Raw genomic sequence first — 57,671 nt, 5'->3', positions numbered from 1 at the left:
AGAAGAAATTGGTTCACCAGTTTCAACATAAGCTTGAACTGTATATTTAAGTACAGGTTCATATTTATCAGATAATTTTTTTATTGTTTTCATGCATTAATTTTACCACACTTTTGCTAATTTTTAGCAACAAAGACAATTATTTGCTAAAAATTAGCAAATGAAAACACCATCTTTGCTAAATGGTGTTAAATTATTATTTATCACTGTTTTCTAAAATAATATTATTAAAGTGATTTCTAGCGTGAACTAAGTCTTTGAAGTTTTGAGTATTTAGACGGAATACGGAATTTCTAAAACTTGCATGATAAATATTTTCATCATTTATTTCAAAACTATTTTGTCCAACTTTTCAAGCAATGTTAGCTAAAACATCATATAATCCTTGAACTCTATTGAATTCAAATCCTAAGTTGTATGAATTATGATCTTGTTCGTTTTGTTCTATGCTGTAGTAGTATTTGAACATTAACCCGTTACTAATTTTAGAAATATCAAAATCATTTACATATTTTGGCTTTTCTCTAACAGGATCATGATTATAGTCAAAATTTCAATTACCATTGTATGATGGGTAACTATATTCAACATCATCTAAATCAATAATTATTCTATATGGATCTAATGATGAATCAATTTCTGCATAATTGTACTTTTCATTTATATTAGTAGTATTGTTAGCAATTTTGTAGCTTAATTTTGTTGTGGTATGAGCTTGAATTAAATCTAAATATTTTCCAATTCTTGATGAATCATGAGATTTTGTTTTAAATCAAACTGTTGAAATTTGGTTTTTTGAATCTTTTTGAATTTTATTAACTTTAGTAATGAATTGACCAATAACTTTTGCTATTTCTGCATTAATCATTTCAGTATTTAAGTCTAAATCTAATTTGTATAAATTAGCAAATTTTAAATGTCTATCATTATTAGCATATCTTGAGCCTGAGTAATGGTCGCTATTGTAAGAATGATAACTTGAAGAAGTAGTTTCGTTTGGATAGCAAATTACATTAAGATTTGCTTTAATTAAATCTTTTCTTAGTTGTGATTTATTATCTTCATCCATAAAGTTTTTAAATTTTGAATAATCTTTTGGACTTAAAATTAAAGTCTTAATATTATTTTTATTAACTAAATTTAAGATAAAAGGTATGTCTAAATAATTATCGCTGCCTTGATCATTAGTAAATAGATATACATCAGGTTTTTGAGTCGAATCTTTGAATAAAGCATTTATAGCAGTAACTTCGTCCTCTAAGAAATTGCTTCAATTATCATTTACAATTAAAATTTTTGATAATGAATTTGGAATAGCTTTTGAATTAGCAAATGTATGAATTTTTGCACCTAATTCTGAGCTATATTCATCTAATTTAATTTTATTTTGTTCAATGTTAATTTTAACTTCATCCATTAATTTTGCATTCAAGTAATCACCATTTGTTGAATGATATGGTAATCCGCTAACTTTAATTTCTGGTATTGAAGCGCCTAAAAACGCTTTAGCTAAAGCTATAACTTCAACATCAATGTTGTATTGATATTTTTGACCTCTTTCTTTAACTTTTTCTTCTTCCTCTTTATAGCTGTTGTAATATGGAAGAGGTCTTGGAAGTTCATCTTCGCTTCAAGAAACCGTTCTAATGTTAAATAAAGAGTTAATCGTGATTATCATATAACTCATTTTAACTAAATCTACTATTGATAAATCTTCTAGTTCTTCTTGTAAATTAGCAAAGAATTTACTTCATGAATAGTTAATTGTTGTTATATGTTCTGGGATTCTACCTAAAGAACGAATTAATTTAACTTGCTCTGTGTTAATTTGAACAGAAGGATAAAATGTGCTGCTAAAATTAATTTCTTTCATTTTTGCAGATTCTAATTCATTAATTCTTCTTCCAAGTGAGTATTTAGAATCATTTTTTCTATCTGAAACATAAATACTTTTTAAGCTTAATAAAACTTTAAATGGTAAATAGCATCCATTTTCAGCAAGTAATTTATATGTATCAAAATTGCTATGAATCATTTTGTATAATTCTAAGCTTAATTTGTTTGTTCCATAAGTATCGTAATCATTAAAAGCTTTATAATCACGCACTAAAGAAGGAAATTCTTTTTCAAGTAACTCATTTAATTTTGATTCAATATCTCTTGAATCATAACGATTTCAAGTGTTATTAATTGTTTCTATATCTTTAGGATTTTTTAATACAAAATAATCACTAAAAATATTCTTGTTAAGTTTTTCTCCCTTGTACACTGCGTTAGAAAGTTGTTTTGATTCTTTTGTTTGACATGCTGTAACAGCAAAAATTGGTAACATTGTGCTTGAAAGAGCACCTAATAAGGTAGTAGACCAAATGTTGTGTAATCACTCCAAATATTAAAAGGAGTGATTTTTGTTATGATTTTAGAGGAAAGAAACAAATTATTAAGAAATGAATTTTACAAATTAGGAGCTGATATGAGAGAATTATCATTTCTACTTAATGTTAATTACTTAGATGTTGCTAAGTTAATTGAAGAGAATCTAAAAGATGAAGTAGATGCTTATATTACTGAAATGAATAAATATGAATTAGTTGAAGGAAAAATTTATAGAAATGGATATTCTAAAAGAACCTTATACACATTGAATGGTAAACTACAAATAAATGTCCCAAGATTAAGAAATGCTTCAAATTTTTGTTCACAAATATTAGCTAAATATAAAAGATGTGAGGAAGAATTTGAATTTCTAATCGCACATTTATTGCAACAATTTTTATCATATGAACAAACCATAGATTTAGTTGAGAAATTATTAGGTTTTAGAATAGGACATTCTATAATTGCGAGAGTTTCAAAAACTATTAAAAACAAATACGACAACGCTTATAGTTTTGACATAAATAATGATATTTATGCATTATTTATTGATGCTTCATATCATAAAGTTTTTAAATGATATAACCCATTCACTGGTGAATATTTAAATTCTTTAGAAAATGTTGAGAATCCAAGGGATTTTGTCAAACAGAGCTCAAAAATAGCCTTATACACCGCTATAGCTATAGATAAAGAAGGTAAAAAACAAGTTTTATCAATAGAAACCTCAGGTGTAGAAAGTACAGAAAATTGAACAAAATTCTTATCAGAATTAAAAAGAGAGGAATTAATGATCCTCAAGTTGTTGTTTGCGATGATTTTAGTGGAATTAATAATGTTATTAATTCAGTTTTTCCTTCATCTAAAATTCAAAAATGTGCATTTCATAAAATGACTAATGCGCTTATTACAATACCACAATCTAAAAGGTATGAAGTATCACAACTACTAAAACTAATATTTAAAGGTAAAAACAAAGATGAAGGTTATAAAAGATTTTTGGAATTTAAAAACAAATATAAAGATAAATACAGAAAAGCTGTTGCAATTATTGAAAACTCACTTGACGAGATATTCACATTTTATGATTTTCCAATAGGAATCAGGAGATATATTTACACAAACAATATTTGCGAAAATTTCCACTCAGCATTAAGAAAATATGTCAAAGAAAAAAGCTCGCATCATAGTCCTAACTCCATCAAAATGTTGGCTATTGTTGCAAGCTTCAAAATAACTCGAACTTGAACAAGGAAAAGAATAATTTTCTAAGTTAAGTTCAGTATTATTATATATAATTTATTCAATTATAGTCCGATGTGATTACACAAACTTTGGACTACTACCCCTAATAAAATCATTTTTCTTTTCATACTTTAATTCTACAACTTAATAAGCTTGTGTTATAAAGAAAAATAGCACCGAAGTGCTACTTTGTTGAATATCCAAATTTTTCAAGTGATTCTGGATCATCATTTCATTTTTTAGCTATTTTAACTCTAAGGTTTAAGGTAGTAGGGATATCAAATTGGTAAGAAATTTTCATTCTTGCATTTTTTCCAATTTGTTTAATTTTTTCACCACCTTTACCTATAACCATACCTTTTTGTGATGCTTTTTTAACATAAATAATTGCATTAATCGTTAATCTGTCTTCTTCCTCGATAAAATCTTCAACTTCAACAGCAATTGAGTGAGGAAGTTCTTCATATAATGAATTTATCGCAGATTCTCTAATTATTTCTTTAGCTATAAATCTCATTGATTTATCTGTTAAATAGTCAGGGTCATATTGCATTTCACCTTCATATGAATAATTTTTAATTAAATTAATTAAAGCTTGAATCGATCTATGATCATTTACATCTGTGCTGATAATAGTTTCGAATCCATGTTGTTTTAATTCATCTATTTTTTCAATTAACATTTCAGGATGTTTTTTGATTTTATCAATTTTAGATACAACAGCAATCTTGTTAGGAACATTAGCAATTTTACTTAAAATCATTTCATCACCTTTACCGATTTTTTCATCAGCAGGTGAGAGGAATAATAAGACATCAACATTTTTAGCTGCATCATAGGCGTTTTTGTTTAAGGCTTCACCTAATTTGTTTTCAGGTTTATGAATTCCAGGTGTGTCTGTGAAAATAATTTGGGTATCATCATCGGTATAAATACCAGTAATTTGATCTCTAGTAGTTTGAGCCGTATCAGTTACAATTGCAACATTGTAACCTAAAATAGCATTAAGTAAACTACTTTTACCAACATTAGGTCTCCCTAATATACTTGCAAAACAAATTTTCATAATTATTTAATTGTAATTTCTTCAGCTCTAATGCTAAATGGAACAAGTTCTTCCACTGTATTTACACGAACACTTTTACCATCATTGCTGTATTGGTATACTTTAGCATCTAAAGGCATGAATTCAGTCATAACTTGTCTGCATCCTGCACAAGGGCTAATAATTTCATTTTTACCACTAATAATGTGGATTTCTTTGAATTGTCCAACTTTTCCACCGTATGCTACTGAACCAAACATAGCGCTTCTTTCAGCACATAACCCTGATGGATATGCTGCGTTTTCAACATTAACACCGTAGAATTCTTTTCCGTCTTTATCAATTAAAATTGCAGCTACTGGAAATTTTGAGTATGGTGCATATGAGTATTTTAATAAGTCTCTTAATTTTTCAAAAGTCATAATTTTCTCCTAAATTATTTATTTAAAGTATTAAATGAGCATATTATCCTTACTTTACTCGCCTTTAACCGAGATGCTCTTTTTTATAATTGTACTCCTTAGAATTTATTTTTATTCACTTTCACGTGTAATTTTTAAAGGATCAAAAATCTTATCAACGATTGCGTTCATTTCTTTACGTTCATCTTCTTCTTCGTGGTCATATCCCATTAAGTGAACTAATCCATGTGTAAATAAGTAGCAAAACTCTCTACGAACTGAATGTCCAAATTCTGCTGCTTGTTGTTCAACTTTTTCTCAGCAAATTACTAATTCACCTACATGGATAAATGGTAATTCATCTTCGAAATCTACATCACCAAAATCGAAAGATAAAATGTCTGTAACATAATCTTTATCACGGTATTCGTAGTTAAGTTCTCTGATCTTTTTAGGTGAAACAATTTCTACATCAAGTAATACAGGTTTATTAATCCCGAAATACTTTTTCATATTAGAAACAATTTGTTCCATTTCCTCTTTATAAATAATTGCTTTTTTAATTCTTGTTTTAACACTAATAATATCTTTAGCGTTTTTAAATGGTACTGATATATTAAACATAAAATAATTATATTATTTTATTTTAAACACTGAAAATATAATCAAATAATGTTATATCAGCAGTTTTAACACTTATAGGTAGTTCTAAAATGTTATGACGCTCCAAAAAATACTTCAAAGCTTCACTTTCTATATAAGGAGAATTACCCTCTTGTCCACTAATATGTACTTGATAACTGTGAATTAAGCCTTCATGAGTAAAGTTAATATTTAGATTAGTAGTTTTGAGTTCTTCGGGCTTAATATTTTTAATAAAAATATAATCTCCTTCATATTTTAATACCCCTTGCTTATAGTTCTCTAGCTTAACTGAAGCAAATAAATATAAAATGATTCCAAACACAAAAATAAGCATAAATAAAGCAAACATTTCAATTCAATAATTACGCAGATATTGTTTCAAGATTAATTACCTCGCTTTTTTCAAATACATATTTATTGTTGTGACTAATTTCAACCACAATTGAATTTTTTAATACCATTTGCAGTTTGTTTTTTAGAATATTAAAAGTATATAAATCTAAGTTTTCAAATGCTTCATCTAAAATAATCACATCGTATTCAACTAAAAATAAACTTAACAGAGAAATAAATTGTCTTTGACCTGATGATAAGTTACTTAAAAATAAATTGCTGCTTAGTGAAATATTTAGATGCTTTAAGCATTCATTTAACTCTAGCGTATTGATAAAATCATAAAATTGTTCAATATTACTAATGCATAAGAAATCTAACACACTAATATTTAATTGATTACTTTTTCCAATATAAGCAACTTTTTGTTTATAGGTTTTATCTAAAAATGGATCAATTTTTTTATCATTAATTAAGATTTCTCCACTATCAGCTTGTAAATATCCTGCAAGTATACCTCCTAGCGTGCTTTTACCGCAACCATTACTTCCAGTTAAGTGTACTTTGTTTGCAATTGTAATTCTAGGAACATTCAACGCTTTATTTAATTTGGACGCAGTATATGAATAAGAAAGAGTATTTATTTTAATGTTTTGAATTTTGCAGCTTATTTGTTGGCTTCAAAGTATTTCTTCACTATCTAAATTAAAAATTTTAAGTAACGTTTTTGATTTTTGATATTCATGTAGTGAACTAAGCAACGGAATAATATTTTTTATTGGTTTAGTGAAAAGCGAAGCTCCAGTAAGGAAGAAAATTAAATTAATGGTGCTTAAAGAATTATTTCAAACTTGATATGAACCAACAATTAGCACACATAAAGGAGCAATAATATCCAGCGTTTGTGCAAAAGAGGAAATCACAATATTTTTGCTTTTAAAGTTCAAAATTTCATTATGGATGTCTTCATAATTATGAATTAAATCCTTAATTAATTTTTCTTCTAAATAAATGTTGGTAAAGTTATTTGCATTTCAAAAAAAGTTTTCAAATGAATTATCTGTAACTAAACCTTTTTGCATTAAAATTGGGAGCTTTTTATCATAAATACTTTTGTTAATAAATGAAACAATTAATGTAATAGCTGAGTAAACTAAAACAATAATCATTAAGTAAAGATTAATTTTTCAAAGGAGAATAAAAGACAACAAGAAAGTTATTAACATTGAAAGTATTTCTGGTAAAAAGGTGATTTCAAAATTAATAATATTATCAAAAGCATTAATCCGATTTTTCATCTCTAGCACATTTAATTTATTAATCCGTTTTTGATTTTTTATTTTTAAATCTTTCAGGAAGTTAAATAAGATATTTTCCTTCCGCCTAATGAAAATAGTTGAAATAATTTTCTCGCTTAAGCTTTTTAAGGTGAAATTTAGCAGAATTAAGAAGACAAAAATTACACCTAAATACAACAAGTGAATATTTAATTTATTAGGAATAACTTTTTCTAAAATAATCTTATTAAAATAAGGTATTGAAAATAAAATTAATGTTTCACAAATAAGAACTATGAAGTAAAACAAACTGAATTTATCAAAATGCATTAATCCATTACTTGCTTTAGTTTTGTTTGCAAATACATTTGTTTCCTTTTTACTAAATTTAATTAGTAAACTTAAAAAGACTTCATCAAATTCTTTTTTAGAATATTTTAAATTTCCTCTAGCTGGATCATAAATAATTACAGCATTATTAGTTATTTTCTTTATTACTACCATATGGGTGTTTTCGTTATTTTTAATAATGCAGCCAATTGGAAAAATATCCTTATCAAGTTGATAAAGTTCTTGAGGTTGACAATTGAAAACTTCTATTTGTATCCCATAATTTAAGCATAAAAACTCAAAATCTGGAATAGCAATTCCGTTTTCACTATATTTAGCATTTAGCTTTAATTCATTTATATCAACTGCATTAATATGATACTTATCATAAAATCATTTAAGCACATATAATGAGCAATCTCTAATATCAAATTGTTTTCTCTTCATATTATATAAATGGATTTTTTGCAAGTTGAACAGAAAATGAACAAAACCCCCATTTTCTTATATAATTAATATAAGAAAGAGAAAGGAGTTTTACTTATGGATAACAAAAAAGTAGTTGCACTTGCAAGTGACCATGCAGGTTTCAAACTTAAAGATGAATTAGCACAATACTTAAAAACTAAAGGTTTTGATGTTGTTGACTTAGGGCCTTCTACAGATGCTGTTTCTGTTTCTTATGCTTTAATGGGAAAAGAACTTGCTAACTATGTAGATGAAGCTAAACCAACATTTGGTATCGGAGTTTGTGGAACAGGTTTAGGAATTTCATACGCTTTAAACAGACACAAACACATTAGAGCTGCTAGAGTTACTTCAGTTGAAGATGCACATTTAGCAAAACAACACAATAATGCTAATGTATTAGTATTCGGTGGACGTCAAGTTTCATTAGATCAAGCTAAAGCTATGGTTGATGAATACTTAGCAACACAATACGAAGGTGGACGTCACCAAGCAAGAATTGATGAATTGGATGAATAAAATATGGCTGATAAAATTTTAAACGAAGAAAAAGAAGTTAAAGAATTAGATGCTGTTTGACACGTATCTCAACACCCAGATGGATGAAAAGTTATTAGACAAGGTGGAACAAAAGCTATCAAAACATTTGATACTCAAAAAGAAGCTATCGAATATGCAAAACAACTTGCAAAAAACAATGAAGGTAGAATTCTTATCCACGGTCGTAATGGAAAAATCCGTGACGGAAAAAACTTTCAAGAAAAATAAAATAACGCTAATGCGTTATTTTTATTTAGATAAAATTTAAATATGAATAAAAAGAAGCTTAATTTAAAAAATATTTTAATCTTTATTATCCAGCTTTTAATTCTTTGCGGGATTATTGCAGGGATTGTAATGTTATTTCTCAATGTAAACAAATTGTTTGCATACTTATTTTTACTTTTACTTTATATCTTAAACGTTATTTTTGTTTTTATTATTTACCATCAAAGTCGGGAACATGAATCTAAATTCAGTTGAATTTATTTAGTATTACTACTTCCATTCATTGGACATGCAGCCTTTATTGGATATGGTTTAATATTCAGAAATAAATATGAAATAAAAATCAATAAGTTACCTCAGTATAATATTAAAACTTACCAAAACTATTTAAATCTACCAAGTAGTGATGTAAATCACAATTTAAAACACATGGAAAACATTAATCAAAACTTGATTTTACCAGCTAATTTTGAATTCTTTTCAGAAGGCTACCGCTTCTATGATGATTTATTTAATGCCCTAAAAAATGCTACTAAAAACATTTATATAGTTACTTACATTATTAAGAAAGCTGAAATTACTCAAGAATTCTTAGACATCTTGCAAAAGAAAGCTGATGCAGGTGTTAAAATCAAATGATTAATTGATGATTTTGGTGCAATGCCTTCGCAAAAAAGAAATCTTAAAAAACTGAATAAACATCCAAACATTGAAATCAAATTAATTGGAAAAATTTATTATCCTTTTATTAATGCAGCTAGCTTTTCACGTAACCACCAAAAATTTATTATTATTGATAATGATGTGGTGTTTTCAGGTGGAAATAATATTTCAGATGAATATGCTTCAATGTCTAAAAAATATGGTCACTGAATTGATTTAAACTACCGTATTTCAGGACCATACATTAATTCATATATTATTCATTTTATTAAGTTTTGAAAAATTATCGCTCGTAAGGATATCGAGATACTTCCTTCACTTTATATTCCAAAACCTGATATGACTTATAATAATTCAGCCTTACTAGTGACTGATTCACCTTCATATGATTATTCAGAAGCTGAATTATTCTTCCTTAAAATGATTCCAAATGCAAAAGAAAGCATTCAAATAGCTACTCCATACTTTTCAATTACTCGTGCGCTAGAAAAACAAATTATACTTGCATTAAAAAGCGGGGTAAAAGTTACAATCTTTTTCCCTGGACTACCTGATAAAAAATTAGTTTATAAAATCGGCTTATATCAATTAAGTAAACTAATGGAATATGGATTGGAAGTTAAAATTTATCAAGACCACTTCATTCATACTAAGGCCGGATTAATCGATAATAAGCATGGATGGGTTGGAACAAACAATTGAGATTCTCGCAGTATGTTTTCTCAATATGAAACAATGGATGTTTTTACTGGTCCAGCTGTTGATAAACTATCAGAAATTTTCCAAAATTATGAAAATCAGTCTGAAAATGTGGAAAATCTTCCACAAATTCACAAAAAACTCAATCTAATTGAAAAATTTCTGTACGATATCATAAAACCACTGATATAATAATAGAGTATTTCAATAAATAGAATTATAAAAAACAATATAATGCCTAGGAGGAAAATCTATGAAAGAATTTTCATGTAAGATTGTTGATCCAATTGGATTACACGCTAGACCAGCAACATTAATAGTATCAACTGCTACAAAATTTAAATCAGACTCAAAATTAATTTACAATGGTAGAGAAGCAAACTTAAAATCTATTATGAACATTATGGCCTTAGGTGTTAAACATGGAGCTGAAATTACAGTTAAAGTTTCTGGTGAAGATGAAACAGAAGCTGCTAAAGCAATTCAATCAGCACTAGAAGCAAACGGATTAATATAATAAATCACCACAAGGTGATTTTATTTTACCCCTAAAAATAAGTAATAAAAAAGACATGCTTAGCATGTCATATGGTGCCCGAGACAGGACTCGAACCTGCATGGATCGCTCCACTAGATCCTTAGTCTAGCGTGTCTACCAATTTCACCACTCGGGCAGATATGTTTATATTATATAGTAATTTTGTATTTTTAAAACTAAAAAATGTTTGCTAAAAAGTAAAAATTTCTTTAATTAGTTTTATTAAACTTTATTAAAAAAGCATCAAATATCTTAATCAACACATTCAAAAGGTTTCTTTGAAAGATTTTGAAATTTTTAGCATTTTAAAATAAAGCAAAATAGCAATGTGGAAAGTTTCCACATTTTGTTTTTCAGAGCTAAAAATCAATTAAATTTTGCTGAAAAAATCTTGCTTGGATAAATATTTTTTTCTAACTCTTTTTAAGTTTATTGAGTAAAATACTTATATGGGATTTTTTAGTAAATTAAAAGAAAAAGTTTTTACAAGAAAAAAAGATGTAGAAACAATTAATAAAGAACTTGATGAAAAAGAAAAGAAAGAAATTTTAAATTCAGAAAAATTTAAAAAGTATGAATCTGGACTTAATTCTGCTTCATCATTTGGAAAGAAACTGCTTGAAATTCAAAACCGTCATGTACAACTTGATGAAGATTTTTTTGATGAATTTGAAGAATTACTTATTATGTCAGATATTAATGCTTCACTTGTTGATGTTATGGTTGAAAAAATTAAACAAGAAGTTAGAACAAATAACATTGATGATCCAAAATTAATTGGTGAATTAGTTGCTGATATTATGTTTTCAATTTATGCTAATAACTCAATTGTTAATACTAATTTAAACTTTGAAGACGGTAGATTAAATGTCTTTATTTTTGTTGGAGTTAATGGTTCAGGAAAAACTACTTCAATCGCTAAAATAGCTAATAAATACATTAAAGAAGGCAAAAAAGTTTTAATTGCTGCTGCTGATACTTTTAGAGCAGGAGCTGTAAATCAACTTGGTGTTTGAGCCGATAGAATTGGAGCTGCTATTATTAAACCAGATAAAGAAGGTGCTGATCCATCTTCAGTTGTTTATAAAGCTATGGATAAGGCAGTAAATGAAAAATATGACCTTTTAATTATCGATACAGCTGGTAGATTACAAAATAAGGTTAACCTTATGAAGGAACTTGAAAAAATGATTGGAGTAATTCAAAAATTCGAACCTTCTGCACCACATGAATCACTTCTTGTACTAGATGCAACTACAGGTCAAAATGGACTTTCACAAGCTAAAAACTTTAAGGAAATAGCTAATTTAACAGGTATTATTTTAACCAAGATGGATGGTACATCTAAAGGTGGAATAGTGCTTTCAATCAAGGACGAATATGATATTGATGTTAAATATGTTGGGTTAGGTGAGCAACTTGATGACTTGCAAGAATTTGATCTTGAATTATTCATTTACCAAATGACTAAGGATTTAATCAATGAATAATAAATCAATCGAAAATATTGAAAAATATACTGAATTATTTGATAAGTATGGGAAATTGCTTACTCACAATCAACAACAAGTTTTTCAGTTATATTATGAACAAGATTTATCATATGCTGAAGTCGCTGAAATACTTGCAACAACACGTTCAGCCGCTTATGATACTTTAAATAAAGCAATTAAAAACTTGCTTAAATACGAAAAACAATTAGGATAAGGCACTGCCTTATTTTTTGTATAAAATTTCTCTTGTCTAAACTTCTATGAATGCTACAATATTTGTGTAATTATTGTTGATTACTATTGAACGAGTACGGATGTAAAATCTTAATGAAGAAGCCCTTATGGAAGCATTAAGATAAGTCTATTGTACTTGCTTAGGGAAAATGCACTTGGATAAATGAATACAATTCAGATAAAGACATACATACTAGTTGTTTGAATAGTGATTTATCAAAAGGTATGTAATTGAGTTCATTTTAATCTACTGAAAAGTAGATTTTTTTATTCCGTTTTACTAAAAGTAAATCAAAAAGCTGCAACCTACCGTAATAGTGGGTTAACAGCTTTATAATTAGAATTTTATTTTTTCATCCAATCTCATCTATTGACATAAAAGTGTTTGAAGAATTTTTTTCATCTTTTATTTGTTTCAATAGAAAAAGGATAATTTTCAATTTTTCTGCAATCTTTGTAGAAAAATTGAAATCCTCATGTTATTTCACGAATTGCATGATAAACAGCAAATATGCTAAGAAATAATAAAACTACAGCAATTACTATTAAATATATTTTTTGTAAATAAACTATAGATAAAACTAAAAAAGCAATTATAGCTCCAAATGTTAACACGCTTAATATTGTTGTTCATAAAATAATCCAATATTTATGCTTTTTAAGTAATTTGTTTTCCTTGTCCATTTTGCCTCTAATTATTATTAACATATTTTATTTATAAAAACATTAATAATTATGCAATATGTGAGTACACACATCTAATAGCAATATTATTTATTCATTAATTCTTCTTGTTTATCTTTAGTAATTGCATCAATCTTAGCAATTTCTTTATCAACTTCTTTTTGTACAGCATCTAAATAGCTTTTTTGAACATCTTCTGATAATTCTTCGTCATTTTTGATTGCTTTATTAACATCTTGACGAGCATTTCTTACGCCAACTTTAGCAGCTTCTGTAAGTTTTGCAAGTGACTTAGTCATCTCTTTACGTCTTTCAGTTGTAAGAGGTGGGAATGTAAGTCTAATTTGACTCCCTTCATCAACAGGTAAGATACCTAAATTAGCTTTTTCAAGTGCTTTATTGATTTCTCTAATTGAAGTTACATCATATGGTTTGATAAGTAATTGTTGAGGTTCAGGAACACTGATGTTTGCTAATTCTTCAAGTGGTGTTAAAGTGTCATAGTAATTAACTCTAACTCCCTTAATAATTTGTGGATTAGCTCTTCCTGTAGAAATTTTAGATAATTCAAAACGGTAGTGAGATACTGCTTTATCACATCTTTCTTCAAGATCCATTAAGTACATTTCTAATTCCATTATTTAGTTACCTCCGTATGAGTAATTGTTCCTTCTAAAGCTCTAAGAAGTGAGTTTTCTTCTAATAAGTTAAAAACAATTAAATTGATATTGTTGTCTCTCGCCATACTTGTTGCTGTTAAATCCATAACTTGTAATTTCTTTTCAAGGATTTCATCATATGTAATATGGTCATATCTTTTTGCTTCTGGGTTTTTCTTAGGATCTGAATCATAAACTCCATCAGTTCCATTTTTACCCATTAAAATTACTTCTGCTCCGATTTCTGAAGCATATAAAGTTGCTGCTGTATCTGTTGTGAAAAATGGTCTACCAGTTCCACCAACAAAAATAACTACTTCACCTTGTTCTAAGTATCTTAGTGTTTTTTCGTTTACATAGTTTTCAGCAACTCTTTGGTCAATGTTAAGTGAACTTTGAACTCTTGCTTTAAGTCCTACATGTTCAAATCCACTACATAATGCAAGCCCATTCATAATTGTAGCAAGCATCCCAATGTAATCTGCTCTATTACGGTTAATACCATTTTTTTCAGCTGAAGCTCCACGTCAGAAGTTACCACCTCCAATAACGATTGAAACTTCCACGCCTTGTTTAACAACTTCTTTAAGTTGGTGAGCTATGTTTGATACTAAATCATAATCAATAGCTAAATGTTTTTCTTTATTTGCAAAACCTTCACCAGAAAGCTTTATCAGTATTCTTTTGTATTTAATCATTGTAACCCCTAGTTTTAATTTCTTATATTTTATATTAAAAATTTAAGATTAATAAGCTATTGAGAATTTTTTTATAGCTTATTGTAGTGCTAAATGAATTTATTACACTATAAAGAAGTATCTTATTTACTTAATTTAGTACTTTAGAGCATTTTTAGTAGCAAATTTAGACTAAATTGCCTTAAAATTAATGAAAAATGGAAATTATACATGGACAACTTATTTGGACTCCCCTCCTTATAAATTGTCTATTTTTTTGATTAAGAATTTAAAGCATAAAATTGATTAGGAGTTAATCATCCTAAATTAGATTGAATTCTTTCCGAATTATAATATTCAATAAAATCTTTGATAATTACTAATAATTCATCATATGAAGTTGTGTTGTAATTAACAAAATTTAAACATTCAGATTTTAAAATCGAGAAGAAATATTCTGCTTCTCTATTGTCTAGAGAATTGCCTACTCTACTCATCGATATAGTCCCGTTTTTAGAATTAATTAATTCAATATACTCTTTTGAAGTGTATTGATAACCGTGATTTGAGTGAATTATTCATGGTGAATCAAATTCTAATTCTTTTATATGCGAAATAACAAGTTCAGTATCATTTCTGGTTGAGACATTATAATTTAACACTCTTTTTGTTTTATGATTTATTGCGACTGATAAAAATAAGTGATTTAATACATATTTTAAATCGTAAGGAACTTTTAGGTATGTAACATCTGTTGCTACAATATTTCTATTTTCTTTATCGTTATAATCTCTTTTAACTATGTTGTCACATTGTGCAGAAGTATTTTTAATTTCTCTTTCTTTTTGTTTTTGTCTAACTCTACATTTAAGGCCTATTTGTTTCATTCTTCTTCCTATTGTTCTAGAAGAAATCTTAATACCGTATTCTTTTTCTAATACAGCAGAAATTCTAGCTCTTCCAAAATTTCTTTTGTGCTTGTAAAACACTTCTTTAATTTCATTTTCATATTCAATTTCTTTATCTGAATTTTTAGAAGTTTTTTGGCTTAATAAATTAAATAAAGTGCTTCTAGACATGTTAAAAGATTTAGCTATTTCAGCTTTACTTGATTTAATATTTTTGATTTTGTTCAAATCTTCTTCAGGAATATCTTTGACAATTTCTCCATATTTTTGTCAAATTTCTAGTATTGTAACCATATCGTCTTTTGAAATCTTGTTTCAATTAACTTTTGTATTTTTTCTTTTTCTTCCACGTTTATCTTTTGATAATTTGTAAACTACTTCTTTATTCATATTATGTAAATTATAATGTTTTATAAATTCAATAATTTCCATTAATTGATTTTTTGGTAGTTGAATATTTGTGGCTATTTCAAATAAATTTATGAATTTTTCATAAGGAAATTTATTTCTTTCTATAGTGAGAATACAATTGAATAATCTTTCCATTAATGATTTATTCAAAACAATTTGCTCTTTTATCATAACTTTTACAGTCTAAATAAAGTGTCCTAGTTTAAAATATGGAACAAAATGTGGAACAGCAATAAGATTATTTCATTTTTTATGAAAATGTTTATAATATATAAACAATTATGGAATATTACCATATTACAATATTCAAAACTAAATAATTCTTATTGAAAGGACTCAATATGACAGAACAAAAAGAAAGATACTTGTTTGCTATCGACTTAGATGGTACAACATTACAATCTAGTGCAACAGGAGCTATCCACGATAGAACTGTTTCAGCAATTAAAAGAGCTACAGAAGAAGGACACGTTGTATGTATTTTAACAGGTAGACCATGAAGAAGTACTAAATTCATTTATGACACTTTAGGTCTTGATACAATCGTTTCTAACTTCAACGGAGCTCACATTCACCACCCATATAATCAAGAATTTATTCCTTACATTAAATATTTAAACCTTAATGAAGCTTTATATATTTTAGGTGACCCTCATGTACAAAAAGAGGTTACTAATATTGCTATTGAAGGACCTGACTGGGTTCAATTACAACATAGAGATGAAGAACTTGAAAAAGTATTCGGATTTAAATCAAGTTCAAAACTTCGTGTTGGATTAGACTACCACAAATTACCTTTAATGCCTACAGGAGTAATATTTGACGTTAAGCCAACAACTGATGTTGAATACTTAAGAAGATACTTAAAAGCACGTTACGGAGATTTAGCTGAATTCTCATACTGATCAAAAGGTGAAGGACTTACACCAGTATTTGATATTACAAACACACAAGCTAACAAAGGTAAAGCTCTTAGCTTACTGATCCGTTACTACGATGTTAAAATTGAAAACACTATTGCTTTAGGTGATGGATTTAATGATGTGCCTATGTTTAAAATTGCTAACGTTTCAGTAGCTATGGCTAACGCTACAAAAGATGTTAAGAAATATGCATCAATTAAAGTTTCAAAAACAAACAAAGAAGGTGGAGTCGGAGACTACATTCACAAATTCTTAGACAATCCTAAAGCTGAAATTGAAAAATCAAATGCAAGAAAAAGAAAAATTCAAGCAGTTGAGGAAGAATAATGCGTTTTATAGATGATATGAATAAAATTGATTTAGTCAACCGAGAAGTTATCGGAGTTGATGAAACTGGAGTTGGAGATTATTTTACTCCATTAGTAGCTTGTGCCGCTTATGTACCTACTAATTTAGAAAAACAAGTGCTTAATTTAGGCGTAAAAGATTCTAAAAAAATCACAGATAAAAAAATCTGTGAAATAGCGCCTAAATTAATGAGGCTGATTCCTTATTCAGTTTATACACTTTCACAAGCTGGATTTAATAAATTAAGTGCAAGATACAATAACAATGAACTCAAGTTTTTTGCACATGCTTGTGCTTTATCAAACTTTAAGCAAAATAAATCACAATTTAATCCAGATTTAATTGTGATTGATAAATACTCAACAACTAATTCAATCTTAAAATATCATTCTAAATTTTTTGAAAATAACTGAGCTAATATAGCTGAATATGATTTGCAAACATTATTAGTAGAAAAAGCAGAAGATTTACATGTTTCTGTAGCTTGCGCTTCAATCATTGCTCGTTATACCTTATTGCAATATATGCAAAAGCAAAATCAAGAGTGAAATTTCCATTTTTCACTTGGAGCAAGTGCTAAAGTAAAAGAACAAGTTAAAGAATTTGTTGCTTTACATGGTGAAAAATCACTTCCAAATGTTTGCAAAATGAATTTCAAACTTTCTAAATAATCACATCTAGTGATTATTTTTTATATTTTGTAAATTTAATAAAAAAACAATATAAAATAAAAATAATAGGAGGAAATAATGAACAAAAAAATTGATATCAAAATAAGAAATATTAACGAACTTGAAATTGAATTACTTGCAAATGCTACTGCTGGTGATTATATTTCACTTGCTGATTTAGATTCTAAAACAATGACTGTTTTATTTGAAAAATACAAGGAAAGTCAACCTGAATTTACAGATAAAATTAAGGAAAAAGCTATTGCAGAATATAAAGAAAAACTCACTACACAACCTGAAGTTTTAGAGTTACTTAAGAAACAAAAAGATTCTTTTGAAAAAGTATTGCAAGAAGTTAAAAAAGAAAAAGATGACTTCTCAAGTCAAATTAAAACTCTTAATGAGCAAATGAAGTTTTTTGAGGAAAATAAACAAAAAGAAATTGATTCTGAAGTAAAAAATAAAGAAGCTGACTTTAAATTAAATTACTATAAACTTCAAACTGAATTAAATGAGTTAAAGCAAAACAAAGAAAAAGATATTAAAAACGAATTATTAAAAGCTCAATTAGAATTTGAACAACAAAAGCAAAAATTACAAGAAACAATTGTACAAGAAACTAAAAAACAAGTTAAACAAGAAGAGGAAGAAAAACTTCGTTTAGCTTTACAACCTTTAGAAGAAAAAATATCAAAATACAAAGAAGAAACCGAAAGATTAACTGAATTAAATAATCAATTAACACAAGCTAAATACCAACGTTCTACTAAAGAAATTGGTGAGGATTTTGAAAAATCTATTATGGATACTTTAAATGAATTATATGGTTATAACCCTTATATTAAGTTTTATAAAACCACTGTAGCTTTAGATGAAAATGGTAAAAGCACCACTGAAAAAGATAAAGGAACAAAACCTGATTTCAAAATTGATTTCTTTAGTCCTGATCCTGAATTTGAAAATAAAATTATTGGAAGCATTGTAATCGAAGCTAAAGATCAAGCATCAGCCGGTGGTACACAAAAGAACTCTTCATTTTATAAAAAACTTAATACAGATAGAGTTAATTTCAAAGCTGATGTTGCTTTCTTAGTTACAACATTAGAACCTAATGAAACATACTTGGTAAAAAATGTTCCAGATTATGAAAACTTAATCCAAATGCGTTTTGAAGCGCTTCCTCAAATGATTAATATTTGACAAAGACTTTTTATTGAAAAAGCTAAATTAACCAGAATGGATATTCAAATCGAAGATAAGAAAAAGCTTATTGAAAAATTTGATGAGTTTAGAACTGATTTACAAAAGAATATTAATTCAATTGATAAAGCAACAGAAGACATGATTAAAGAAATTGAAAAGATGGAAACTGCAACCGGAAAGCTTAGAACATATGTAGAAAAAACTATTAAAAGCAGATTTAACGCTTTCGTTAATAAGTTCAAGAAATTCTCTTTACTTAAAGAATTAGATAAAGTAGATGATGCGGTATTTTTAGATAATAATAAAGTTTCTACAAAACAAATTGAAAATATTCAAGATGCAGAAGTCGAAGAAGAAATTGCAGACATTCAAGAAGATTAAATTCAAAAACATCAGAAGCCAATCTGATGTTTTTAAATTCTATTTCTTATATTTATTAACCTTAACTCTTTTGATTTTAGGAATATTTAAAACTAAAGTAAATTCACCTTTAATTGAATCCATTGCCGTAAATTGTTCATAAAGTTCTTGTGCATTACCATAATATCAAGTTTCATGCATTTTAGTGAGTTCTTTAGCTAAACATAATTTAGCTTTATCTTCAAACACTGTTGCTATATCTTGCAATGTTGAAAGCATTTTATGTGGTGATACATAAAAGATATAAGTCCCTATTTCTAGTGCTGAAAGTTGATTAATTCTTTGCTGACTTTTGTCTTTAATAAATCCTAAGAACGTGAATTCATTAGAAAAGTTTGAACCAACAAAAGCTGTTATTGCAGCATTTACTCCAGGAATAATTTCAACTTGAATTCCGTTTTCTCTGGCTTGAGAAATAACTTCAAATCCAGGATCTGATACTACCGGCATTCCAGCATCAGAAACTAAAGCAATATCTTTACCACTATTAATAAGCTCTAAAATTCCTTTTGATGAACTTTTTTCAGTAAAGTTATTATATGTAATTAATCTTTTATTTGTGATTTCGTATTTTTCTAGTAACTTGTGAGTTACTCTAGTATCTTCACATGCTATGATTTCAACTTCTTTAAGTGTTCTAAGAGCTCTTAAAGTTATATCTTCTAGGTTTCCTATTGGTGTTCCAACTATGTATAATTTAGCCATAATACTCCATTAATTTGATTAATAAAATTTCCTTATGTAATTCAAATATCCCTTGACGCAAGAGTTTTTCTTCAAAATCATTAATATCTAAAATTAAATTAAAAATTCTTGGACAACATTTAATTCAATCTTCTCTCAATTGTTTAATTTCTTGTGTTTCAGATTCATTTAATCCTATATCTTGTGAAAATCTTCCTAAAAGTAATTCTTTAATAAAATTAAGAATTAATTCATTACTTGTTGAATTTTCTTTATTTAAATTTGCATCTAAAAAATCAAATAAGCCTACAGCATTGGTAAAAGAGGATTTAATTGCATTTTTTAGCATTTGTATCAAATTACTAAATTCATCAAAATTATCAACAATTTGACTTGGTTCTTTAAATAAATAAGCAAGTATTTTTCCATTTGTGCTGTTTGCGATATCATTAGGTAATTCAGACAAAATCTCTACTTGACTTTTTGGCTGAACCCTAATTAATTGAGCACGGGAAATAATAGTATCTAAAACTATGTTTAAATTGTTTGAAGTTAGGATAATAATTAAATTATCACTCGGATCTTCAATTGACTTTAAAATTGCGTTTAAAGCATTGATTGAGGCGTTTTCGATATTTTTAATAATTAAAATATCGTGTTTAAAAACATTTTGAGTCACACTTTTAAATGAAAAGTGGTAAAAAGCATTTTCAAAATCTTCTTTAGTTAATTTATCAACTTCTCCACTAATTAAAACTACATTAGGGGTTAAGTTTTCTAAAGTCACAACATCACTAGTATTATTAATAGCATTAATTAAATTAATTAAGTCGCTATCAAAATTGTAATTTTTATCACTATATAATAAAAATAAATGATTTAACTTACCTTTTAAAGCTAAATCATTTATATTATTTAATATTTTACTAGTAAGCATATGATTTTAGGTAAGCGATAAATTTAGGATGTTGATGTAATTTTGCAATAATATCTTGAAGCACACCATCTTCGCTTTGTGTTGCATCAATAATCATGAAACGTTTTGGGTCTTCTTCAATTAATGATAAGTATCCTTTGTAAACCAATTGGTGGAATTCTAGTTTTTCTTGTTCCATTCTATCTTCAACAAGACGTGTGCTTTCGCGTCTTTCTTTAGCTTGTTCTGGTGTTAAGTTTAAAAATACTGTAATATCAGGCATTGTGTTTTCGATAACAATGTTTGTAATTCCTTTTGCAAAAGCCATTCCTAATTCACGTGCAAATCCTTGGTATGCATAAAAACTATCAACGAATCTATCACATACTACTAAATGGTTTTGTTTTAATTCTGGTCAAATTACTTTTTCTAAGTGAATTCTACGGCTTGTTGTGTATAATAAAGCCTCAGCAACAGGAGAAAGGTCAGAAGCCTTATCTAAGATAATTTCTCTGATTTTTTCAGCCTCTCTGATGTTTCTTCCACCAGGTTCTCTGGTTCATGTAATTGGTAAATTAGGATACATTTCACCTAATTTAGCTACTAATTTTTGTGTTAAAGTTGTTTTTCCTGACCCATCTAGGCCTTCAAATGATATAAACATAAGCCGCTCCTTGTTATTTTCGTCTGTTATTAAGCGAAAATTTTAATGTAATTTCATCCATATAATCCAATGAAGAACCCAGTGGGATTCCGATTGCTAATCTTGTTACATTTACATTGGCGTTGGATAATTCTATTTTTAAAATTTGATTAGTTATTTCACCTTTTAGTGTTGGCGAAATCGCTAAAATGGTTTCATTAAAAGAACGAGAGTACTTAATTAAGTCATCTAGTTCTTTTTGATATTTCATTACATCAGTTTCCTTTTCAATCATAAAAGGTAAGATGTAATATTTTCCTTTATAAAAACCTGCTGTTTCGATTTTTTGAATAGTTTGTAAGTTCTCCACAATCATTAAAATATTATCTCTATTTTCATCATGACAAATATTGCATTTATTTTCTTGCATAATGTTGCTGCAAATTGGACAAAATTGTGTTTGTTGCTTGATTTCAGTAATCAAAGTACTGAATTCATTTACTTCTTCACTTGAACTTTCAAGTATTCAATAAATCATTTTTTCAGCTTGCTTCTTTGAAATTCCTGGGATTTTTTTAGACTTTACAATAAAATCATTAATTTTATCAGTGTAAAACATAATTACTTTCTAAAAAGGCATTCCAGGCATAGCAGGTGCTAATTTTTGTTGTTCTTCTTTAATTAAATCAAGACCTTCATTAATTGCAATAGTTAAAAGATCTTGTAAGATATCTTTATCTTCTGGATCAACAAGTAATTCATCAATATCAATTGATACGATAGAGTTGTCTCCTTTTAAAACTACTTTAATTCCTTGTTTTTGAACAACGAACTCTTTATTTTCAAGTTCTTTTTGTTTTTGTTCTAACTCTTTTTGCATTGTCTTAATTCTTCTTAAGAAATCTGGTGACATCATGTTCATAATTTGCTCCTTAATTATTTAAATAAATTTGCACGATTAATAAATCATTCATCGTTATCTTGATATTTTAATTCAGTTAAAAATTCTGGTTCAACAATTTCAGGTAAATTACCTTGATTTTGTTTTAAGTAATTTTGTATTTCCATTATTTTACTATGTGGAATTGGATAAATGTATTTATAAGGTTCTCCAAAAGTATATACAATAAAGTTTTGTAATTCTTCAGCATCACCTTTTTTACTTAGTTCTTCTAATACTGCTTCATTATTTGAAGTAAGCACTATGAAGCGATCTGAACCAAACATAATTTTAACTTGCTTAAATAAATCTGCATAATGCTTAAATTCAGGTCTAGACTGCACAATCATATCAATGTTAGCTAAATTATCTTTAAAAGTTGCTGTGAAGTTTAAATCTTTATTAGCTTGAATTCATCTTGCATCATTAACATATTCTTCAATGCTTCTATTTCTAATAAAATCAACATATGAAGTTTGCTTATTAGCTGCTGCAAAATCATTAATTGTATCTTGTGGAATGTTTTCAATAACATTTAAATCAATTTCACGAGTTGAAATTAAGTTTTCTTTCTCACCTGTTTTAGCTTGCTGATCAACTAATTCAGAATTCACATCTTTACGATCTGCTTCTGTTTCATTATTATTTAACAAGAATTCTCTAGTTTGATTTAGCATCTCATTAACCATTGTTTTGGTTTTATTCATATCTTCAACTGCGCTTGCAAAAGATAAATCCATTTGAGATACTTCATCTTCTTCTTTAATTAATTTATCTGATAAGAAAGCATCTTGCATTGGTGCATTTAAGAAACTGTGAACTTTTTGATCAACTGCATTAATTAAATCATTATTATCATTAGATTGAATGATTTCTTCTTGCTTATTAGCTCCAAGTAATTCTTCTTCCATCGAGTGTGGTGTTGTATCAAATTTAAAACTTGAAGATACTAAGTTTAAAATACTTTCAGTAGTATGAGATTGGGATGAAGGTATAAAATCGCTTGTGTTAATTGGATTTTCTTCAACTGGGCTTTGTGTATTAAAATCACCTAAAATATCATCATTATTGATTTCAATTTCATCCTCTTGTTGTTGTGGAAATTCAATTTTAATTTCTGGTTTAACTTCAACTTTTGGTTCAACTTGATTTATAGGATTTAGCACAACATTTTCTTGCACTTTTGAAATTTCAATTGTGACTGTATTTCCTGTTTTAATAAATTCTTCTGAGATTTTTAATAATCCAAGTTGAATTATTTCAAATGGAAACGGTGATCTTTGGATTTTAATAAAGATTTCATAAAAGCTATCTGCTAGCATAAAGCACTGTTCTAAGTTAGCATGTAATAAAGCAAGTTCTTCTTTAGTGTAAACATCCAGTAAAGAATCTGATGCTGTTTTTAAATATAAAATCTTTTCTTTATTTAAAGTAATTAATGAAAGAATAAATTGTTGAGGGTCAATTCCTTTTTGTTCAAGTTGATTTAAATTGTTAATTAATTCATAAGCATTTGCGCTTAAAATTAAATTAAATATTTTAATTGTTTCTTGAGTTGATAAGATACCAAAATTTTCATATAAAGATTGTGAGGTAATTTCATTATTTCCAAAAGCAGCCGCTTGATCTGCTATTGAAAGTGCATCACGCATTCCACCACTTGAAAGTCTTGCAATTATTCTTAAAGCTTCTGGTTCAAATGTAATGTTTTCTTGTTTTAAAACATTAGCTAAATGGTGCATAATGTTTTTATCATTCATCCGGTTAAAGTTATAAGTTTGTACTCTAGAACGAATGGTAAGCGGTACTTTTTGTAAATCTGTAGTTGCAAATATGAAAATTGAATGAAGTGGAGGTTCTTCTAAAGTTTTAAGCAGTGCATTAAAAGCACTTTTAGTTAACATGTGGACTTCATCAATAATATAAATTTTATATTTTGAATTAATTGGTGCTTGTTCGATTTTTTCCTTGAGATCTCTAATTTCATCTACCCCATTATTTGAAGCAGCATCCATCTCGATAATATCAAGTGAATCATTAACATGTTGCAAGCAATAATCACAAGCTTTAGTTACATCAGTTTTATGCGAACAGTTTAAAACATTAGCAAAAATTTTAGCAATTGAAGTTTTTCCAGTTCCCTTTGGACCACAGAAAAGATAAGCATGTGAAATCTTGTTTTTTTCTAATGCATTTTGTAAAGTTTTAACAATATGTTCTTGTCCGACAACTTGTTCAAAAGTCTTCGGTCTGTATTTACGATACAATGTCTTATAACCCATTTTTCCCCTCCATAAGTTTTAATATTATAAACAATTAAAAATAAATAAATTAAATTTATTAATTTATTTACCAATATCCCTAAAAAATAGGGCTAAACGATTTTTTCCACATTTTCACAAAATTGTATAAAAAAAGCCTTATTTGGCCTTGAATTATTTAGCTTCAGCTTCTGCTTTTCTTGCAGCTCTTGCTTGTTCTTTAGCAAGTTTTTTTGTACGAGCTTCAGCACGTAATTTGTTTTTTAATCTAACTACTTTACGCATATTAAATCCTTTTCTTTAATTTCTAATAATTTATGAATTTATTTTACTATAAATGTGAAAAATATCAAATATTTTTTATTTGGGCAAAATAAATATTTTGTTTAGATATTTTTAAATAAATTATAATTATATTTAGTATTACATTTAATTTAAGGAGAATTAGAATGAAGAAAGAACAAGAAAAAATAGTAACAGAAAAAATCATTAATGAAACCTTAGATAAAATCATGGCTGACCGTTTTGGTAGATATTCAAAATACGTTATTCAACAAAGAGCACTTCCGGATGTTAGAGATGGGCTTAAACCAGTTCAAAGAAGAATCTTATATGCAATGTATGGGCTTGGGCTTTTTGCTGATAAGCAATACAAAAAATCAGCTCGGGTAGTTGGAGATGTTATTGGTAAATATCACCCACACGGTGATTCATCAGTTTATGAAGCAATGGTTAATATGTCTCAATGATGAAAAATGAATCTTCCACTTCTTGATATGCACGGGAATGTCGGTTCAATTGATAATGACCCAGCTGCTGCTATGCGTTATACTGAAGTTAGACTTTCTAAGATTTCAGAATTCATTATCGGTGATATTAAAAAAGACACTGTTAAATTTGCTCCTAACTTTGATGATTCTGAAATTGAACCTACAGTACTTCCTTCAGTATTTCCTAACTTACTAGTAAACGGTTCTATGGGGATAGCAATTGGTATGGCTACTGAAATGCCGCCACACAACTTAGGTGAAATTTTAGATGCTACTATTTATCGGATTTTAAATCCACATGCTAATTTTTATGATGTGGTTAAATTTATTAAAGGACCAGATTTTCCAACTGGTGGAGTAATCAGAGGAACTAAAGGAATTTTAGAAGCTCTTGATACTGGTAGAAATCAAAAAGATAAAATTAGACTTTTTTCTAAATACAAAATTCATTCTAATGGTAAAAATAAATTTATTGAAATTACCGAAATCCCTTATGGTGTAGTTAAATCTAAATTAGTTTTTGATATTGATACCATTATTAATAATAAAGATATTGATGGTATTTTAGAAATCAAAGACCAATCAGACCGTGAAGGAATTAATATTTTAATTACCCTTGATTTAAATGCTAGTGAAAACAGTATTTTAACTTACTTATTCCAAAAAACAGACTTACAAGTTACTTATTCATACAACAATACTTGCATCGTGCAAAACTCACCTAAAACTCTTGGTGTAGTCGGGTTAATTGATTGTTATATTAACCACTTAAAAGATGTTAAAACTAAAACTTTAATTTACGACTTAGAAAAACATAAACTTAGACTTGAAATTGTTGAAGGATTTATTAAAGTTTCAGAAATCACTGATCAAGTTATTGAAGTTATTAGAAAAACAGAAGGTTCAAAAGCTGGAGTTATTGAAAACTTAATGAATGTTTTTGGATTTAGTAAAAATCAAGCAACTGCAATTGCTGAATTAAGACTTTACCGTTTATCTAGAACTGATAAAGAAGCTTATTTAGCTGAAAAAGCAGAGTTACTTGATTTAATTGCTAAGATTAATTTATTATTAAATGACCCTAATAAATTCAATGATTATTTAATTGATCAATTATCACAATTAAAACTTTTATTCGCTACTCCTAGACGTACCGAGATAGTTGAAGAAGAATTTGACTTTAGTTATAATCAAACCGATTTAATTAAAGAAGAAATGCTTAATATCGGTATTTCTCGTGGTGGATATGTTAAAAAATTCTCACAAAGAGTGCTTGATTCTAACTCTTTAGAAACTTATAACTTAAAAGATGATGATAATTTAATTTATTTTGGACAAGTAAATTCACTTAATAATCTTTTAATTTTCACATCACTTGGAAATTATTTAATTGTTCCTGCTTATAAATTACAAGAAGCAAAATGAAAAGATTTAGGAACTCACCTTTCAAACTTTGCTGACTTCTTGCTAGCTGAAGAAGTTGTTTCTGTTTTTGAAATTAATAACTGAGATTCACTGCTTTATGTTGCACTTGGGACTAAAAATGGTTACTTCAAGAAAACATTATTACAAGATTTCTCAGTTTCAAGAATTAATAAATCATATACAGCTATTTCAATGGAAAAAGATGATAAATTGCTTAATGCAAGTATCTGTAACGGAACTAGAGATGTTATTATTCTAACTGAAAACGGTTGTGTTTCAAGATATAGCGAAAATGATTTAGCTCAATATGGACCTAAAGCTAAAGGAAATAAAGGTGTTTACTTATCATTGAATGATAAAGTTAAATACTTTACTACTGTAGATAATAATGCTTTAGTTGGATTCCTTTCAAACGATGGTCAATTACTTAAGATTAAATCTGATAAATTGCCTTTTGTGCCTAAAAACATTAAAGGAAAACAAGTCTTTAAAGATACTAATAAATTTAATATCACCAGCATTTCACAAGTTGATGATTCAACTACAATGTTGCTTCGTGATGTCTTAGAAAGAACTTTTATTGATGAAGTTAAACCTTATCCAGTTTCTTCTGAATCACCTCGGGTATATCACATTAATGTAGCAAATCCTGATAAAGCAGCATTTAACATTAAATACTTTGAACCTGATTTTAAAGCTGGAGAAATGTTATTTTCTAAAGAAAGAACTCAAGCTGAAAGTAAAACTTTAGAACAAATTAATATCTTGCAAGAATCAGCTACTGCAGCTATGAATGCTTTAATGGAAAAAATTAATAAAAGCCTTGAAGAAGACAAGAAGAAATAGATGTCATTGACATCTTTTTTTATGCAGTATTTAAATACATTGCTATATAATAAATACAATATGAAAAAACAATCATTAAATATATTATTTTTAGGGGATATTTTTGGCGAACCAGGAGTAAAAACTGTTGAAAAATTACTGCCTGATTTAATCAAACAAAACAATATTGATTTTGTTATTGCACAAGGTGAAAATGTCACAGGTAGAAAAGGACTTGATAAAAACGACTATGACAGATTAACTCAAGCCGGAGTTAATGCCTTTACAATGGGAAATCACGTTTGAGCTAACGATGATATTAAAACATTCATCGATAATAGTAATGTAATTAGACCATATAATATTGATCCTAATTATCCAGGGGAAGGTAGCAAGATATTTACTGTAAATGATTTAACCATAAGAGTTACTTCAATTATGGGGATTACTTTTAATGAACTACTCGCGCCATGGGAACAATCACAAGCTAATAACTTCTTTGATGCAATGGATCACTTAATTGAATCTGAAGCTAAAGCTGATTTTCACTTTGTAGATTTTCACGCTGAAACTACTAGTGAAAAAAATGTTTTTGCCTTGTATCTAGATGGAAAAGTAGATGCAGTGTGTGGAACTCATACTCATGTGCAAACTAATGATGCAAGAGTACTTCCAAATGGAACTTGCTTTATTTGCGATGCCGGCATGACTGGACCGATGAATTCAGCTATTGGGGCAAACTTTGACGAAGTTTATCACAAGATGAGATACAATGCTCGTGAAAGATTCAAAGTCAGCGATAACAACACACAACTAAATGGTGTAATTATTACATTCGATAAACAAAACGGTAATAATATTAAACCAATTAATATTTCTAACATTGAGGTTTAAAATGGATTTTAACAAAACACTTAAAAGAGACTTTTTAATTCATAATATTTGGTTTCCATTTTCATGATTACTTATGATAATTGGAGCAGTACTATTAATTATTGGAGTATCAGAAATAATTGATTCCGATCTTAATATAACCTTGGATTGAAAATTTTATGCAGGGCTCGGGATACTTGCACTAGGTTCATTACCTTATAGAATTTGATCTTATATTGCTGGAGTACGCTTCAGAAGTCATCTAAATAATGATTTTGCAGTTTTAGATGAATTTTCTAAAGACTTTAGCAAAGGTAAGAAATCATGATTTAATCTCTTTATCTTTATTTACTGCGGAGCATTTTTCACAGCTAAATACAAAAATTATAGAGATGCTAAAAATCAGGATATATTAGAGCAAAAATAGCTATGTGCTAGGTTTAAAAATATAAAGGGGCAGTTATATTTAACTGATAATATGTTTGATACTTTTAATAGAAAAATACTTATTATTTTAAATGTTACTTTTTCACTTATATTACTTTTTGTTATCACAGCTATCGTTTGTATTTCGGTAGGTTGTGCATTACTTGTAAAAGATAATTCTAATGCTGCATTTGCTCTATTGGGTACTTCATTTGCTTGCGCATTTATTGTTATTGCTATTAAATTTGCTCAATATTTCTATGCAACTAGACATGTACAAAAGTTTCTTGAAAATAACTGAGAAAATGCTTTTGAATACTACAGTAAACAAAATAAATTTATGAGATTGAATTATAGATTTATGATTTATTCATTTTACACTCATAAATTAAGATGATTTAGAAGCGAAGCAAGAAAATGACGTGAAAATAACACCAGAAACTAATCTGGTGTTATTTTTAATCCATAGCGTTTTGCTTGTTTTTGAAATTCATTTTAATAGGGCATCCTCTAAAATCAAAAGTATTTCTAAGTTGATTTTCTAGGAATCTTTGGTATGAAAAGTGTAAGTATTTTTTATTATTAACAAAGAATGTAAATGTAGGAATTTTAGCTTTTTCTTGTCTTGCAAAATAAATATTTAATCTTCCTCCATTAAATGGAACAGCAGGTTGGATTAATTGTGTATCCATAATTAAACTTGAAAGTAAAGCAGGTTTAATATCTCTTTCTAAGTTAGTTCTAACCATATTAATTGTGTCATATAGTTTATTTAATCTTTGATTATATTTAGCTGAAATAAATACGAATGGAACTCATGGAACAAAGTGGAATTTGTTTCTGAGTTTCTTTTCATATTCAGCCATAGTATTTGTTTCTTTTTCAATTAAATCTCATTTGTTTATAACTATGATAATAGGTTTTTCGTTTTCTAAAGCATATCCAATAATACGTGAATCGAAGTGAGAAACTTCCTCTTGAGTAGCATCAAGCACAATTAAAGATAAATCAGCTTCAGCTAGTGAATTCATTGCTCTCATTAAAGCATAATGGTCAACAGATTCAACTAATTTTGATTTCTTAGTAATTCCAGCTGTATCAATAACATTGTATTGTTTTCCGTCAATTTCAACAATTGATTTAACTGAGTCTCTAGTTGTTCCAGCAATTGGAGAAACAATTGAACGTTCTTCTTTAGCTAAATTATTAAGCAATGAACTTTTTCCAGCATTAGGTTTTCCAATAATAGCAAGGTTAAATGTTTCAATCTTTTCTTCTTCAGTAAAGTCTAAATCTTCAACACATCTTGAAAGTACATCCCCGATTCCTTCACCATGAAGTGCTGAAATAGGATAAATGTGGTCAACCCCAAGTTTGTATCATGAATAATCAAATTGTTGATTATCTTCAAGTTTATTAGCAACAGCAACTATTGGTTTATGTGACTTACGAAGAATGTTCATAATAAACATATCATCATTAGTAATTTCGCTAGTTCCATCAAATAAGAAGATAATAACATCAGCTTCTTCAATTGCTATTTTAGCTTGAATTTGAATTTGTTCTTGGAATGGTTTATTTTCAATCTCAATTCCACCAGTATCAATAATTTTAAGTTCTTTACCAGCTCACTCGATTTTTTCATAAAGTCTATCTCTAGTTACTCCAGGTTCATCATAAACGATTGAAACTTTTTTACCTATAAGCTTGTTGAAAAAGGTACTTTTACCAACATTAGGTTTCCCGATAATAGCAATAGTATTACGCATTTGTGCCTCCTTTAGCTCGTTCTTGAACAATGTTCATTACATAATCCATAACTTCTTCAAAAGTCATTTCGGTACAATCAATATAAATTGAATCTGGTGTACGGTGAAGTGGATCAATTGGACGGTTCATATCTTGAGCATCTCTCAGTTTTACTTCATATAAAACTTCTTCGAAATTTGTGTTGTATCCTAATGCTTGGTTTTGTTCAAGTCTTCTTCTAGCTCTTTCTTCTTCAGAAGCTCATAAGAAAATTTTAACTTCAGCATGCGGCATAATTTTAAATGTTGTATCTCTACCGTCACAAATATATCCTTTGTGTTTAAGTGTCATATGTTGAATTAATGAAACAACAAATTCACGTACTTCAGGAATTTTTGCAATAGTAGGTGTGATTTTAGAAATGTAATCTGCTCTAATTTCATGTGAGATATCCACACCTCTAAGCATTGTTACATCGTTTGGAAGAAGTTGAATCATTCCTTCTTCAAGTGAATTAATAATATTAGCTGTATCATGTGATTCAATTCCGAGCTTATTTGCGTTATAAGCAATTGCTCTATAGACACTTCCACTGTTAATAAATGTATATTTTAATCTTTTAGCTAACTCTTTTGAGATAGTTGATTTTCCTGCACCACTAGGTCCATCAATAGCAATGTTTACTTTCATATTTCTCCCCTTAAAAAATAAAAAATGCACAAAATTAGAATTCCAGTTTATTTACTTTAACTCTAGTAGTATTTGTGCTTTTTTCTTGACTAATAGCTACTTGAGAATTAGGTTGATTAATTAATTCATAAATCCATTTATCTTTTGTATTAGGTTGATAAAGGGAATAAGAATCAAAATAACAACCGCTCAGCTGCAAGTAGATTAGTTCGATATTATTTAATTCTTCTGCTGCTCTTTTTAGCGGTGAGTTATTGGTTACAAAAGCTTGCTCATCACATCATTCTTGAAGAGCTAAATTATTAAAGTCAATTTTTTGTGCAAAATCTGCATCAAAGAAATTATTGAGTCATTTCACTTCCTTATCAATTTCTTTATCTCCAAGTAGAGCAAGATTTTTTAATCTAGTAAAATGATTAACTTCTTGGGCAGAGTGCTTATTTTTGTAACCTAACTTACCCATAGTTTTATTTTACTATATTTAATTTATAAAATAAATTAAAAAAGTAGATTTAATTTAGTATTTTTGTGAGGTATATTTGACTTTTAGTCCTAGCAGCAAGTATAAAAAAGCCCAGCCTTAGGGCTGAACTTTAAAAATTATTTATTTTTTGAATGTCATTAAAATGATTGCACCAATTCATGTAAGCGCTGAAACAATTACAAGATATGCTCATCATGGGAAGTGATTTGCATTAGCTTTGATATCACTCTTGATAGCTGATTTAAAGATGTTGTTTGCATCTTTAAAGGCATCAGAAGTAAGGATATTTTGGATAGCTTGTACATCTTGTTTTGTAAAGTTATCTTTATCTTTTTGCATGATTTCAAAGTAATTATTTGCTTGTAATTGGTCAAGAAGTGCTTTGAATTTAGCATTTGATTGTGCATATTCATTAGCTTGAGCTAATGCATTTGCATCCATTGCTGAATTCTTAAGATTATTAGCAACTGAAATAGTGTTATTTCCATATTTGCTTAATTTAGCAATTGCATCATTAATATCTTTATTCAACTGTGCTGTAGTGTTATTTGAAGTTGTTACTTCTTTAGCATTAGCAATAGCTTGAGTTAAGTTGTTTTGTGCTTGTGTAACTTGAGATTCATTTGCAAAACTTGCATTTAAGTAAGCATCAATTGCTTTATTTAAATCATTAAGAGCTTTAACAGCATTAAATGATTCTTCTAAAGCTTGTGAGATATCTTCTTTAGCATTTTGCTTAATGTTATTTAAGTTTGTTTGCGTTTGATCTAAGTCATTTATAACTGTAGGTAAGGCTTTAACATCATTATCTAAGTTAGTTACTAATTGATTAATTGCATTTGCAACTTCTTGGTTTTGAGCCTTAGTTTTATCCTTTACAGCTTTAGCTGCTTCAAATGTTGTTGCATTGTTAAAGTCTGTTGTAGCTTGTGAAACAATATTGTTATTTAATACATTTGCATTTTCTTGCATTCAATCAGCAATTGGTTGTTCATTTGCAAATTTATTAATTTGACTTTGAGCACTTTGTCCTTGGGCTAAAGTTGTTTTTAATTCACCTAATCCTTTAGCATCAGCAGCGGTATTTGCTTTTAATGCATCTAATTGTTTTTGAGCATTTTCAACTGCTTGTGTTAGGTTATTTTGTAATGTGCTTGGAGCAGCATTATATGCTGGTGAATTAATTGTTTCTTTTAATGCATCAATTTGTTTTTGAGCTTGCGCAAGTTGATCTGCATAATTATCTTTATTAGCTTGACCATTTGCTAACATTGTATCTTTAGCTTGTTGTAATTCAGTTAATAATGAATCAACATCACTTGCAAGGTTATCTTTATAAATTCCACCTTGAGCTTTATTAACAAGTTTTTGAGCTTTATCTAAAGCAGTTGTATAAGCTTGTTGTTGAGCTTTATCAGCAAATGCATAAGTTTCAGATGTAATTGGGTCGCTTGTTAAATCATTTGGTAATGAATTTAAGTATTTATTTAATTCATCCATTGATTTATTTAATGCAGTTGCTTTACTTAATACATCTACGACAGCTTGTTGTGTTTTAGCTGAAGCTACATTAGCTTTAAGTACAGTTTTTTGAGCATCATTAAGGTTTTGCATTGCTTCAATTTGATTTAAAGCATTTATTTGATCATTATTAAGTCGTTGTTTTGTTGTTTGATCATTAATTTGATCTACTGTAGCTTTTGGATTGTTAGCAATAGATTTTGATGCATCCACACTTGGAGTAAATCCATCAACTGGTTTAGTTAATTCAGGAGCATTTTGGATAGCATTATTTAAATCATTTTTAGCAATTTGATCTTTTAAGTTATCTAATGCTGTTTTTACATCTGAATTATTTGCTTCTGGATTATTTTTAACATCAGTAGCTTGTTTGATTGCTTCTTGTAATTTATCTGATTTAGGATTAATTTCATTTGCTTGTGTAAGAGCATTATCTAAATCAGTTTTGTTTTGCTTAATAGCTTTATCAATTTCTTCTACAGCTTTATTTAAGTCTTCTGTAGCTTTTGCGATTTGTTCTGGTGTAGATGAAGAATTATTAGCAACTTTTTCAGCTTGCTTGATTGCATCAGTAAGTTTATTGTTAAGATCTTTTGAACCATCGCCAGTTAAGTTATTTAACTTGTTATTTGCATCTTGGATTGCTTTATTTAATGGTTCTTTATTAATTGCATCTTGAAGTGCTTTTGTAACATCTGAAAGTTGTTTTTCACTTGCAGATGGGTTTGAACTTACTTCTTGAGCTGATTTAATAGCTTGTTTTAATTTATCTGAAGGGTTTTGGATGTTATTTGCTGATGTAATTGTGTTGTCTAAATTATTCTTAGCAACCGCTTTATTTAAAGCATCAGCTTTAGCATCATATTGTTCTTTAGATTCTTTATTAGCTTTATCATATGGAAGTAAGTTAGTATCTGCATTAATTAAATCTTGAAGTTCTTTACTTAATGGTTTAGTTGCATTATCATTTGCATTCGCAACTGCATTGTAAAGGTTTTCTTTATTAATTCCATCATTTAATTTATCAGTAGCTGAATTAATATCTTCAACACTTGCATCTGGATTTTGAAGTGTGTTTTGAGCATCATTTAATACATTGTTTTTGAAGCTTTCGTTTTCTGCAAGTTTATTAGGTACATTTTTAATAGCTTTTTTAAGAGCGTCTTTTGCAATAGCTTTTTTAAGAGCATCTGCTTGGCTTAAAGCATCAAATGCTGGTGTTGTAGAATTTTCTGCTTTGTAAGCATTTTGAAGTACTTGAGCCGCTGCGATAGCATTTGAAAGTTCTTTAGTTGGAAGTGTAATTTCATTTGCTTTAACTAAAGCGTTTTCAAGTACAACTCCACTTGCATTAATTTGATCTTGAGCTGAGCTGATAGCATTTGTTAATTTAGCATCAGCAAAATCATTTACTGTAATGTTATTTGATTCAGTTAATGTTTTTGCGGTTTTAATTTGAGCATCTAAATTATCTTTAGCTTGTTTGTTTGCTTCTAATTGTGGAGCTTGATCTGCGATTGTAGCATTTTGCGGAGTTGCTAATCTAGCAGCAAGTTTTTCTCCTTGAGCTACTTTAGTATTTAATGTAGCAATAGCTTTACTTAAATCACTAGCTTGTTTTGTTCTTGCATCTAATTGTGCTTTAGATGTTGCTTCATCTAATTTTTCATTTAATTTAGCTTTTTGAGCATCATTAAGATTTGGTGTATCTTGAATTGCTTGTTTAGCTGTTGCTAAATTATTATTTCCATCTAATTTAACATTATTTAAAGCATTTGTTAATGCATTGATTGCAGCAGCGTCTGTAGATTCATATCCAGCTGTTTTAGCATCATTAATTGCATTAGCAGCTGCATCATAAGCATCTTTAACTGCAGGAGTTGCTAAAAGATAATCTTTTGAAGCTTGTGTAGTACCTATACTTGCTTCAGCTTGTTTTAATTTATTCATAGCTGAATCAAGTGTTGTAGCTTTTTGCACTACATCATTTACAGCAGTATGACTATTAGCATTATTAATTTCTTTAATTAAAGTTTGTTTTTGTTTATCTGAAAGATCGCTTAAGGCTTGAACGTCAGCAGCTTTTAATGCTTTGTATTCATCAAGTGTTTTAGCTTGAGCAATTAGTGTATCCATAGCATCTTGAATTGCTTTAGATTTATCTTCAAGTTGTTTTTTAGCAACACTTTGGTTTGCAAGTTTGCTTAAATCAGGTTCAAATAAAGTTTTAGCATTGCTTAATGCTGTATCTAAAGCAGTTTTAGCATCTTCTGTACCATTGCTGTAATTTGTTGTTTTAGCAAATGCTTCACCTTGAGCTATTTTAGCTTTTAATGCTTGAGCAGCTGAATTTAATTCTTCAGCAGCTGTAACCTGAGCATTAATTTCATCTTGACTTGCTGTTGCTTCTCTTAAATTATCAAGTTTTGCAATGAATTTATTCTTTTGAGCATCATTTAATAATGCATTAGCATTAATTGCTTCTTTACCAGCTTTGATAGCATTTTTAAATCCAGCTTCAGCACTTGTAATTAATTCTCTTTCTTTTGTTTTAGCTGCTTTTTGTAATTCACTTACAGCAGTAGCATCAAGATTTGCACCTTTTTCTTTATTAAATAGTTCATCAATTTTGTTAACTTCTTTTGATAAGTTAACTCTTGCATCTTGAGTAGATCATTTGTATCATCAACCGAATGAACCATTTCTATTTTGTGCAATTTTACTGCGAGTTTGTGATAAATCTTGCATTGCCTTAGTTAAAGTATTAAACTCTGTTTCAATATCAGGCAATGTTACATAATTTGTTGTTGCTTCATCAATTTTATCTATTAAAGCTTTTTGTTGTGCATTATTTAAAATTGAAGCTTGGATTTTTGCTTTTAATGCTTTCACAGCAGTAGCAAAGTTTTCATCACCATTTAAAGCAGTTTTTGCATTATCTAATAATGCAGCTTGTGAAGTAATTTCAGCTGGGGTAGTTACATTTGAGCTAGCTTCTTGTAATTTTTCAGCAGCAGCAAGTTTTGTATCAAAATCATCTTTTTGTTCCTTGCTTGCATTTAAGTAATCTTGTGTTGCTTTTGCTGCTTTAGCTTGTTTAATGCTTTCAGCTAATGTGTTCATCGCTTTTACTAAAGGAGTAAATGAAGATGTGATTACATTATTAACATCAGAAACTTTTGTTTTACTATCAACTTCATTATCAAGTGCAGTTTTTTGTCCTTGAGTTAAATCACTTGTATCAATTTGTTGTTTAGCATTGTTTTTAGCTGTTTGTAACTGGCTATCACCATTTAAATCATTTGCAGCATTTGCAAGAGTTTGTTTTAACTCAGTAGCTTGTTTTTGAGTTAAGTTATCATTCTTAGCTTTTGCTTTAGCATCTTTTAAAGCATCTGTATAAACATCTTGGTTTGTTGAGTTAACAAATTTATCGCTTTGAGTTAATTGAGCTTCTTTCTTGATTTCTTCATTTAATTCACCCATTACTTTGTTAAGTTCTTTAGCATCATTGAATTTAGCTTCAGATTCACTTAATGTATCTGTTGCATCAATAAGATCTTTAATATCTTGTTTTTGAGCATTATTTAAGTTATCTAACTGATCAACTTTAGCTTTAAGATCATTATCTCATGAAGCTTTATTGCTAATTCCATTTAAATTACCTTCAGCTGTATTTAATGCTGAAATTAAAGCATTAACTTCTTCAGCTGATTTATTTGCACCAGCTTTGTTTGCAACTGCATTTACATTAGCTAATGCTTCATCATAAGCTAATTTAACTGCTTCTGTAGCATTTACATAATTTGATGAAGATGTTGCAGCGGCTTGTTTAGTTACTGGAGCAATACCTTCTGGAGTGTTTGCATCACTTCCTTGTGCTTTAGCAGCAGCTGTGTAAAGGTTTTGCATTGCTTCATTTAATGTTGTAGCTTTTGTGTTTGCATTAGTTAATTCTTCTTTACTTGTAGCAGAATTTATTGTATTTGTTAAGGCAACTTTTTGAGCATCATTGATGTATTTTAAGTTATCAAGAGCTTTAACAGCATTTTGTTTTGCGCTTTCAAAGTTAGCTTGTCCGTTAGCAACGTTTGCTAAAGCATTATCAATAGCTGTTGCTAATTTTTTTACATCAGTTGTTGGAGTATCAATTGAAGTAGCTTCTTTTAAATATTTATCAGCAGCATCAATAGCATCTGCATATTGTTTTTGTACTTCAGGAGAAGAAAGTTTGTAATTATCTCCTTCTTTTACAGTCTTGACAACATCTTGAGCTACTTTAGCTTTTAAGTTTCCTTGAGCTGTATTTAAATTATTAATCTTATCTTCAAGTGTTTTTGCTTCTTGTGGTGTTAAAGCATCAGTGACTTGACTTGTAGCAGCATCTTTTTGAGCTTGAGTTAGGTTATCTGAGTTTTTAATTAAGTCTTTAAGTGCTTGTAATTTAGCAGTTTTTTGTGCTTCACCATTTAAGTTATCAAATGCATCATTTAATGCTTTTGTAATTGCTGCAACATCTTGATCAGCAGTCGCATTATTTAATGCTGTTTGAGCATTTTGTAATGCTGTTGTATAAGCTTGTTTTGTAGCATCATCAGCTCATTTATATATATCTGTATCTTGAACATTATCTAATGAATGTACTGAACCCCTAATTTTGTACCATTAGATTTTCAAAATCTTTTCTGTACTCAATTGGGTTTTTCCTTTCAATCTAATTTTAATTCTTTTATTGTTATAAAAGTCAAGATAGTCAAATAATTTTTCCACAAAATTATTAAGATTTGTGAAATTGTTTTTGTTTGGGTAAAAGAATTCCAATTTTATTGTTCCAAATAAGGATTTCAACTAATCCATTATCCGGACTATTTCCTTTTCTTGACATACTTTGGATAATATTGTTAGCTTTTAATAAGTTAACAAAATATTTATGTTGATAATGTCAGCCTTGGTCTGAATGAATTATGCAACCACTTAAATTTCTGCTTTTAATTAATGGTTCAAAAGTATCTTTTATTAATTGTAAATTAGGAACTCAATGAAACGGCGGCTGATAAAAAATTTCACCATTAAATCCATCTACTACTAAAGATAAATAAACCTTTAAATCATCAAAAAGTTTAAATTCTGTGATATCTGTAAAAAGCTTTTCTAAAGGTTTCTTGCTTATGAAATTTCTTTGGATTAAATTATCTGCAATCGGTCCTATTTGTCCTTTGTAAGATGAATATTTCTTATGTTTTCTTCTATAAACGACTAAATTAAGTAATTTCATTAGTTTTAGAACCTTTTTATGATTTACATTAATACTTCTGTTGTGTAATTCCATAGTGATTCTTCTGTAACCATAAGTTTTGTTACTTTCTTCAAATATCTTTTGAATTGTTTCTTTTAATTCAAAATCCTTATCAATAGGAGTTAAAAAATGTTTTTCTCAATAGTAATAATGAGATTTTCTTATTTGCGAAGCAGCAAATAAATCAACTAATTTGAATTTTTCTTTATTTTCAAAGATTGCTTGCGCTTTTTCTTTGACGGTTGCTTCAGTCGGCTTTGAACTATCCTATCTAAAGTTGCGAAATATGCTTTTTCAGCTTCTAGAAGTTCAATTTTTCTTTCTAAACTTTTAACATATTCTAAGTCGATTGTTTTTTCTTTGTTTTTGTTTTCTTTACTCATAATTAAATTATAGTAATTTTTCTTTTTAGCAACAACTTTCATTGCAATACTAATATGAGTTGATAAATTCAAATCTACACAAGATTGAAAAATTGTTTTTTCATGATGAATAATCTTATCGATTTCTTCATCAATAACTCATTCATCATAATCTTTAATCGAAACAGAATGTAAATAATCATCAATTGTTTTTGATTTTAAATAGTAATTCACATAATAATAAATCATGGGATTTTTCAGTTTACGCTTTTTATGAATTCACATAATTTGAGTTTAAATTCCTTAAATTCAAACATATTTTGAATAATCATTTGTTTTTTCATATACATTTGCACCCGTTATTGAATGAAGGTACAAATTTTGGGGTTCACTACAGAATGATCCTCAACTGCTTTAGCTAAAGCATCCATGTTATTTACAACTTTATTTACTTTAGTTTCAACTTCATTATATTTAGCTTGGTCTAATCCGATAGCATTAATTTCAGGAGTTAAAGTATCTTTTTGAGCTTGTGTAGCTTTTGACTTATCTAATTTTTCTTGTAATTTAGATACTTTATCATTAAAGTTACTATTTCCATCTAAGGCACTTTGCGCACCTGTAAGTGTATTAGTTAATGTTTGAATTGTTTCTGGTGTAATTTGATTATATTCAGCTTTTAAAGCATTATTAGCATTTGTTAAAGCTGTATCAAATGTTCCTTTAGGAGATTGACTAGCTTGTGAGTAATTTACTGTAGCTTTTTGTTTTTCAGCGTTTTCAATAGCATCCTTAAGTGCTTGCATATTATTTGCAAGTGTTTGTGCTTGTGACTTGATTGTATTAATACCTTGAGTTGAAGTTTGAGCATTAATTTGTTTTTTAAGTTCCTCAATTTGACCTTTAGTTAATTTATCTTTGTAATCTTTTTCTAAATCACTAATAGCTGTTTGCTTAGCTGTAGATAAGTTTGCATCTCCATTTAAAGCACCTTTAGCAGTAGTAACTGCATCAATTAATCTTTGAACTTGATCATTAGTTAAAATGCTTTTATCTGTTTCAGCGTTAACTTGTGTATTTGCATCACTTACAGCTGTATCATAAGCTTGTTTAAGGTTTGCAGTAGCATCAATATAATTTGTTGTTTCTTTTTCAGCATTTACATTAGTTTGACTTATAAGAGCATCTAATTGTGGATTAAGTTCATTACGTTTGCTTGCTTGTGCTGAAATAGTATCAATTGCAGCATTATCAGCAGCAGCATTAATTTGTGCTTTGAAGTAATCTTTTTGAGTTTGGGTTAAATTAGTTAATTTTTCATCAACTTCTTTAATAGCAGCTAATTTATGATTTGCAACTGATTGTGCTTTAGCTCTTATAACAACTTGTTTTGCAGCATTTAAGTTTCTAGTAGGAATTTCTTTTTGGAATTTTTTAATTTCTTCTTCACTTAAATACGGTAATTTGCTAATTTGTTCTCTTAATTCGCTTCAATTATCAATACCATTTAATCCATTAATTGATGAATTTAATTCATTAGTAATAGATACAATTGGTCCATTTTGACTAAAATCAAGAGATTTAATTCCCCCTTGAACATTACTTAATTCATTATATTTATTCTTTGCTGCATTAAATGCTTCTTGTTTATCTGGATCAGCAAGTCCATATCTAGTAGAAGCTTCCTCTTCTCCGATTTTGTTTGCAACTTCTGCTAATTTTCCCATTACATCATTTAATGATTCTGCATTTTGCACTATTTTATTAATTTTGTTTTCTCAACCTTCGCCTAAATTAATAACTCCATCTACTTGAGTTTTTAAATCTCTTTTTTGATTATTTGAAAGATTACTTAAACCATCAATTTTATCATTAGCAGTTTTTTGTTTTCCTTGTAATACAGTATCACCAGTTAAAGCTGTATAAGCATTTGTTAATGCAGCTTGCGCATTAGTAATATCTTGTGGATTAATTACTGCTCCACCTTTAGCTTCATCTAACAATTCACTTGCTACTTTTAAAGCAGCATCAAATGTATCTCTTTCAGCTTGAGGTGCTAAAACATATTTATAAACTCACTGAGAATTATTTTTTTGGATTTGCGCAGTTTCTTTTTGTAATGCATCCATTGCAGCTGTTAATAATGGTAAGTCAGTTTCTGCAGTTTGTAAAGCTACTAAATCATATACTTTAGGATTTTTATCATATGTTGCTTTAAAAGCAGTTTTTTGATTATTGTTAAGATTTGAAGCATCTACATCTGAATTTAATTTTTCTACTCTTTTATCATAATTAGCCTCACCATTTAGCGCTGCACTAGTTGTTGTTAAATTAGAAACTAATGTTTGTACAGTAGCTGGTTCAATAACTGCATATGATTGTTCACTTGCATTTTGCGCAGCTGTATAAGCTGTATCAAAGTTTGTTTTAGCTTCTTGATCAGCTAAAGAATATTGAACTGAATTCTTAGTGCTTTGTGCATCAGCAAATTTAGTTTTTAAATCTGACATTTGTGTTTCAAGAGCATCTACAGTATCAGTTTCATAAGAATTTAAATCAGCAATTGTTTTAATATTATCATTAATGTGTTTTACAAGTGTTTCTTTTTGACTTGTGCTTAAGCTTGTTGAAGAATTAATCTTATTAATTAATGCATCTTTTACTTTATTGAATTCAGTTTCACCATCTAAAGCATCTTTAGCAGCATTAAATTTTGTTACTAAATCTGAAACATTTGCTAATTTATTTAGGTATTCTTGTGAACTTCCTTTTTGAACATTAGTAATTGCTTTTAATTCCGTAATAGCATTCGTTAGAGCATCAGCTGCTTTATTAAAGTCTTCAGCATTAGTTGCATTTAAATATCCAATTGAATTTTTAACCGTAGCAATTTGTGATTCTATTTTATCTTTTGTATTTACATAAGTGTTTGCATTTGTTTCAAGGTCTTTTACGAAGTTTTCTAAAGCTTCTCTATTTGGTAATGTTTTATTTTTAGACATTTTACCCATTACATAATCTGAGAATATTGCTGATTTAAACCCCTTAACACCTTTTATTTTTTGTTCAATATTTTCTGTATCTCTCGACTTCTGTCTTACAAATTCTTGACCATCATTTTCTGCGGCACTTACAGATTTGTAAACAGTCTGAAGTGATTTTTCATCTATGCTTTGATCACCTTTAGTATTTAAAATACTTTCAAGAAGCTTAGAAGATTCAGCGATTTTTTCAGGAGATGCATATCTATAGTAAGGCCTATTTAAAACTTGATTAATTCCTTTCATAGCATTTTCAGTAGATGTTATTTTAGGGTCTATGTTATTTAAATCTTCTTGAGTTCTAGCAGTATTAATTTTATCTTTAAAGGTGTCTTTTTGAGCTTGTGTTAAGATTTTGGAATCATTAACTTTTTTTATTAATTCATCTTTTTTACCATTATTTTCAGTTATGGTATTTAAATCACTTTCCATTGCAGCATTATTTGTTGCTAATGTAGAAATAGCATCAGAAAGAGTTGGGATTGATTCTTTTGGTTGTAAAACATCATTAATGTTTGTATCTTCAGTAGATAATCTATTTCTAAGTGTTTCATCTACAGATTTAAAACTATTTCTTTCTTGTTTAAGAGAATTATATTTATTTTGTAATTCTTTTGCTGTCTTAGTATTTGTTTCTAAGGTTTCGATTTGACCATTACCTTGAGCAACTTTTTCAACAGAAGTTTCTGTAGCTAATTCATTTGCATATTGTTTAACAACAGCTTGTGGTAAATCGCCCATTTTAGCATCAATGTTATTTAATACACTTAATTTGTCTACTGTTAAAGCAAGATTCGCATCAAATTGTTTAGTTAAATCATCTACTGCTTGAGAATTATTAAATTCTTGTAATTTATTAATAGCATCTTTAACATCTTGTGAAGTAGTTCGTGGGTTTTTGCTAATTAAATCATTAGCAGCCGCTTTAGAATCTGCTATTACTTTATTTAAGAATGCTTTAAGGCTTTCATCAGTCATTGCATCTTGTGGTTTAAATTCTTTAAGTCATTTTTCTTTTTGAGCTTCAGAAAGTAATTGTGAGTTCTTAATTTGTTCAGTTCCTAATTCGTTTAACCCATTAAGCGCAGCACGAGTTGTGATGTAATTTTGTGTCGCTTGACCTCATTCTCCCATACCATTTGCTTGAATAGTATTATTTACTTCATATGTAATAACTTTATTTTCATATTTCTTCAATTCAGCGATAGCATCATCATAATTTTTTCTTAATTCTTCTTTAGCTTTAGTATATCTAACACTTTCTAAAACTTTTTCAGAATCAGTTAAATATTGATTTGTACGACTATTTAATTGAGAAATTAAATAGATTTGATTTTCTCATGCTGCTTTAATTTGAGGATTTCTTTGTGTAAAGTGATCTCTATTAAAGTCATTTTCAATAGCACCAATTAAACTATCTTTTTGGTCTTGTGATAATGGTGTGTTTTCAAATAAAACTGCACTTGGATCAAGTTTTTCGCCAAGAGATCCTTCATTTAAGAAGTTAAGAATCTTTTGTTTATTTTTATAAGCTTCAGAAAGTTGATATTTTACATCTATATCAAGTGAAAGCTTTTCAGGATCAAATTCAATAGTATTATTTTTATCTTGATTAATTTTTAAATCATATTTAAATTCATTTTCTTTTTGTTCACTAGCATAGATAGGTTTAATGTTTCAGTTATCTAATCCATTAAGCTCTGTAGCTACAAGAGGTACGTTAAAAGTAACATCATTTGCATGTTGTTGTTTTTCTCTTGTAAATGCTGTTATAGAATCATTGTTTTTATTTCCTAAGTTTGCTAATGTTTTATTTCCTTGTTTTAATTCATATTTAACAGAAGGAAGTTCTTGTTCACTAGATTCATTTAAGTTAACAAAAATTTGACGGTTATTATTTCTTTTAGCTGTAGCAATAGTAACACCAACAAGTTGCTCTTTACGTGTTCCTAGTTCTGAAGGTGAAGTGGAGATATTTGTATTATCTCAATAGAATTTATTTTTTTCAAGATCTGTGAAGTATAATCCAGAAACAAACGAATTGTAATCACCCAAATCTTCAGTTTGAGTAAAGTTATTAACAGTTTTTGTTTCTATTTCTTTTGTAAAGTCAATCTCTTCTTTTTCATCTTTGTGTTTATATATATTTTTTGCTACTTTGCGTGTTTGGAACTTGATAGTTACTGTTGGGTTTATCCCGTATGCATTTTTTATCGCTGAACCTGTATCAAAGTGGATAGCAAAAACAGATCCTGTATTAGCAAGAATTGGAGTAGCTTGTAAATTATCTCAGTTAGCATTTGATAGTCATGTAGTTGCCCCGAAACCAAAGAATCTTCTATCTGCTTGTTTATAAAGATTTTGCTGACTAATTTGGTCTGTATTATAGTTCATAGATAACATACGATATATTTCCATTGAAGGCAACGATTTTTCTTTTCCATACTTAGCATTATTTGTAATATATTCAATAGCATTAATGCTTGCGGGATTTTTTGGATTATTATCATCTAATTTAATTTCTTTATCGCTTCATTCTTTTTTAGCATAATAAAGATCTTTCATATCTTCTTCATTAGTACTTGAATCTTTTTTGTGCAATCATTTACCATTCGAAAATGACCCTTGTGTAAAATCTGTTCTAAAAGGATTTTGAAGAATCTTATATTCTGAACCATCACCTGAATCAGGCAATTCTTGTTTTAAAGATGAATCGAATTTACCATTTTTGTCAGTAATTTCTAAATAAGCCCCTTTATAGCCTCCGTATGAGAAGTATGCATTTTGATCGGTATCTTTTTTATTAAAATCAAAATCTTTTCCACCTAATGAAAAATCTTTGTAATCTAATTTAATAGAAATACTTCCCGGAACAATTTCTAAATCATTAGAAATCGCAAATCCATATGTTTGAACACCATATGGGTATTTGTTTTCTTGTTGTCCACGATATCATTTTGTATTTTTCTTAACGTAAAACTCTGATGGATTTTGGTTATATGTAAGAGACCATGTTTGAGTTTCTTGCTCCATTTTAGATTCAAATATTTTCTCTTTATTTTCATCTGAATCAGGGACAATAACTTGATTTGTTTTAGGATCTCTATAATTTTCTTCTCAATTAAAATGAACCATACTATGTGCGTCATATGATGAAAGAAACTCCCCAGATTCCTTTCCATGGTAGTCGGCATAAGAAACTATCTTAGCATCCTCGTATCCTTTAAAATCTGGCTGTGTTAAATCAATAGTCTTTGAACTTTTTGTTTGATTCTCATTCGAATCAGTTGCATTAGTTTCAGCAGCTGAAATTCCAAATAGCACAGCAGGTGCTGTAATAGCACTTAAACCTGCTGTTACTAAAATAGAATTTTTTGCTGTTTTTGATATCTTATTTTTAGCCATAAAATCTCCTTTGTTGTTTTTATATTAAAAATATAAAAAATTATAGAGCTTTTTTCAAGATTTTAAAATGATTTTTTAGACACAAAAATTCGTCAAAAAATCTCCATTTTTCAGTTAAGTTTTCTTAAAAAATTTCATTATTTAGCAAAAGCAGTAATTTTTACTTTTACTGCTATGTTATAGGCTTAAAAGTTTTGAATATATCTTAAGTATAGCTAACACTTAAAGCAAGAATGTGGTAAAATTTATTTATTAAATAAATTCTTAATTGCAATGTGCATTGCAACAGAAAAAATATCTGGAAAAATTCCGGATATTTTTTAAACCCCTAAAATTTACTTTTATTTTTAAAAAATTTGTTTTTTGCTGTATTCGATTTTCTTTTTAAATTGTTTCTGATAAAAAGCGTTCATCACCTGGTATTGGTGTCCATTTATCCTTATAATAATTTCAGTCATAGAATAGTTCATCAGCTGATTGTCAATTGAAAATTTCCCTAGGCATATTATTTATTTCATTTTGTACAGCCAATATTTCTTCTTCAGAAATATTATTAAAATTTGTGCCTTTTGGAAAGAATCTTCTAACTAAACCATTAAAGTTTTCGTTTCCTCCTTTTTGAAATGAAGCATATGGGTCTGCACGATAAATAATAATTTGAAGCCTATATCCTAGATAAAAAAGTTTTGAGAACTCAAATCCATTATCAGCTGTTATGCTTTTAACATTTAATTGTTTTTCTCTAATTAAATTTCATAAAACCTCTGCAACATTTCATGGATTTTTACCCTTTATCTTTTTAATTATTCCGTATCTTGTTTTTCTTTCTGTAAAAGTTAACAAGTTATAGTTTTCCTTTCCGGATTTTCCAACGATAAAATCAACTTCTCAATGACCGAATTCTGACCTATCATTTATTTTCTGAGGTCTAGTTCAAAATGGTCTAACTCATCTTGCACCAACTAAGATTTCAACTGCACTCTTAGTTCTTTTTCCTCCTTTTTATAATGACGTCTCAACCTATCTTCTTTTGTTATTTCTCAAGCGTTTGAATTTATCCAATTAAAAACAGTTCTATATGAAGGAAATTCAAAATTATAATTAAACTTAATATATGTATGTGTCAGTTTAACTCCAAATGAACGTTTGTTAAATTTATCTATAAAAACATTTGTAAAATTTGGATATTTTTCGATTTTATTGCGCAACTTAAAATAATATTTTCACTTATTTCTCATATCATGTTTATATTGTGCGTATTCAGCCGTATACCCGTATAAATCAGCATTGTATGTAATTTCTCTAGATATAGAGCTCTTTGAAAATCCAGTAATTTTCGCAATTTCAGATATACTAAAATTTTCTTTTAACAAAGCTTCTATTACACATCTTACTTTTGCTGTAATTCTTGTATAATGTATGCGAAATCCTTTCTCAGGGGTTTTCAGTGGAGCGCAAAAAAGTGCTCCACTTTTATTATAAACTAATAAAAGTGTTGCACTGCATATTGCAATCGAGCATTTATTGGTAGTAGACCAAATGTTGTGTAATCACTCCAAATATTAAAAGGAGTGATTTTTGTTATGATTTTAGAGGAAAGAAACAAATTATTAAGAAATGAATTTTACAAATTAGGAGCTGATATGAGAGAATTATCATTTCTACTTAATGTTAATTACTTAGATGTTGCTAAGTTAATTGAAGAGAATTTAAAAGATGAAGTAGATGCTTATATTACTGAAATGAATAAATATGAATTAGTTGAAGGAAAAATTTATAGAAATGGATATTCTAAAAGAACCTTATACACATTGAATGGTAAACTACAAATAAATGTCCCAAGATTAAGAAATGCTTCAAATTTTTGTTCACAAATATTAGCTAAATATAAAAGATGTGAGGAAGAATTTGAATTTCTAATCGCACATTTATTGCAACAATTTTTATCATATGAACAAACCATAGATTTAGTTGAGAAATTATTAGGTTTTAGAATAGGACATTCTATAATTGCGAGAGTTTCAAAAACTATTAAAAACAAATACGACAACGCTTATAGTTTTGACATAAATAATGATATTTATGCATTATTTATTGATGCTTCATATCATAAAGTTTTTAAATGATATAACCCATTCACTGGTGAATATTTAAATTCTTTAGAAAATGTTGAGAATCCAAGGGATTTTGTCAAACAGAGCTCAAAAATAGCCTTATACACCGCTATAGCTATAGATAAAGAAGGTAAAAAACAAGTTTTATCAATAGAAACCTCAGGTGTAGAAAGTACAGAAAATTGAACAAAATTCTTATCAGAATTAAAAAGAGAGGAATTAATGATCCTCAAGTTGTTGTTTGCGATGATTTTAGTGGAATTAATAATGTTATTAATTCAGTTTTTCCTTCATCTAAAATTCAAAAATGTGCATTTCATAAAATGACTAATGCGCTTATTACAATACCACAATCTAAAAGGTATGAAGTATCACAACTACTAAAACTAATATTTAAAGGTAAAAACAAAGATGAAGGTTATAAAAGATTTTTGGAATTTAAAAACAAATATAAAGATAAATACAGAAAAGCTGTTGCAATTATTGAAAACTCACTTGACGAGATATTCACATTTTATGATTTTCCAATAGGAATTAGGAGATATATTTACACAAACAATATTTGCGAAAATTTCCACTCAGCATTAAGAAAATATGTCAAAGAAAAAAGCTCGCATCATAGTCCTAACTCCATCAAAATGTTGGCTATTGTTGCAAGCTTCAAAATAACTCGAACTTGAACAAGGAAAAGAATAATTTTCTAAGTTAAGTTCAGTATTATTATATATAATTTATTCAATTATAGTCCGATGTGATTACACAAACTTTGGACTACTACCCATTTATTTATTAAATAAATTTATCACATAAACAAGTAAAGGAAAAAATATGAACAAACAAGAGCTAGCAAATCGTATTTGAGCTTCAGCTAATAACATGCGTTCTAAAATTGAAGCTAATGAATACAAAGACTATATTTTAGGATTTATTTTCTATAAATTCTTATCTGAACAAGTTGAAAAGTTTTGACTTGAAGATGGTTGAGGAAAAGAAGATTTAGTTGAATTAATTGATGAAAACTATGACGTTAATATTGATGTTGATAGTGAAGAATTTAAACAATTAGATACAGCAATTCAAGACCGTATTAAAAACATTAAATATGCTCAAAAGAATTTAGGATATTACATTTCTTATAAAAACTTATTTTCAACTTGACTTAAAAGTGGAAGTGAATTTGATGTTAGTGTAGTACGTGATGCACTTGCTTCATTTGATAGAAGAATTTCACCTTCACATAAAAAAGTTTTTGAAAACATTTTTAATACACTTCAAACTGGTCTTTCAAAACTTGGAGAATCTACTCAAGCTCAAACTAAAGCAATTAGATCATTAATTGAATTAATTAAAGATATTCCAATGGATGATAAACAAGATTATGATGTACTTGGATTTATCTATGAATACTTAATTTCAATGTTTGCTGCTAATGCTGGTAAAAAAGCTGGAGAGTTCTATACTCCACATGAAGTTTCACTTTTAATGTCTGAAATAGTTTCTCACCATTTAAAAGACAGAGATACTATTCAAATTTATGACCCTACTTCAGGTTCAGGTTCTCTGCTTATTAACATTGGGAAAAGTATTGCAAAATATATGGATAAAAACAAAATCCAATATTATGCTCAAGAACTTAAGGATAATACTTACAACTTAACTCGGATGAATCTAGTTATGCGTGGGATTGCTCCAGATAATATCAAAACTAGAAATGGTGACACCTTAAAAGATGATTGGCCTTATTTTGATGACAACAATAAAGAAAATTATGAACCTTTATTTGTTGATGCTGTTGTATCTAACCCACCATATTCACAAGCTTGAGATCCTGAAAATAAAGAATCAGATGCTCGTTTTGCTCAATATGGAGTTGCACCAAAATCTAAAGCTGATTATGCTTTCTTACTTCATGATTTATACCACTTAAAAAATGATGGTATTTTAACTATTGTACTTCCACATGGTGTTTTATTCCGTGGTGGAGAAGAAGAAAGAATTAGAACTAATTTAATTGAACACAATAATATTGATGCAATTATTGGGCTTCCAGCTAATATCTTTTTTGGAACAAGTATCCCAACTATTGTAATGGTACTGAAAAAATCTCGTCCAAATACTGATGTGTTAATTATTGATGCTTCTAAACACTTTGTTAAAGATGGTAAAAATAACAAATTACAATCAAGTGATATTAAGCGGATTTTAGATGCTTACATCAATAGAGAAGACATTGATAAATACTGTAAAAAAGTTTCTCGTGAACAAATTAGAGAAAATGAATATAACTTAAATATTCCACGTTATGTAGATTCAAATCCAGCAGCTGAAAGTTGAGATATTTATGCTACTATGCTAGGAGGAACTCCTAACAAAGAAATTGATGCGTTTAACGATTTATGAAGCACATTCCCTAGCTTAAGAAATGACTTATTTACTCCAAGTAATGAAAACTACAGTGATTTTGTGTCTGAAGAAATATCAGATGTAGTATTTAACAATACACAAGTTAAAAACTATATTGCTAAATTTAAAACTTCTTTAGATCAATTAAAACATTATTTAAATGAAGCATTAATTAACAATATGATGCAAATAAACATTCATCAAGAAGAAGAAAATATTGCTGCTCAAATTAATCAAATACTACAAGAACAAAAATTACTTGATTATTACAAAGCTTATCAATTACTTGATGATGATTGAAAAGCAATTAGTAATGATTTAGAAATCATTCATTCTGAAGGTTTTGCTTCAGTTAAAAAAGTTGTACCTAATATGGTACTTAAGAAACAAAAAAAATCAAAAATAACTGTCGAAGTTCAAGATGGTTGACTTGGATACATCATCCCATTTGATTTAATTCTTAAACACAAATTAACTCACATTTCTAATCAACTACAACAAATCCAAGATTCTCTTGCTGATATTGCTGCAAGCAGTGAAGAAACATTTAATGAAATCAGTGAAGAATTCAAAGAAACTTCATCGGCATTATTTAATGAAGACATAAGCGATATTGATGATAAAGAAATTAAAAAAGCTTATAAAGAATTACTTGCTATTGCTAAAAATGAATTAGATTCACCAGAAGCTAAATTAATTGAAATTTATGAATTAAGCAAGCAGAAATCGAAATTAAATACAAAATATAAGAATATAAATAATGAGATTCAGAATAAATGTATTGAAGTAACTCAAAACTTAACTGAACAACAGGCTAATGAATTATTAGCAATAAAATGAATAAATCCTTTAATTGCTTCACTCGAATCCTTACCAGAAAGAATGCTTCAAGATTTCTGTGAACAACTTACTAAGCTAAAAGCTAAGTATGAATATAGACTTGTTGATATCGAACAAGATATTATTAACACTCAAAACGAGTTAATTGCTATGCTAGATGAACTCGAAGCAAGCGATAGTGATAAATTAGGTCTAGAAGAGTTTAAAAAGCTACTTTCTGAGAGTTAGAATACAAAAATAGATATTTTTGCTAGCAACTGTTACTTATAAAAGGTGATTATATTATCTAGATTAGATAACATAAAAGAAATTTTCAATTGTTCTTTTATTGAATTCGTTGATAATAAATCGATATTCGATATTGTTTTAAGATTTATTGAAGCAAATGTACCAGTAGCCGCTTTTGAAGTTAATTGCTTTTGAAAATACTTTGTTTTTAATAAATAATACATATACTCAATATCAATATTTTCTTTTAGTAAAATCCCTAAAATTCCTTGTTTTGTTGCTGTTTTACACTTATTTATAGAGACATTTCCTATAGTTGCTCCATTTGTGAGTATTATAGAGTTCTCTGGAATTAATCAAGCTGAACTATGTGAAAGACCTTCTTCAGTTATATGGATTAACGTGTCATAAATATATTTATTTTGTGTATCCTCGACTCTTATAAAAGGAATTTTTCCATTTGAATAGTATTGCTTATTATCAGTACTTGGGGTACCACCCTCGGATGCAAAATTATAAAAATTATTAAATGAACTCTTTTCTCAAGTGATTGTAATTTTTGTAAAAAATATATTAATTTTATTAGGCTTTCAAAACGACAAACGCTTATAAAAGGTGAGAAGTGATTCAGTTGTTTCAAATAGTTTGCTAATTTTATTAGCTTCAATATCATTATTCGGGATATGAATCATAATTTTTTCCATAACATTATTCATTAATTTTGGATTACCAACTTTTGAAACATATTTATAAGATACTCTGTTTAAAATTTCAGCAATGCAGGTGTTTGCTACAACTTCTTTAGAAATAAGCACTCCACACACATTAGTACAGTAAAACAGGCCTTTTCGGTAATTTACTGTACCAGCATTAGCGCCGTCTGTGGTTCACGTTATAGCATCACTATACATTCATTCATTGTAGTAACCCATTAGTCCATTATTTGTAGTTTGAGATGAAAAAACTGGATATTTAAAAACATTTGTTAATGTATTTTTTATAGATGATTCTGGTAAGACATATCCTCTTGTTATTTGAAATATATTTCCTATCTTTTTCTTTTCTCAAGCGTAAGTAAAAATGTATAAAAATATTGAGAATTCAATAATTTTTAACTAATAAATGTGTAAAAATACAAACACTTATAAAAGGTGATAATAAGGTTCACTTTATCAAAAAATCTTGATATTATAATTTGTTCGTCTTTGTTATTTGAAATATAAAACTCAATATCTTTTATATTTGATCAATTAACATATATTTGCGTATTACCTTGAGAATGTAAGAAAACTTTATTTCTATTTATAGGATTATTTATTAAATTATAAAGATATGATGGAATATATTTTGATTCATCTACAATTATCCTTTGAACTCTTTGGTTGAATACATATTTGTCATTTTCGTCTATGAGCAAGACTCGTCCGATAATGTTGCCGGCTTGCGTTTTATCATTGAGTATCATAACTAAGTTATCTTTATTTAACAATTTTTGTTTTGTCTTATTGTTTAAAGTTACTCTTATACCTTGGTCGTTGTATAAATCATGAACACCGAAACTACCAATACTGATAACTTTTAATTTTCCGAAATTATTAAATTCAGCTTCTAGTGATGTACCGGATTCTGAATGGCCAAATGATTCTATATTTTTCTTTTCTCAAGTGATTGTCAAAATATAAAAAATTAATAATTAAAGATCAATTTGAACACCTAAAAATATAAAAAATAAACAATTTTTAAGCTTTTAACTTTAAAAAGGAGCATTATGGATAAAGAAATAATAAAACCACAAATAAGATTCAAGGGTTTTACTAACTCTTGAGAAAAAAGTTATATAAAGGATTTATTAGAATTTGAGCGTTCGGATAATTATATGATAAGTAATTTAGTAAAAGAAGCTGGTCAAAACCCTGTATTAACAGCTAATAAAGCCTTTATTTTAGGATACTCAAATGAAAATAATTTATATTCAAAAGGCGACTGTATTTTGTTTGATGATTTTACATTAGATACTAAATATGTAAATTTTCCATTTTTGTTAAATTCATCGGCTATTAAGATATTAACATCAAAAAATAAGATGAATTTAAAATTTATTTTTTACTTATTAAATAATGCAAATTTTATAATAAATGGACATTCAAGACATTATATTTCTTATATACAACCATTTCAGGTTGCTGTTCCTAGTGATATAAGTGAAATATTAAATATCCAATATTTCTTTGATTCCATAGAATTACTTCTCACCTTTTATAAGCGTAAGTTAGAAAAACTTGAAAATGTGAAAAAATCATTATTAGAAAAGATGTTCGCAGATGAAAATAATCCATTTCCAGAAATAAGATTCAAAGAATTCACAAACTCTTGAGAAAAGAAAAGACTTCATGATATATATAAGTTTGCTGCAACAGGTGGAACTCCTTTAACATCGAATAAGGAGTATTATTCTGGTAATATACCATTCTTAACGATATCTGATATAAGTGCATGCAATAAATATGTTTACAGAACAGAAAAATCCATTAGTAAATTAGGGATATCAAATTCTAGAGCTTGGATAGTTCCTAAAGGTTCTCTCTCATTATCTATATATGCATCAATCGGTAAAATAGGGATATTAGAAATGGAAGCAGCTACTTCTCAGGCTTTTTACAATATGATTTTCGATAGCGCAATTCTATCTGAACATATATATTATCAATTACATAAAATGGAATTATTTAATGAATGAACTCCGTATATTTCGACAGGGACACAAGGTAATTTAAATGCAGAGAAAGTTCAAAATTTACAAATAATAATTTCTTCAAGAGAAGATGAGATTATAAATATAAATAAATTGTTTTCATCTATAGATAATATGCTCACCTTTTATAAGCGTAAGTTGGAAAAGTTAGAGAATATTAAAAAATCATTATTGGAAAAGATGTTTTGTTAAGGAGATATATGCTTTTTTCGAAAAAATTAATTTTTAAAAAACTTGTAAAAGAGGATTTATGAACAAAAAAATAACAAAACCTCAAATTAGATTCAAAGGATTCACAAACACTTGAGAAAAGTATTCAATTAATGAAGTAACAATAAATTTAGATAAATATAGAATTCCTATTGCGGAAAATTTAAGAATAAAAGGGAATATCCCTTATTATGGTGCTAATGGTATACTAGGATATGTTAATGGATTTACTCATGATGGAGAAAATGTTCTAGTCGCTGAGGATGGTGCTAATGATTTACTTAATTATCCAGTGAATTACACTACAGGCAAGATATGAGTGAATAATCATGCTCATGTTTTGAAAGGAAAAAGTAATATATTAGATAATAAATTTTTATGTCTTTCATTAAAGAGAAGTGAAATTTCTTCACTCATTGTTGGTGGAAGTAGGGCTAAACTTAATAAAAATTATTTACTAAATTTATCCATAAGTATCACTAAATATGCAGAACAAATATTACTAGGGCAATTATTTTATAATTTAGATAACATACTTGCTTTTTATAAGCGTAAGTTAGAAAAACTGCAAAATATTAAAAATTCATTATTAATAAATATTTTTGCAACAGAAAAAAGTCCGTTTCCAAAAATAAGATTCAAAGGATTTACGAATCCTTGAGAAAAGAAAAATATAGACTCATACGGTTCTGCTATATCAGGTACATCTTTAGAAGCAGAATTTAATAATTTTGGTGATTTAAAAGTTATTAGTATAGGTAGTTTTAGTGATAATAGTTTATATAATGATCAAGGCATTAGGGCATCTTTAAACAATAAAACGGTACAAAAATTATTAAATAAAGATGATTTAGTAATGATACTTAATGATAAAACACAAGCAGGAAACATTATCGGGAGAGTCTTACTCATAGATGAAAATAACAAATATGTATTTAATCAACGGGTTCAAAGGATAATTGTAGATAAATCAAGATATATTCCGTCATTTATTTATAACTTAATAAACAATCCCAGAAACAGAAATAAAATTTTTATGCATTCGCAAGGTAATACACAAATATACGTTAATTGGTCAAACATAAAAGAAATTGAGTTTTATATACCAGACAACAAAGATGAACAAATAATAATATCAACATTTTTTGATAAACTAAATTCTCTCATCACCTCTTACAACCATAAGTTAGAAAAACTAGAAAATATTAAAAAATCATTATTAGAAAAGATGTTTTGTTAAGGAGAAAATATGACTTTTAATAAAGAAAGTGAATTTGAAAAAGCTCTAATTGAACTTTTAACTAATAGATCTTGAGAAAAACAAGTCCTCAAAAATCCTACTGAGGAAGATTTAATTGAAAACTGAGCTAATATTTTATTTAACAATAATAGAAACTTTAACCGTTTAGGTGATTTTCCTTTAACTAAAACAGAAATGCAACAAATTCTTGATCAAATCAATGAATTAAGCACTCCTTTTAATTTAAATAGTTTTATTAATGGTAAAACTATTACCATTAAAAGAGATCACCCTGCTGCACCTAATAAGGGTAAAGAAGTATCTTTAAGTATTTTTGATAGAGATGAAGTAGCTGGTGGAAAAAGTAGATATCAAATTGCTCAACAACCTAAATTTAAGAATCATAACCCAATTAAATCAGACTGTAGGGGTGATTTAATGCTACTTATTAATGGTATGCCGGTAATTCATATTGAATTAAAGAAATCTGGTGTAGAAGTATCACAAGCAATTGAACAAATTAAGAAATATTCTGCTAAAGGATGTTTTACAGGTATTTTTAGATTAATTCAAATTTTTGTAGCTATGACACCAGAAGAAATGGTTTATTTTATAAATCCTGGTAATGGAAAAGAATTCAAAAAAGAATATCAGTTCCACTGATGTAATTACAATAATGATGAAATTAAAGATTGAGAAAAAATAGCTGATAGTTTTCTTTATATCCCTATGGCTCACGAGTTAATCGGCGATTATACAATCGCTGACCAAGGAGATGGTAATTTAAAAGTTCTTAGAAGTTACCAATACTTTGCAGTTAACAGAATTTATGATGTACTTACAATAATTAATAGTGAAAATCTTTGAGGTAAAGCTTCAACTAGAGGCGGTTACATTTGACACACTACTGGTTCTGGAAAAACCATGACTTCATTTAAAGCTGCTCAGCTGATTGCTAACAAAAAACTTGCTGATAAAGTTGTTTTCTTAGTAGATAGAATTGAACTAGCTACTCAATCTCATCAAGAATATAATAACTTTGCTTATGCTGATCAAGAAATCAATGATACAAAAAATACTTATGATTTAATTAATAAATTAAAAGCAAGTGGTTACAATAGTTCTTTAATTATTACTTCAATTCAAAAGATGAATGAACTTGCAAACGACAAAATGTTAAAAGCAAGTGATTTAGAAAAAATCAATAAAAACAGAATTGTTTTTATAGTGGATGAATGTCACCGTTCAACATTTGGAACAATGTTCGCTGATATTAAAAAATTATTTGATAAATCAGTATTCTTTGGATTTACTGGAACACCTATTTTAGAAGACAATAAGAAAAAAGATAATACAACTATTGATGTATTTGGTGACGAATTACACCGTTATGCTATTGCTGATGGGATTAAAGATAAAAATGTTTTAGGATTTGACCATTATGCTGTTTATATATTTGATAACATCAAGCAACAAATAGCTTTAGATAAATCTCATTGTCCAACATATAGCGATGCTATTAATGAAACATATCCAGAAAGAACTAAAGAATTCTATCGTTGAATGAATGAAGTTGATATGGTTGGGCATTATGATAAATTAGGTAAATATCATATGGGAATTGAAGACTATATTCCAGCAAAACAATATGATAATGATAAATATAGAAAAGCTGTTATCAAAAATATCTTAAGTGATTTTGACTCTATTAGTAGAAATAGAAAATTCCATGGAATTTTAGCTACATCTTCAATTCCAGAAGCAATTGCTTATTATCGTTTATTCAAAGAAGAAATGAATAATAATCCAGATTTTAGACCTATTAAAATTACATGTATTTTTGATCCAAGTATTGATAATAATGGTTATGAAAAAGCTATTATCAAAGAAGATGCTATGGAAGAAATTATTGTTGATTACAATAAGAACTACAATCGCACTTATACTATTCCTAAATGAGCTGAATTTAAAAAAGATGTCGCTAATCGTTTAGCACATAAAGAACCCCATATTGGAATTAGTAATGAATCACAAAAAGACGAAAGATTAGACCTTTTAATCGTAGTTGACCAAATGCTTACTGGATTTGATTCTAAGTGAATAAACCGCCTTTATTTAGACAAAGTACTAGTTTATGATGCTTTAGTTCAAGCA

At 28.1% G+C, this 57,671-nt stretch carries 47 protein-coding genes, 1 tRNA gene and 2 pseudogenes (2 of these 50 running past the window's edge); 21 read left to right on the top strand and 29 right to left on the bottom strand.

Going from position 1 to position 57,671, the window contains the following annotated elements:
• A protein-coding gene (locus Q8852_RS01115; RefSeq protein ID WP_305938164.1) for a heat-inducible transcriptional repressor HrcA crosses the window boundary here: on the bottom strand, positions 1–93 show its 5' end (the start). 945 nt of this gene lie to the left of the window's left edge; only the first 93 of its 1,038 coding nucleotides appear in the window; the start codon lies at positions 91–93; its stop codon lies off the left edge, out of view.
• A gap of 103 nt (positions 94–196) precedes the next feature.
• Positions 197–2,332 (bottom strand): hypothetical protein, encoded by a 2,136-nt coding sequence (locus Q8852_RS01110; protein ID WP_305938163.1) that lies wholly within the window; start codon positions 2,330–2,332, stop codon positions 197–199.
• A gap of 81 nt (positions 2,333–2,413) precedes the next feature.
• On the opposite strand from Q8852_RS01110, the pseudogene Q8852_RS04560 reads away from it, so the two are divergent.
• Positions 2,414–3,648, top strand: a pseudogene (locus tag Q8852_RS04560) (IS256 family transposase).
• 157 nt (positions 3,649–3,805) lie between these two features.
• On the opposite strand, the gene era reads toward Q8852_RS04560, so the two are convergent.
• The 5 genes from era to Q8852_RS01075 form a co-directional block, all read right to left on the bottom strand.
• A complete protein-coding gene (era, locus tag Q8852_RS01095) occupies positions 3,806–4,687 on the bottom strand; it encodes a GTPase Era (protein ID WP_305938162.1) in 882 nt (293 codons plus the stop codon).
• 2 nt (positions 4,688–4,689) lie between these two features.
• Positions 4,690–5,088, bottom strand: a complete 399-nt coding sequence (cdd, locus tag Q8852_RS01090; RefSeq protein ID WP_305938161.1) for a cytidine deaminase — start codon at positions 5,086–5,088, stop codon at positions 4,690–4,692.
• 111 nt (positions 5,089–5,199) lie between these two features.
• Positions 5,200–5,691, bottom strand: a complete 492-nt coding sequence (gene ybeY, locus Q8852_RS01085) for an rRNA maturation RNase YbeY (protein ID WP_305938160.1) — start codon at positions 5,689–5,691, stop codon at positions 5,200–5,202.
• Between the two features lie 22 nt (positions 5,692–5,713).
• Positions 5,714–6,061 carry an MAG1140 family protein gene (locus Q8852_RS01080; protein WP_305938159.1) on the bottom strand — a complete coding sequence of 116 codons (348 nt, stop codon included), beginning with the start codon at positions 6,059–6,061 and terminating at the stop codon, positions 5,714–5,716.
• Between the two features lie 13 nt (positions 6,062–6,074).
• Positions 6,075–8,099, bottom strand: coding sequence for an Mbov_0121 family peptidase domain-containing ABC transporter (locus tag Q8852_RS01075; RefSeq protein WP_305938158.1), 2,025 nt, complete (start codon positions 8,097–8,099; stop codon positions 6,075–6,077).
• Positions 8,100–8,195: 96 nt separating this feature from the next.
• On the opposite strand from Q8852_RS01075, the gene Q8852_RS01070 reads away from it, so the two are divergent.
• The 4 genes from Q8852_RS01070 (at position 8,196) to Q8852_RS01055 (ending at position 10,767) form a co-directional block, all read left to right on the top strand.
• Positions 8,196–8,639, top strand: coding sequence for an RpiB/LacA/LacB family sugar-phosphate isomerase (locus Q8852_RS01070; RefSeq protein WP_305938157.1), 444 nt, complete (start codon positions 8,196–8,198; stop codon positions 8,637–8,639).
• Positions 8,640–8,642: 3 nt separating this feature from the next.
• Complete coding sequence (locus tag Q8852_RS01065; RefSeq protein WP_305938156.1) at positions 8,643–8,888, top strand: DUF2188 domain-containing protein; 246 nt, start codon at positions 8,643–8,645, stop codon at positions 8,886–8,888.
• A 42-nt stretch (positions 8,889–8,930) separates the two neighbouring features.
• The gene (locus Q8852_RS01060; protein ID WP_305938155.1) at positions 8,931–10,442 is read left to right on the top strand and encodes a phospholipase D-like domain-containing protein; all 1,512 of its coding nucleotides are present in this window, start codon (positions 8,931–8,933) and stop codon (positions 10,440–10,442) included.
• 61 nt (positions 10,443–10,503) lie between these two features.
• Positions 10,504–10,767 (top strand): HPr family phosphocarrier protein, encoded by a 264-nt coding sequence (locus Q8852_RS01055; protein ID WP_305938154.1) that lies wholly within the window; start codon positions 10,504–10,506, stop codon positions 10,765–10,767.
• Positions 10,768–10,839: 72 nt separating this feature from the next.
• On the opposite strand, the gene Q8852_RS01050 is transcribed toward Q8852_RS01055, so the two are convergent.
• Positions 10,840–10,924 (bottom strand) — tRNA-Leu (locus Q8852_RS01050).
• 313 nt (positions 10,925–11,237) lie between these two features.
• On the opposite strand from Q8852_RS01050, the gene ftsY reads away from it, so the two are divergent.
• On the top strand, positions 11,238–12,278 hold the full coding sequence (gene ftsY, locus Q8852_RS01045; RefSeq protein ID WP_305938153.1) for a signal recognition particle-docking protein FtsY: 1,041 nt from the start codon (positions 11,238–11,240) through the stop codon (positions 12,276–12,278).
• A complete protein-coding gene (locus tag Q8852_RS01040; RefSeq protein ID WP_305938152.1) occupies positions 12,271–12,495 on the top strand; it encodes a sigma factor-like helix-turn-helix DNA-binding protein in 225 nt (74 codons plus the stop codon). Before ftsY ends, Q8852_RS01040 begins: the two co-directional genes overlap by 8 nt.
• A 790-nt stretch (positions 12,496–13,285) precedes the next feature.
• Here Q8852_RS01040 and frr read toward each other — a convergent pair.
• From frr to Q8852_RS01025, 3 genes are all read right to left on the bottom strand, one after another.
• Positions 13,286–13,837: a ribosome recycling factor gene (frr, locus tag Q8852_RS01035; RefSeq protein ID WP_305938151.1), complete on the bottom strand. Its 552-nt coding sequence runs from the start codon at positions 13,835–13,837 to the stop codon at positions 13,286–13,288.
• Entirely contained in the window at positions 13,837–14,556 is a 720-nt protein-coding gene (gene pyrH, locus Q8852_RS01030; RefSeq protein WP_305938150.1) for a UMP kinase, read from the bottom strand. The genes frr and pyrH overlap by 1 nt, the downstream gene beginning before the upstream one ends.
• Positions 14,557–14,816: 260 nt before the next feature.
• On the bottom strand, positions 14,817–16,025 hold the full coding sequence (locus Q8852_RS01025; protein WP_305937985.1) for an IS3 family transposase: 1,209 nt from the start codon (positions 16,023–16,025) through the stop codon (positions 14,817–14,819).
• Between the two features lie 170 nt (positions 16,026–16,195).
• Here Q8852_RS01025 and Q8852_RS01020 point away from each other — a divergent pair, with 170 nt between their 5' ends.
• The 3 genes from Q8852_RS01020 (at position 16,196) to Q8852_RS01010 (ending at position 19,380) form a co-directional block, all read left to right on the top strand.
• Positions 16,196–17,104 carry a Cof-type HAD-IIB family hydrolase gene (locus Q8852_RS01020; protein WP_305938149.1) on the top strand — a complete coding sequence of 303 codons (909 nt, stop codon included), beginning with the start codon at positions 16,196–16,198 and terminating at the stop codon, positions 17,102–17,104.
• Positions 17,104–17,796 carry a ribonuclease HIII gene (locus Q8852_RS01015; RefSeq protein ID WP_305938148.1) on the top strand — a complete coding sequence of 231 codons (693 nt, stop codon included), beginning with the start codon at positions 17,104–17,106 and terminating at the stop codon, positions 17,794–17,796. Before Q8852_RS01020 ends, Q8852_RS01015 begins: the two co-directional genes overlap by 1 nt.
• 78 nt (positions 17,797–17,874) lie before the next feature.
• Positions 17,875–19,380, top strand: coding sequence for a DUF2130 domain-containing protein (locus Q8852_RS01010; protein ID WP_305938147.1), 1,506 nt, complete (start codon positions 17,875–17,877; stop codon positions 19,378–19,380).
• A 39-nt stretch (positions 19,381–19,419) separates the two neighbouring features.
• Here the strand turns inward: Q8852_RS01010 and rsmI are convergent, their stop codons facing one another.
• Genes rsmI through dnaX form a run of 6 tightly spaced genes read right to left on the bottom strand, consistent with a single transcriptional unit; the run spans position 19,420 to position 24,884 of the window.
• Entirely contained in the window at positions 19,420–20,124 is a 705-nt protein-coding gene (rsmI, locus tag Q8852_RS01005) for a 16S rRNA (cytidine(1402)-2'-O)-methyltransferase (RefSeq protein ID WP_305938146.1), read from the bottom strand.
• Positions 20,117–21,040 (bottom strand): DNA polymerase III delta subunit-related protein, encoded by a 924-nt coding sequence (locus Q8852_RS01000; RefSeq protein WP_305938145.1) that lies wholly within the window; start codon positions 21,038–21,040, stop codon positions 20,117–20,119. The genes rsmI and Q8852_RS01000 overlap by 8 nt, the downstream gene beginning before the upstream one ends.
• Entirely contained in the window at positions 21,030–21,683 is a 654-nt protein-coding gene (gene tmk, locus Q8852_RS00995; protein ID WP_305938144.1) for a dTMP kinase, read from the bottom strand. Before tmk ends, Q8852_RS01000 begins: the two co-directional genes overlap by 11 nt.
• Before the next feature lie 13 nt (positions 21,684–21,696).
• Complete coding sequence (locus tag Q8852_RS00990) at positions 21,697–22,281, bottom strand: toprim domain-containing protein (protein WP_305938143.1); 585 nt, start codon at positions 22,279–22,281, stop codon at positions 21,697–21,699.
• A 9-nt stretch (positions 22,282–22,290) separates the two neighbouring features.
• Positions 22,291–22,584: a YbaB/EbfC family nucleoid-associated protein gene (locus Q8852_RS00985; protein WP_369810262.1), complete on the bottom strand. Its 294-nt coding sequence runs from the start codon at positions 22,582–22,584 to the stop codon at positions 22,291–22,293.
• 14 nt (positions 22,585–22,598) lie between these two features.
• Positions 22,599–24,884 (bottom strand): DNA polymerase III subunit gamma/tau, encoded by a 2,286-nt coding sequence (dnaX, locus tag Q8852_RS00980; RefSeq protein ID WP_305938142.1) that lies wholly within the window; start codon positions 24,882–24,884, stop codon positions 22,599–22,601.
• A 428-nt stretch (positions 24,885–25,312) separates the two neighbouring features.
• Between dnaX and Q8852_RS00975 the strand changes: the two genes are divergently transcribed.
• From Q8852_RS00975 to Q8852_RS00960, 4 genes are read left to right on the top strand one after another with little or no spacing between them, the layout of a single operon-like run.
• Positions 25,313–27,904 carry a DNA topoisomerase IV subunit A gene (locus tag Q8852_RS00975; protein ID WP_305938141.1) on the top strand — a complete coding sequence of 864 codons (2,592 nt, stop codon included), beginning with the start codon at positions 25,313–25,315 and terminating at the stop codon, positions 27,902–27,904.
• Between the two features lie 60 nt (positions 27,905–27,964).
• A complete protein-coding gene (locus tag Q8852_RS00970) occupies positions 27,965–28,777 on the top strand; it encodes a TIGR00282 family metallophosphoesterase (RefSeq protein ID WP_305938140.1) in 813 nt (270 codons plus the stop codon).
• Between the two features lies 1 nt (position 28,778).
• Positions 28,779–29,183 carry a hypothetical protein gene (locus Q8852_RS00965; RefSeq protein ID WP_305938139.1) on the top strand — a complete coding sequence of 135 codons (405 nt, stop codon included), beginning with the start codon at positions 28,779–28,781 and terminating at the stop codon, positions 29,181–29,183.
• A gap of 51 nt (positions 29,184–29,234) precedes the next feature.
• A complete protein-coding gene (locus Q8852_RS00960) occupies positions 29,235–29,627 on the top strand; it encodes a hypothetical protein (protein ID WP_305938138.1) in 393 nt (130 codons plus the stop codon).
• 13 nt (positions 29,628–29,640) lie between these two features.
• On the opposite strand, the gene der is transcribed toward Q8852_RS00960, so the two are convergent.
• The 4 genes from der to Q8852_RS00940 form a co-directional block, all read right to left on the bottom strand.
• On the bottom strand, positions 29,641–30,951 hold the full coding sequence (gene der, locus Q8852_RS00955) for a ribosome biogenesis GTPase Der (RefSeq protein WP_305938137.1): 1,311 nt from the start codon (positions 30,949–30,951) through the stop codon (positions 29,641–29,643).
• Positions 30,944–31,621, bottom strand: coding sequence for a (d)CMP kinase (gene cmk / locus Q8852_RS00950; RefSeq protein WP_305938136.1), 678 nt, complete (start codon positions 31,619–31,621; stop codon positions 30,944–30,946). The genes der and cmk overlap by 8 nt, the downstream gene beginning before the upstream one ends.
• Before the next feature lie 34 nt (positions 31,622–31,655).
• Entirely contained in the window at positions 31,656–32,084 is a 429-nt protein-coding gene (locus tag Q8852_RS00945) for a hypothetical protein (RefSeq protein WP_305938135.1), read from the bottom strand.
• A 141-nt stretch (positions 32,085–32,225) separates the two neighbouring features.
• Complete coding sequence (locus Q8852_RS00940) at positions 32,226–37,643, bottom strand: hypothetical protein (protein WP_369810272.1); 5,418 nt, start codon at positions 37,641–37,643, stop codon at positions 32,226–32,228.
• Between Q8852_RS00940 and Q8852_RS00935 the strand changes: the two genes are divergently transcribed.
• Positions 37,564–37,863 carry a hypothetical protein gene (locus Q8852_RS00935; RefSeq protein WP_305938133.1) on the top strand — a complete coding sequence of 100 codons (300 nt, stop codon included), beginning with the start codon at positions 37,564–37,566 and terminating at the stop codon, positions 37,861–37,863. The two genes, Q8852_RS00940 and Q8852_RS00935, sit on opposite strands and share 80 nt — an antisense overlap.
• Positions 37,864–37,884: 21 nt before the next feature.
• Positions 37,885–38,202, top strand: a complete 318-nt coding sequence (locus tag Q8852_RS00930) for a hypothetical protein (RefSeq protein ID WP_305938132.1) — start codon at positions 37,885–37,887, stop codon at positions 38,200–38,202.
• An 89-nt stretch (positions 38,203–38,291) separates the two neighbouring features.
• On the opposite strand, the gene Q8852_RS04520 is transcribed toward Q8852_RS00930, so the two are convergent.
• The 6 genes from Q8852_RS04520 to Q8852_RS00905 form a co-directional block, all read right to left on the bottom strand.
• Positions 38,292–38,447: an IS3 family transposase gene (locus tag Q8852_RS04520; protein ID WP_369810261.1), complete on the bottom strand. Its 156-nt coding sequence runs from the start codon at positions 38,445–38,447 to the stop codon at positions 38,292–38,294.
• Positions 38,404–39,105, bottom strand: coding sequence for an IS3 family transposase (locus tag Q8852_RS00925; protein WP_305938387.1), 702 nt, complete (start codon positions 39,103–39,105; stop codon positions 38,404–38,406). Before Q8852_RS00925 ends, Q8852_RS04520 begins: the two co-directional genes overlap by 44 nt.
• Before the next feature lie 5 nt (positions 39,106–39,110).
• Positions 39,111–39,569 carry a hypothetical protein gene (locus tag Q8852_RS00920; protein ID WP_305937606.1) on the bottom strand — a complete coding sequence of 153 codons (459 nt, stop codon included), beginning with the start codon at positions 39,567–39,569 and terminating at the stop codon, positions 39,111–39,113.
• Positions 39,570–39,643: 74 nt separating this feature from the next.
• On the bottom strand, positions 39,644–45,730 hold the full coding sequence (locus tag Q8852_RS00915) for a hypothetical protein (protein ID WP_305938131.1): 6,087 nt from the start codon (positions 45,728–45,730) through the stop codon (positions 39,644–39,646).
• Positions 45,731–46,114: 384 nt separating this feature from the next.
• Positions 46,115–46,606 (bottom strand): IS30 family transposase, encoded by a 492-nt coding sequence (locus tag Q8852_RS00910; protein WP_305938386.1) that lies wholly within the window; start codon positions 46,604–46,606, stop codon positions 46,115–46,117.
• An 86-nt stretch (positions 46,607–46,692) separates the two neighbouring features.
• On the bottom strand, positions 46,693–47,103 hold the full coding sequence (locus Q8852_RS00905; RefSeq protein ID WP_305938130.1) for a hypothetical protein: 411 nt from the start codon (positions 47,101–47,103) through the stop codon (positions 46,693–46,695).
• Between the two features lie 210 nt (positions 47,104–47,313).
• Between Q8852_RS00905 and Q8852_RS04555 the strand changes: the two are divergent.
• Together Q8852_RS04555 and Q8852_RS00890 are read left to right on the top strand one after the other, a co-directional pair.
• Positions 47,314–48,548: pseudogene (locus tag Q8852_RS04555) on the top strand (IS256 family transposase).
• 124 nt (positions 48,549–48,672) lie between these two features.
• A complete protein-coding gene (locus Q8852_RS00890; RefSeq protein WP_305938129.1) occupies positions 48,673–51,315 on the top strand; it encodes a type I restriction-modification system subunit M in 2,643 nt (880 codons plus the stop codon).
• A 32-nt stretch (positions 51,316–51,347) separates the two neighbouring features.
• Here the strand turns inward: Q8852_RS00890 and Q8852_RS00885 are convergent, their stop codons facing one another.
• Both Q8852_RS00885 and Q8852_RS00880 read right to left on the bottom strand, forming a co-directional pair.
• Complete coding sequence (locus Q8852_RS00885) at positions 51,348–52,367, bottom strand: restriction endonuclease subunit S (RefSeq protein ID WP_305938385.1); 1,020 nt, start codon at positions 52,365–52,367, stop codon at positions 51,348–51,350.
• A 59-nt stretch (positions 52,368–52,426) separates the two neighbouring features.
• A complete protein-coding gene (locus Q8852_RS00880) occupies positions 52,427–52,990 on the bottom strand; it encodes a restriction endonuclease subunit S (RefSeq protein WP_305938128.1) in 564 nt (187 codons plus the stop codon).
• A 93-nt stretch (positions 52,991–53,083) separates the two neighbouring features.
• On the opposite strand from Q8852_RS00880, the gene Q8852_RS00875 reads away from it, so the two are divergent.
• The 3 genes in view from Q8852_RS00875 to Q8852_RS00865 are tightly spaced (at most 58 nt apart) and all read left to right on the top strand, a layout consistent with a single transcriptional unit that may run on beyond the window.
• Positions 53,084–54,259, top strand: a complete 1,176-nt coding sequence (locus Q8852_RS00875) for a restriction endonuclease subunit S (RefSeq protein ID WP_305938127.1) — start codon at positions 53,084–53,086, stop codon at positions 54,257–54,259.
• Between the two features lie 58 nt (positions 54,260–54,317).
• A complete protein-coding gene (locus Q8852_RS00870) occupies positions 54,318–55,517 on the top strand; it encodes a restriction endonuclease subunit S (protein WP_305938126.1) in 1,200 nt (399 codons plus the stop codon).
• A 9-nt stretch (positions 55,518–55,526) separates the two neighbouring features.
• Positions 55,527–57,671: the 5' portion of a type I restriction endonuclease subunit R gene (locus Q8852_RS00865; RefSeq protein ID WP_305938125.1), read on the top strand. 999 nt of this gene lie beyond the right edge of the window; only the first 2,145 of its 3,144 coding nucleotides appear in the window; the start codon lies at positions 55,527–55,529; its stop codon lies off the right edge, out of view.

The organism is Mycoplasma seminis (assembly GCF_030718845.1).
Taxonomy (GTDB): domain Bacteria; phylum Bacillota_I; class Bacilli_A; order Mycoplasmatales; family Metamycoplasmataceae; genus Mycoplasmopsis; species Mycoplasmopsis seminis.
This window is presented reverse-complemented; position numbering and strand designations above follow the sequence as displayed.